The 57,671-nt window shown below is 42.1% G+C and carries 52 protein-coding genes and 5 tRNA genes (1 of these 57 running past the window's edge); 18 read left to right on the top strand and 39 right to left on the bottom strand.

Annotation, left to right across the window (positions count from 1 at the left end; genetic code table 11):
* The first annotated feature begins 11 nt into the window (after positions 1-11).
* The gene (locus tag CJD30_RS11720; RefSeq protein ID WP_366722930.1) at positions 12-98 is read left to right on the top strand and encodes a hypothetical protein; all 87 of its coding nucleotides are present in this window, start codon (positions 12-14) and stop codon (positions 96-98) included.
* A 25-nt stretch (positions 99-123) separates the two neighbouring features.
* Here CJD30_RS11720 and hcp read toward each other — a convergent pair whose 3' ends face one another.
* The 6 genes from hcp to CJD30_RS01890 all read right to left on the bottom strand — a co-directional run bounded on the left by hcp (position 124) and on the right by CJD30_RS01890 (position 7,891).
* Positions 124-1,443, bottom strand: a complete 1,320-nt coding sequence (gene hcp / locus CJD30_RS01865) for a hydroxylamine reductase (RefSeq protein ID WP_294915745.1) — start codon at positions 1,441-1,443, stop codon at positions 124-126.
* A gap of 146 nt (positions 1,444-1,589) precedes the next feature.
* The gene (locus tag CJD30_RS01870; RefSeq protein WP_294915747.1) at positions 1,590-3,557 is read right to left on the bottom strand and encodes a GGDEF and EAL domain-containing protein; all 1,968 of its coding nucleotides are present in this window, start codon (positions 3,555-3,557) and stop codon (positions 1,590-1,592) included.
* Positions 3,558-3,788: 231 nt separating this feature from the next.
* Positions 3,789-5,078: a sensor domain-containing diguanylate cyclase gene (locus CJD30_RS01875; RefSeq protein WP_294915749.1), complete on the bottom strand. Its 1,290-nt coding sequence runs from the start codon at positions 5,076-5,078 to the stop codon at positions 3,789-3,791.
* 233 nt (positions 5,079-5,311) lie between these two features.
* Positions 5,312-5,686 (bottom strand): DUF1987 domain-containing protein, encoded by a 375-nt coding sequence (locus tag CJD30_RS01880; protein WP_294915751.1) that lies wholly within the window; start codon positions 5,684-5,686, stop codon positions 5,312-5,314.
* A 22-nt stretch (positions 5,687-5,708) separates the two neighbouring features.
* Complete coding sequence (locus CJD30_RS01885) at positions 5,709-6,254, bottom strand: SiaB family protein kinase (RefSeq protein ID WP_294915753.1); 546 nt, start codon at positions 6,252-6,254, stop codon at positions 5,709-5,711.
* A 17-nt stretch (positions 6,255-6,271) separates the two neighbouring features.
* Complete coding sequence (locus CJD30_RS01890; RefSeq protein WP_294915755.1) at positions 6,272-7,891, bottom strand: SpoIIE family protein phosphatase; 1,620 nt, start codon at positions 7,889-7,891, stop codon at positions 6,272-6,274.
* A 209-nt stretch (positions 7,892-8,100) separates the two neighbouring features.
* Between CJD30_RS01890 and CJD30_RS01895 the strand changes: the two genes are divergently transcribed.
* The 9 genes from CJD30_RS01895 (at position 8,101) to CJD30_RS01930 (ending at position 18,087) form a co-directional block, all read left to right on the top strand.
* Positions 8,101-8,511: a hypothetical protein gene (locus tag CJD30_RS01895; RefSeq protein ID WP_294915757.1), complete on the top strand. Its 411-nt coding sequence runs from the start codon at positions 8,101-8,103 to the stop codon at positions 8,509-8,511.
* Between the two features lie 24 nt (positions 8,512-8,535).
* Entirely contained in the window at positions 8,536-8,946 is a 411-nt protein-coding gene (locus CJD30_RS01900) for a response regulator (RefSeq protein ID WP_294915759.1), read from the top strand.
* Positions 8,947-8,965: 19 nt separating this feature from the next.
* On the top strand, positions 8,966-12,046 hold the full coding sequence (locus CJD30_RS01905; protein ID WP_294915761.1) for a response regulator: 3,081 nt from the start codon (positions 8,966-8,968) through the stop codon (positions 12,044-12,046).
* On the top strand, positions 12,046-12,456 hold the full coding sequence (locus tag CJD30_RS01910) for a hypothetical protein (RefSeq protein WP_294915763.1): 411 nt from the start codon (positions 12,046-12,048) through the stop codon (positions 12,454-12,456). The genes CJD30_RS01905 and CJD30_RS01910 overlap by 1 nt, the downstream gene beginning before the upstream one ends.
* Positions 12,457-12,458: 2 nt before the next feature.
* Entirely contained in the window at positions 12,459-13,811 is a 1,353-nt protein-coding gene (locus CJD30_RS01915; protein WP_294915765.1) for a HAMP domain-containing sensor histidine kinase, read from the top strand.
* Between the two features lie 4 nt (positions 13,812-13,815).
* Positions 13,816-15,063 carry a hybrid sensor histidine kinase/response regulator gene (locus CJD30_RS01920; RefSeq protein ID WP_294915767.1) on the top strand — a complete coding sequence of 416 codons (1,248 nt, stop codon included), beginning with the start codon at positions 13,816-13,818 and terminating at the stop codon, positions 15,061-15,063.
* Entirely contained in the window at positions 15,056-15,379 is a 324-nt protein-coding gene (locus tag CJD30_RS11725; protein WP_366722928.1) for a tyrosine-type recombinase/integrase, read from the top strand. The genes CJD30_RS01920 and CJD30_RS11725 overlap by 8 nt, the downstream gene beginning before the upstream one ends.
* 157 nt (positions 15,380-15,536) lie before the next feature.
* Entirely contained in the window at positions 15,537-17,510 is a 1,974-nt protein-coding gene (uvrB, locus tag CJD30_RS01925; RefSeq protein WP_294915769.1) for an excinuclease ABC subunit UvrB, read from the top strand.
* A 13-nt stretch (positions 17,511-17,523) separates the two neighbouring features.
* On the top strand, positions 17,524-18,087 hold the full coding sequence (locus CJD30_RS01930; RefSeq protein WP_294915771.1) for a DedA family protein: 564 nt from the start codon (positions 17,524-17,526) through the stop codon (positions 18,085-18,087).
* Here CJD30_RS01930 and CJD30_RS01935 read toward each other — a convergent pair.
* From CJD30_RS01935 to CJD30_RS01975, 9 genes are all read right to left on the bottom strand, one after another.
* Complete coding sequence (locus CJD30_RS01935; protein WP_294915773.1) at positions 18,084-20,048, bottom strand: penicillin-binding protein 1A; 1,965 nt, start codon at positions 20,046-20,048, stop codon at positions 18,084-18,086. The two genes, CJD30_RS01930 and CJD30_RS01935, sit on opposite strands and share 4 nt — an antisense overlap.
* 35 nt (positions 20,049-20,083) lie before the next feature.
* Positions 20,084-20,782, bottom strand: coding sequence for an ATP-binding cassette domain-containing protein (locus CJD30_RS01940; protein ID WP_294915775.1), 699 nt, complete (start codon positions 20,780-20,782; stop codon positions 20,084-20,086).
* Between the two features lie 4 nt (positions 20,783-20,786).
* The gene (locus CJD30_RS01945) at positions 20,787-21,893 is read right to left on the bottom strand and encodes a pyridoxal phosphate-dependent aminotransferase family protein (protein WP_294915777.1); all 1,107 of its coding nucleotides are present in this window, start codon (positions 21,891-21,893) and stop codon (positions 20,787-20,789) included.
* On the bottom strand, positions 21,890-22,438 hold the full coding sequence (gene maf / locus CJD30_RS01950) for a septum formation inhibitor Maf (protein ID WP_294915779.1): 549 nt from the start codon (positions 22,436-22,438) through the stop codon (positions 21,890-21,892). Before maf ends, CJD30_RS01945 begins: the two co-directional genes overlap by 4 nt.
* Positions 22,439-22,441: 3 nt before the next feature.
* Positions 22,442-22,978, bottom strand: a complete 537-nt coding sequence (locus CJD30_RS01955) for a hypothetical protein (protein WP_294915781.1) — start codon at positions 22,976-22,978, stop codon at positions 22,442-22,444.
* Entirely contained in the window at positions 22,975-25,530 is a 2,556-nt protein-coding gene (gene alaS / locus CJD30_RS01960; protein ID WP_294915783.1) for an alanine--tRNA ligase, read from the bottom strand. The genes CJD30_RS01955 and alaS overlap by 4 nt, the downstream gene beginning before the upstream one ends.
* A 189-nt stretch (positions 25,531-25,719) precedes the next feature.
* On the bottom strand, positions 25,720-27,387 hold the full coding sequence (leuA, locus tag CJD30_RS01965; protein WP_294915785.1) for a 2-isopropylmalate synthase: 1,668 nt from the start codon (positions 27,385-27,387) through the stop codon (positions 25,720-25,722).
* Positions 27,388-27,488: 101 nt separating this feature from the next.
* Complete coding sequence (murG, locus tag CJD30_RS01970; RefSeq protein WP_294915787.1) at positions 27,489-28,502, bottom strand: undecaprenyldiphospho-muramoylpentapeptide beta-N-acetylglucosaminyltransferase; 1,014 nt, start codon at positions 28,500-28,502, stop codon at positions 27,489-27,491.
* Positions 28,499-29,677: an FtsW/RodA/SpoVE family cell cycle protein gene (locus tag CJD30_RS01975; RefSeq protein ID WP_294915789.1), complete on the bottom strand. Its 1,179-nt coding sequence runs from the start codon at positions 29,675-29,677 to the stop codon at positions 28,499-28,501. The genes murG and CJD30_RS01975 overlap by 4 nt, the downstream gene beginning before the upstream one ends.
* A gap of 122 nt (positions 29,678-29,799) precedes the next feature.
* On the opposite strand from CJD30_RS01975, the gene flgB reads away from it, so the two are divergent.
* From flgB to CJD30_RS01995, 4 genes are read left to right on the top strand one after another with little or no spacing between them, the layout of a single operon-like run.
* Positions 29,800-30,228 carry a flagellar basal body rod protein FlgB gene (gene flgB, locus CJD30_RS01980; protein WP_294915791.1) on the top strand — a complete coding sequence of 143 codons (429 nt, stop codon included), beginning with the start codon at positions 29,800-29,802 and terminating at the stop codon, positions 30,226-30,228.
* A 10-nt stretch (positions 30,229-30,238) separates the two neighbouring features.
* Positions 30,239-30,733, top strand: a complete 495-nt coding sequence (gene flgC / locus CJD30_RS01985; protein WP_294915793.1) for a flagellar basal body rod protein FlgC — start codon at positions 30,239-30,241, stop codon at positions 30,731-30,733.
* A gap of 7 nt (positions 30,734-30,740) precedes the next feature.
* A complete protein-coding gene (fliE, locus tag CJD30_RS01990; RefSeq protein ID WP_294915795.1) occupies positions 30,741-31,043 on the top strand; it encodes a flagellar hook-basal body complex protein FliE in 303 nt (100 codons plus the stop codon).
* A gap of 14 nt (positions 31,044-31,057) precedes the next feature.
* The gene (locus tag CJD30_RS01995) at positions 31,058-32,863 is read left to right on the top strand and encodes a penicillin-binding protein 2 (protein ID WP_294915797.1); all 1,806 of its coding nucleotides are present in this window, start codon (positions 31,058-31,060) and stop codon (positions 32,861-32,863) included.
* Here the strand turns inward: CJD30_RS01995 and CJD30_RS02000 are convergent.
* Together CJD30_RS02000 and panC are read right to left on the bottom strand one after the other, a co-directional pair.
* Positions 32,847-33,374, bottom strand: coding sequence for a hypothetical protein (locus CJD30_RS02000; protein WP_294915799.1), 528 nt, complete (start codon positions 33,372-33,374; stop codon positions 32,847-32,849). The two genes, CJD30_RS01995 and CJD30_RS02000, sit on opposite strands and share 17 nt — an antisense overlap.
* A 1-nt stretch (position 33,375) precedes the next feature.
* Positions 33,376-34,197 carry a pantoate--beta-alanine ligase gene (gene panC, locus CJD30_RS02005; protein WP_294915801.1) on the bottom strand — a complete coding sequence of 274 codons (822 nt, stop codon included), beginning with the start codon at positions 34,195-34,197 and terminating at the stop codon, positions 33,376-33,378.
* A gap of 60 nt (positions 34,198-34,257) precedes the next feature.
* Between panC and prfB the strand changes: the two genes are divergently transcribed.
* From prfB to CJD30_RS02025, 4 genes are all read left to right on the top strand, one after another.
* A complete protein-coding gene (prfB, locus tag CJD30_RS02010) occupies positions 34,258-35,367 on the top strand; it encodes a peptide chain release factor 2 (protein WP_294915803.1) in 1,110 nt (369 codons plus the stop codon).
* The gene (locus CJD30_RS02015; protein WP_294915805.1) at positions 35,354-36,109 is read left to right on the top strand and encodes an arginyltransferase; all 756 of its coding nucleotides are present in this window, start codon (positions 35,354-35,356) and stop codon (positions 36,107-36,109) included. Before prfB ends, CJD30_RS02015 begins: the two co-directional genes overlap by 14 nt.
* Positions 36,063-36,698, top strand: coding sequence for a fumarylacetoacetate hydrolase family protein (locus CJD30_RS02020; RefSeq protein ID WP_366722929.1), 636 nt, complete (start codon positions 36,063-36,065; stop codon positions 36,696-36,698). The genes CJD30_RS02015 and CJD30_RS02020 overlap by 47 nt, the downstream gene beginning before the upstream one ends.
* A 74-nt stretch (positions 36,699-36,772) precedes the next feature.
* Positions 36,773-37,369, top strand: coding sequence for a superoxide dismutase (locus tag CJD30_RS02025; protein WP_294915807.1), 597 nt, complete (start codon positions 36,773-36,775; stop codon positions 37,367-37,369).
* A 36-nt stretch (positions 37,370-37,405) separates the two neighbouring features.
* Here CJD30_RS02025 and fusA read toward each other — a convergent pair whose 3' ends face one another.
* The 22 genes from fusA to CJD30_RS02135 form a co-directional block, all read right to left on the bottom strand.
* Positions 37,406-39,490, bottom strand: coding sequence for an elongation factor G (fusA, locus tag CJD30_RS02030; protein WP_294915809.1), 2,085 nt, complete (start codon positions 39,488-39,490; stop codon positions 37,406-37,408).
* A gap of 77 nt (positions 39,491-39,567) precedes the next feature.
* Complete coding sequence (gene rpsG / locus CJD30_RS02035) at positions 39,568-40,035, bottom strand: 30S ribosomal protein S7 (protein ID WP_294915811.1); 468 nt, start codon at positions 40,033-40,035, stop codon at positions 39,568-39,570.
* Positions 40,036-40,108: 73 nt separating this feature from the next.
* Positions 40,109-40,489, bottom strand: a complete 381-nt coding sequence (gene rpsL / locus CJD30_RS02040) for a 30S ribosomal protein S12 (protein ID WP_013461125.1) — start codon at positions 40,487-40,489, stop codon at positions 40,109-40,111.
* Between the two features lie 177 nt (positions 40,490-40,666).
* Positions 40,667-45,175 (bottom strand): DNA-directed RNA polymerase subunit beta', encoded by a 4,509-nt coding sequence (rpoC, locus tag CJD30_RS02045; RefSeq protein ID WP_294915813.1) that lies wholly within the window; start codon positions 45,173-45,175, stop codon positions 40,667-40,669.
* On the bottom strand, positions 45,168-49,313 hold the full coding sequence (gene rpoB / locus CJD30_RS02050; protein ID WP_294915815.1) for a DNA-directed RNA polymerase subunit beta: 4,146 nt from the start codon (positions 49,311-49,313) through the stop codon (positions 45,168-45,170). The genes rpoC and rpoB overlap by 8 nt, the downstream gene beginning before the upstream one ends.
* Before the next feature lie 168 nt (positions 49,314-49,481).
* Positions 49,482-49,850 (bottom strand): 50S ribosomal protein L7/L12, encoded by a 369-nt coding sequence (gene rplL / locus CJD30_RS02055; RefSeq protein WP_294915817.1) that lies wholly within the window; start codon positions 49,848-49,850, stop codon positions 49,482-49,484.
* 67 nt (positions 49,851-49,917) lie between these two features.
* Positions 49,918-50,403, bottom strand: coding sequence for a 50S ribosomal protein L10 (gene rplJ, locus CJD30_RS02060; protein ID WP_294915818.1), 486 nt, complete (start codon positions 50,401-50,403; stop codon positions 49,918-49,920).
* 121 nt (positions 50,404-50,524) lie between these two features.
* Positions 50,525-51,220 carry a 50S ribosomal protein L1 gene (gene rplA, locus CJD30_RS02065; protein WP_294915820.1) on the bottom strand — a complete coding sequence of 232 codons (696 nt, stop codon included), beginning with the start codon at positions 51,218-51,220 and terminating at the stop codon, positions 50,525-50,527.
* A gap of 65 nt (positions 51,221-51,285) precedes the next feature.
* Positions 51,286-51,711, bottom strand: coding sequence for a 50S ribosomal protein L11 (gene rplK / locus CJD30_RS02070; RefSeq protein ID WP_294915821.1), 426 nt, complete (start codon positions 51,709-51,711; stop codon positions 51,286-51,288).
* 21 nt (positions 51,712-51,732) lie between these two features.
* On the bottom strand, positions 51,733-52,263 hold the full coding sequence (gene nusG, locus CJD30_RS02075; RefSeq protein ID WP_294915822.1) for a transcription termination/antitermination protein NusG: 531 nt from the start codon (positions 52,261-52,263) through the stop codon (positions 51,733-51,735).
* A 9-nt stretch (positions 52,264-52,272) separates the two neighbouring features.
* Positions 52,273-52,458: a preprotein translocase subunit SecE gene (gene secE, locus CJD30_RS02080; protein ID WP_294915824.1), complete on the bottom strand. Its 186-nt coding sequence runs from the start codon at positions 52,456-52,458 to the stop codon at positions 52,273-52,275.
* A gap of 65 nt (positions 52,459-52,523) precedes the next feature.
* Positions 52,524-52,599, bottom strand: a tRNA-Trp gene (locus CJD30_RS02085).
* A gap of 23 nt (positions 52,600-52,622) precedes the next feature.
* Complete coding sequence (gene rpmG, locus CJD30_RS02090) at positions 52,623-52,775, bottom strand: 50S ribosomal protein L33 (protein ID WP_015654572.1); 153 nt, start codon at positions 52,773-52,775, stop codon at positions 52,623-52,625.
* A gap of 38 nt (positions 52,776-52,813) precedes the next feature.
* On the bottom strand, positions 52,814-54,013 hold the full coding sequence (gene tuf / locus CJD30_RS02095; protein WP_294915826.1) for an elongation factor Tu: 1,200 nt from the start codon (positions 54,011-54,013) through the stop codon (positions 52,814-52,816).
* Positions 54,014-54,109: 96 nt separating this feature from the next.
* Positions 54,110-54,184: transfer RNA gene (locus CJD30_RS02100), tRNA-Thr, on the bottom strand.
* A gap of 100 nt (positions 54,185-54,284) precedes the next feature.
* Positions 54,285-54,361, bottom strand: a tRNA-Gly gene (locus tag CJD30_RS02105).
* A 3-nt stretch (positions 54,362-54,364) separates the two neighbouring features.
* Positions 54,365-54,450 (bottom strand) — tRNA-Tyr (locus CJD30_RS02110).
* A gap of 55 nt (positions 54,451-54,505) precedes the next feature.
* A tRNA-Thr gene (locus tag CJD30_RS02115) sits at positions 54,506-54,582 on the bottom strand.
* Between the two features lie 56 nt (positions 54,583-54,638).
* On the bottom strand, positions 54,639-55,376 hold the full coding sequence (locus CJD30_RS02120; RefSeq protein WP_294915828.1) for a YaaA family protein: 738 nt from the start codon (positions 55,374-55,376) through the stop codon (positions 54,639-54,641).
* Positions 55,376-56,527 carry a sodium:proton exchanger gene (locus CJD30_RS02125; RefSeq protein WP_294915830.1) on the bottom strand — a complete coding sequence of 384 codons (1,152 nt, stop codon included), beginning with the start codon at positions 56,525-56,527 and terminating at the stop codon, positions 55,376-55,378. The genes CJD30_RS02120 and CJD30_RS02125 overlap by 1 nt, the downstream gene beginning before the upstream one ends.
* A 57-nt stretch (positions 56,528-56,584) precedes the next feature.
* Positions 56,585-57,538, bottom strand: coding sequence for a magnesium/cobalt transporter CorA (corA, locus tag CJD30_RS02130; RefSeq protein ID WP_294915832.1), 954 nt, complete (start codon positions 57,536-57,538; stop codon positions 56,585-56,587).
* Between the two features lie 2 nt (positions 57,539-57,540).
* On the bottom strand, positions 57,541-57,671 hold the 3' portion of the coding sequence (locus tag CJD30_RS02135; protein ID WP_294915833.1) for an SPASM domain-containing protein. The gene runs 748 nt beyond the window's last position; 131 of the gene's 879 nt are visible here — the last part of the coding sequence; its start codon lies beyond the right edge, outside the window; its stop codon occupies positions 57,541-57,543.

Below are 57,671 nucleotides of genomic sequence, written 5' to 3' on the forward strand. Positions count from 1 at the left end.
TACGCTCTCACATATCCCGTCTGCGCAAAAAGCTCAAAGAAGATTTTATAAAAACCTATCGGCAAGAGGGATATATGTGGGGAGAAAACAATTACTAATATATTGAGCCCAAAGGCTCAATAATTACGCAGCTTTGTTAATCAACAGAGTTTCCAAGTCCTCTTTGGCATTTCCAGTTAAATGCAAATTGAAATGCTCTGCCAAGAAGTTGAAAATGTCTTCATTTACAAATTGTGGCGGTTTTGGCCCTAAATAGATATTTTGAACACCGAGACTAAAGAGTGCCAACAAGATAATCACCGCTTTTTGCTCCATCCAACTCAAAACGATAGAGATCGGCAAATCATTGATCGGTGTATTCAATGCCGCACTGACAGCTTTTGCGATCTCAACCGCACCGTTACTGTCATTACATTGACCCAAATCGAGATATCGAGGAATCTGAGTCCCTTCAATGGTTCCAAAATCGATGTCGTTAAATCTGAATTTACCGCAGCTTGATGTGATAATCACACAATCTTTCGGTAAACTTTCTGCTATTTCTCTATAGTAATTACCCGCTTTACCCGGAGCATCACATCCTGCTATCACGAAAAACTGAGAGATTTTTTTGCTTTGAACCGCTTCCAAAATCTGAGGAGCCAACGTCAAAATAGTTTTATAATGATGTCCTGTAGTGAGCGTCAAATCATCCGCCATATTAGTATCTTCGCAAGAAAGCGTTTTCTCGATCAGTTCGCTGAAATCATCATTGACGATAGGAGTTCCCCCCTCAATCCCTACGATTTTATAGGTAAATACTCGATCGATATAATCGGCATCTTTTTTCGGTGGTACAATACAGTTGGTATTAACAACGAATGTCCCTTTGAATCGTTTCATGAGTTCAGCCTGATCAAACCATGATTTACCGATATTTCCTTTTAGATGAGGATATTTTCTGAGTTCAGGATATCCGTGAGCCGGCAACATTTCAGAGTGGGTATAGACATTGATCCCTTTGCCTTCGGTAGCCTTTAACAATGCTTCGAACATCTCCAGATTATGACCGCTGACGAGAATCGCTTTACCCTCAACCATATTTTGCGGAACAACCACCGGAGTAGGAATACCGAATTTAGACGTATGCGCGTTGGATAATTTATCCATCACGTCAACACCCGCAGACCCGACTTTCATAAGCTGTTTGATGTGATCTTGAAAATTGAAGTTGACGTTGGTCAAAGTAAAATAGAGAGTTTCGCTCATAACATCATCAACCGATTTCGTCTGTGTCGGCTGCAATTCATTCAAATGTTCGCGATACGCCGCCAATCCCTTGAGACCAAAAATCATAATATCCTGCAAACGCGCAAGATTTTCATCTTTTCCACATACACCGACGGTAGCACCTGTACTGCCGCAACCGTTTGGCGTACTCATTTCACATTGATAACAAAACATTTTTTTCCTTACGTAGATAAATTACGTCGGAATAATAGTTATAACCCCATCGATATTAATTGACCAAGATCAAGATTGATCGCTTTAAATGAAAAATTTACTCATAATTCGGATAAATCTATCTGATTTTATGGCGGATGAGAAAATCAAATATACATACTCAATGGTTCAGCTTGTCCGTAATAGTATCCCTGGCTATAATCAATACCCAGTTCCTGCACTTTTTTTGCTATTTCTTCCGTGGCAACAAACTCAGCAATGGTCTTAATCCCAATTTTATGTGCGAATTCGATAATCGTATGTACTATGACACTCTGACGTTCATCATGATCAATATTTTTGATCAATGATCCGTCAATTTTCAGATAATCAATATTGAGCTTCAAAATATTTTCAAAGCTTGAATATCCTGAACCGAAATCATCAATAGCGATTTTGGCACCATGTTTTTTCATGATCGTGATGAAATGAGAAACCTGAGAATAATTTTCAATCCCTTCAGATTCCAAAATTTCAAATACGACTCTATTTGCAGTTCCTGTTTCTAAAATAGTCTTTTGAATAAAATCAACAATATCGGAGGACAATATATCTTTGGCTGATAAATTGATAGAAAATTCCTCACTCCGATCTTTAAAGTCTGTACACGCCTGATAAACTATCTCTTTTGTGATTTCAGAATACAATCGTGTTTTATGGGCCACTTCCAAAAATTCACGAGGAGGAACAATGGTGCCGTCTTCTAAAATCATACGTGCCAAAGATTCATATTTCTCTTTTTTCCCGTTATTAGGGTTTACGATAGGCTGATAATAACAGACGATGCGTGAAGAACCTAAAGCCTTCCGTATTTCTTGTGAAGTTTCTAAATAACGTTTCGACTCTTGCTCTTTTTCGTATTCTTGTTTATAAACCATCACGCGCTGCTGTCTTCGTTTTGCAAGATGCATAGCGATATCTGCTTCTCTCAAAAGATCATATTCACCAATCGCAATTCCGGTTGTAACATTCACATTGATTTTTTCTAATCCAACGCCAAATTCTTTTTGTTGGATATTTTCAAGAATGATATTAAAATCATTTTCATCAATATCTTCTCGCTCAGAGATTTTTTTGAGCAATACAAATTCATCTCCATTTAATCGGTAGGCTTTAAATCCGAATCCCTGAATCAATTGGGCAACTTCGCGAAGAATTTTATCACCCGATGGGATACCGAAAAAATTATTAATCTCTTTAAAATTATCCAGATTGATCAATGCGATCGCTTTGAGACCTTTCATGTTCAAATCTTGTTGCAATTGTATTCGATTCGGTAATTCTGTCAGTGGATCGACCAGTGCTTGTTTTAGGACTTGCGCACTTTTCTCTTCTACAAGAGATTCAAGGTGTCCATTCATATAAGTTAATTTTTGAGTTGCTTTATCTACCATCAATCGCAATCGGTGATTAACTTTGTAGAAATAGTTACGATAGACGATTAAAAGCGGCAATAATGTCAAAAATAAAAAAATAAACTTTCCTATTTCAATCAATACGGTCTTTTGTAAGTGCTCTTTCATACTGAGGTTGTCAATATCTACCCCTATGATATATCGAACGCCGTTTTTAGTTGTGCAGGGGATAAAAATACTGCGATAACTTCCCCACGCATCGGTATCATTGTCCAAATCATAAACGATATGATCATTTTTAAGTGCAGCAAGCATTTTTGGATACGGAGCATAAATATCAAAAAAATGAGTAACTTTTTTACCTGTCGATAATTCATTTTTGGTTGCACTGCTCGATGTAAAACGCAGCGTATCGTTCTGATCGACGATCATTGTGTAGATGTATTTGACCTCTAAATCTTCAGCCAGATTCGACAAAGCCAATATATTTTCCATATCTTCTGCATTGCTAATATTTTTGTCTATTGCAACACGATCGTGAAAACCATCACCAACGACATATCGAGCAACATACGCAACCGACTGAAGTTTTCGAGTACATGCAGCATCAAGTTCATCGAGTTCCGTATGGTATTGATACAGTCCGACACTCACCATGGAAATAAGAAAAAAAGATACGGTAAAAATAACTTTGAACTGACATTTAAATCTCTTTTTCAAATCGAGCCCTATAAATCTTTTTGAATTTCTTTTTAGTTTCAAAATTTTACCTATCCAATGTCGCAAACCAGTTGCAATACCGCAATAAGTTTAGGGATTTTTTTACATCAAACAATACTTTAGCGGAGTAAGTGGTGTAAGAAAGGCAATGAAAAAACCTACTCTATGGAACAACTACGTATAAGAAATAGAATTCTAGTATTTTAAACTCTTGGGAGTTTCAAAACAATTTCAATCACTAACTATGCGATTTCTACCTAATGTTTTTGCAGCGTACAAGTGCGTATCAGCACGCTGCAATAAAGTAATCAATGTATCATCGGAATGCTTTTCTGCTATACCGCAAGAACACGTAATAACTATCCCCTTATCCAATGCACTCAATTCAAATGCACTTCGAATCCGTTCTGCTATTTCATGAGCTTGTTCAACATTGGTTTGAGGCAATATGACAACAAACTCTTCCCCGCCCCATCGAGCTATAACATCATTTATACGCGTATACTCTTTTAATACAGTTGATAAAGATTGTAATATCTCATCCCCTTTCATATGGCCGTAATTATCATTGACCTTTTTAAAATGGTCGATATCCAAGACAATAATACTCAACTGCTCTTTTCGAAGCATAGAGTCGGTAAATAATATCAATGACATATTGTCAAAAGCTCTTCGATTATACAAATGGGTGAGTGGATCTAATTGTGAAGCTTGAGCCAATGTTATATCGTGATACATAATGACAAATGAATCAATAGACTCTTTACTCCGTACAGGGCGTATTTGGATTTCTGCAATGAAAGTAGTTCCATCCGCTCTAGCACTGCATATCTGAGCATTCCACACTTCATTTTCTTGAATCATTTCCCAAGCTTTTTGATAACCATCCGTATCTAATTCTAAATGCTGCAGGATAGAAAAATGTTTCCCCTTGAGCTCTTCTCGAACATAACCGCTCAAAGCGCAAAATGCTTCCGTCGCTTCTAAAATGACCCCTTCTTTATCCACTCGTATGTAAGGAACATTTTCCTCTATAATCGCATTTCGCTCATGCAATTCTCGGTTCAAAGAGTGAATAATCTCTGTATAAATTCCAATAACACCATACAAACTGTAATCAAGGAGCATTAATACTTTATGCTTTTCATCCAGAATTTCATGTTTACCGCGTTCATCGTATGCCCGATTGATGGTGTTTTTAAATGTAGTACAGTTTATATAAATCTCTTCGACACTTAATCCAATATCATAAAAGCGCTGTACCATCTTTCGCATGGTTGGACATTCGGGATTAACATGCTGCTGTTCTAGTAAATACGCTAAATAATTGTAGACGGGAGTAGCAATTTCTTCTCTAAATTGATTTAGTTCAAATCCTATATGCTCCATAATATCTGAAGTAGCAGCACTATGACACCACATTTCAATAACGAATTCTTTGTTTTTTGTAAAAAACTGTTTTGTTTGTTCAGAGAAACCAAGTGCGGAAATAGCATCAATTAGCCGTTCAAGTGATTTCAAAATATTCTCTCATTATAAATTTTTATATTATTTTCATCACATTGTATCTATTTTTTAAATCTTTTTGTTACAAATACTGCTTAAATTTTATTACCCTAAAGATTGGCGAAAAACGATTGGAAAAATAGAGTTATGAAATCAAGACATTGATGAATTATAAGGACATAAATATGACGCTGAGATATACGAAAGCTCGCCGAAGCCAACAAGGTTTCGGCAGTGGAGAAGATTTATTAGATTGCTACAAAATTAAAATTGACATTTGAAAGATCTTCTTGAAATTCTCGTCCAAACTCTTCAGCAGTATCATCTTCTGCGTGAAATTTCCAATCTACATTGATTAAATTGAACTCCGATACATCTTCAAGGAGAGTAAAGAGGTTAAAAAATACTTTCGTACTCGCACTATTGAAATAGGTCAAAAAGAATTCAAACGTAACTTGTGAGTCATTAAGACTTCGTAAGTGAGATTCAATAGGACTCATAATAGGGTCAAAAAAAGCTTTTACATCTTCAGGAAATGATTCTCCTTCAAAACTAAAAAAGTTTCTACTTTTGTCAATAGTGATCTTAGGGGTAGTTGCCGTAGCGGGGATTACAGTTTGCATATTTTTCCTTTGTTTTGTTGAGTTAAATCATTACTTTGAGCGTGAAACAATCATATTCATGATCAAGCTCAATAAAATCAAATTGAATCGGTTCGGTAGATTTACGAGCCATTTCGATAAAGCCTATACTCGCACCTTTACTGCCTTCATCGGGTTCGGTGTTGATTTTTTCTTTATAAAGCGATTTCAGCTCTTCCGGACTCATATTGGCAATTGTTTCCAGTTTATTTCTCAATGTTTCAACCTTATCTTTTTCAATACGGTTTGAGCACATGATATAAAACTTATCGCCTTCCGTACCAATCGCAATTGAGCCGTAACTCATTCTTTCCGATTCATCATTGGTGATTTGATCCGGAGAGTAGCGGGTAATATTTTGGGCTTGCTCTACAAACATATAAAGCACTTTTTGACTCACTCCCATTTTGGTTTCATCGGCACTTAACTTGCCTCTGATCATCGAACCTACTGCAACAATAATGTCTTGTGAAAGATACCCGTTGTAGCAAAAGATCACATCATTCGATTCGATAATCCCTTTTAACTCACGATATTCATTAAGTGTCATTTTCTTCCCTTGTTCAATTAAATTTGAAATCCGATCATTGTGTTATCATCGCGCTGTTGTTCTTCACCTTTGTATTGATAATATGTTTCCAAAATCACCTTTTCTTGTTCTTTCATAGGTTTTGTATGATTATCGAAAATAGCTTCCATCAAACGTTTTTTGCCAAAAGCAATCCGTTTTTCTCCACCTATCTGATCGACTATTCCATCCGTAGTTAAGTAAAATCGCATCCCTTCTTTTAGTGCTAGAGTGTGATTTGTAAATTCAAAATCAATATTGCTATGAACATACCCTATGCTATGTTTGTCTGGTTTGATATGATGCAATGTACCTTCATCGATATACAACAATGGTGTATTAGCCCCAGCAAATGTAAGCTGTTTATTTTCAATATCGACGTAACAGAAAGCACCATCCATCCCATCATCAGATTCACTGGAATCGTCAAACTGACCCAATGTCTCTTTCACAAGACGATTCATTTGTGACAAGAGTTTTGCCGGATCATCAAGATCACGTTGTTGGGATAAAAGACGGTCTAGAATCGATATAACAACAAACGTCATTAATGCCCCCGGCACACCATGACCCGTACAGTCAATAATAGCGACGAAGAATCCTTTATCTGTTTTATCTACCCAATAACAATCTCCGCCTATTACATCTTTAGGTTTCCAAATAACAAAAGCATCATTTGAAAAATTGTTTAGCATATTAGGATTTGGAAGAAATGATCGTTGTATTCGACTTGCATAGTTAATGCTGCTGCGTACTAAAGCATTTATATCTGCAAGTTGCTGGTTATTTTTTTGAATTTGCTCAAAAGAGTTGTAAAGAGCCCTGCGAGACAGTTCAAAACTTTTCCCGACTTGACCGATTTCATCGTTTCGCTCCCAGATAAAAGGTTCATCTAGCTTTTGATTTGCTAAGGCTTTGGATTGTTCGATCAATTCTCCAAAAGGTGTTGTGATATTTGAAACTACTCTTTTAAGGATTTTTTGAACATACATAGAGCCCACTGTAATAATGACAAGTATCAATGCAAGAATCGCAAAAAATTGTATCTGTGTTTTTGAATAAAGATTTTGAGCATTAATAATTTGAATTTGCATCAGCTTATTTAGTCGAGGGGTTAATTCATTAATCGTATAAGGAGCATCATCCGTTGTCCACGATACCACACTCATAAGTTTTTTATCGTGTACAGCTTTAATCAATAAATCCAAACTATGCACTGAAAGATCAAAATATTTTTGATTATCAGGCAAAAGCTCTTTTTCTTCATCCGTCAAATAACCGTTTGAATAAGCATCCCAAGCATCTACAATGATTGCGCGTTGACTCAATAGTTCTTTTTCCGCTACCGCGTAATCAGAAACTTCACCTTCTGAAATACTTCGTGCTTTAACAAGAACATTTTGTTCAAATGCTTCTTTAATAAGTCGAAGATGCCCTAAAGGTTCAAGTGAATTATTATTTAAAGATCGGATCGACAAGTTAGATAAAAGCATACCTATAATACCTGCAATAATCGCGCTAACCGCCAGTATTTGTGTTAGTTTTACAAGATAATTTACCTTGTCATTGATACTGGTATCCATTAATACACTTGGATCGAATTTTGATAAAAATCGCATGGCAACTCTTTTTTATAAGTTAATACACTCAACTGCCAGAAGTGTAAAAAGTTAGCATTACAAATTAGATACACACATATTACACATGTGTAATAAATCAAACTATTGACACTTTGAGTAATTATCCGCTTTTGCAACTAATTTGCAACGTTAAATACCTATTATCATAATCTTGGAATATATTATTAATTTTAATTAAAGAGGAATGCGTGCGTATAGCGATTGTAGATGATGAACAAACCATAAGAATGGTTGCACAAGTACAATTAAAATTAATAGAAGGTGCACTTCAATCCGAGGATGAAGTTATCGTTTATTCTGATCCAGAATCATTTTTGAAAGCATTTACTGAAAATCCGAAAGATTATTTTTCAATAGCAGTTATTGACCATGATTTGGGTGAAGGTAAGTTAAGCGGATATGACTTAATCAATATCATGTTCAAAGAGAATTTTTCTGGTGTCACCGTATTATTCACATCAACGGAGTCACAACTATCGGAGGCGAAAGCCCAGCTAAACCAAGGTATTTATTTTGTTAATAAAATAAATATAGAAAATCCGAAAGTACCGTATGAAGAACTTGCGAAATTATTACAAAAAGCTCGTAATAGAGAATGAAATCCATAATAAGGGAAAAATAAAATGACAATAGCTTTAATCGATGATCAACAGCCAATATTAAAACTTTATTCTGCAATGCTTGTAAAAGCAGGAGCAATAAAGAGTAATGATAGTTTATACACATATAGTGATGGGACAGAATTTTTAACCGTTATACAGGAAGAACCATCAAAGTTTGATGTTGTCATCTGTGATCAAAATCTCGGTAAAGATCAAATCGAAGGGTTGGATATCCTTCGAGGGATGATAAATGTAGGATTTCAAGGAAAAGCTATTTTATTAACCGGAGATAATTCAGATTGGATGAAAAAGCAAATGGAAGAAGTGCCAACGATTGATTATGTTTTAAAAGGGAGTAGAAGCGAAGAAAATAACCCTTATGTTGTACTAACTAAAATATTAAATACTTATCGTAAGCAGTTTAATAACTAATCAGCCAAAGAATAAAATAATGTATTACTCAAAACCAAATCTAAATTGTCTTTATGTTGAAGATGAAGAGGATCTTTTATTTCATACTGCAGATTTAATAGGTGCAATGCTTTGTAAAGAGTGTTTGGTTTTAACTGCTAAAAATGGTCAAGACGGACTAAACATTTATCGCCACCAGATCGAAACGATAGATTTTATTATTACCGATATTACTATGCCTATGATGAATGGGTTAGAGCTCATGCGGGAAGTGAGGAAGATTAATAAAAATATTCCCATAATCGTACTCACTGCACATGATGAAGATTCTATGCATATTGATATTCAAGCGGCTGGAGCAAATCATGTATTTTATAAGCCGCTTACGGATATATCAGGGTTAAGGCAAGCCATTGAATCGATATACGCTGTTAAAACCGTTAAACAGCTAAAAAATCAGATGAGTGCCGAAGAGTATAGAACCATTACCGATTCGATAGCTCTTGTTTCTAAAACAGATCCTCGGGGACGCATCACTTATGTAAATGACCTATTTTGCAAGATATCAGGCTACAACAGAGAGGAACTAATAGGCAAACCGCACAGTATTGTACGCCATGCAGATACAGCACCAGAAGTGTTTAAAGAAATGTGGAATGTCATTAACAGTGGAAAAACATGGAATGGTCGAATTCGAAACCTTACCAAAGAAGGGAAAAGTTATATTGTTGATGCTTGGATTACTCCGAAGATTGAAAACGGAAAAATTACAGAGTTTACCGGTATCCGATATGATGTCACTGAGTCGGTATTAAATAAAGAGTGGGCGGAACAGCAACAAGAACTGATGCGCTACATTCTTGATGAACAAACTAATATTGTTGCGATCGGCACAAAAACTGAGGGGTTGGTTCATGCGAATAAAGTATTCTTTGAAACATTCCCGTTTGACACTCTTGAAGAGTATAAATCCAAACATTCATGCATATGTGAATTATTTGATAGCTTTAGTACAAAAAATTCCCTAGAAAAAGATGAGTGGCTCGATAGTGTTTCATCTTCGTTGGGAAGCGTCAAACATACTGAGCAATTTAGAGATCGTGATGGAAAAGATCGTGTATTTGACGTAACTTCCAAATCTATTGTCATTAAAAACCATGAGTATTATATTCTCTCTTTTTCGGATATAACCGATGCGCAAGCACTCGTAGAAGCCGCTAGACATGAATCCTATGCCAAGTCTACCTTTCTTGCAAATATGAGCCATGAAATCCGAACACCTCTCAATGGGATCATAGGCTTCATTGGGATGCTCTCAGAGACACAATTGAATGAGATACAGCAGCGTTATATTAACACCATCAACAGTTCTGCAGAAAGCTTGCTGTCCATTATTAACGACATCCTTGATATCTCCAAAATTGAATCCGGTGGATTTACCATTGATCATATTGATTTTGACCCGGTTAAAGAGTTCGAGAGTGTTGTGGAACTTATGGTTTCTAAGACGCATGAAAAAAAGTTGGATTTTTGTTGTTTTATAGATCCCGCTTTTCCAAAGTCGGTTATTGGTGATCCGTTGCGACTTAAACAGATTCTTATAAACTTAATCGGCAATGCTGTTAAATTCACGAGTGTCGGAAAAGTCGAAGTAATCACTGAGTATATCAAGAATGATAGCGGCGTCTCAAGAATGAGAATTTCTGTAAAAGATACAGGTATCGGCATTGCCCAAGAGAAGTTGGAAAATATTTTTAATCCGTTTGAGCAAGCTGATAACTCAATTACTAGAAAATTTGGCGGAACTGGTCTTGGACTCGCAATTTCAAGGCAATTAGTGGAAATGATGGGGGGTGAACTAAAAGTTGAAAGCTCTCGTGGAAAAGGGAGTCAATTTTATTTTGAATTACCGATTGAGGTTTGTAACCGTACACCTAAATATCTATTGAGTGCTCCTAAAAAAATAGGAATCATTATTGTTGATATTGAAATGGCACACTGTATGGATACTCTTTATCGCTATTTGGATGCATTTGAAATCGAATACAAAGAGATTAAGATGGATGAATATGTCACAGATTGCGATACATTGCTTGTTATCAGAAATGGACATAATGAATTTGATGGGATCGATGAGAAGTTTAGAAATATAAAAAGAGTTATTTCAATTGTTCCGGCGGGAAATGATACTTATAATTTCACTTCTCATGCAACCATCAGCGCACCGATTAGCGCGTCAAAAATCTATAGCGCAATAGTAGACGATAGAAATCATAACATTGATGAAATACAGATTGAAAAAAAACTAAGACTACGTACCCAATACAATGCATCCGTATTGGTTGCTGAAGATAACGAAACGAATCAAGCGATAGTTAAAATTCTTTTAGAAAAAATTGGTATATCACCCGATATCGCTAATAATGGTCAAGAAGCCAAAGAGATGTATTTATCCCATGCACATACGGCCAAAAAGCCCTATGATTTAATCTTAATGGATTCAATGATGCCTATTTTAAATGGAACCGATGCAATGCTTGCGATTCGGAAAATAGAAACAGATTATGGGTATCCCCATACACCAATTGTAGTATTAACGGCAGATGTTCAAAAAGGAAGAGAAAAAGAATATTTGGATGCAGGAATGGATGGATATATTTCTAAACCAATCCGAATGGATGATTTTTTCTTTGAGATTGATCGGCACCTCTTTAGGTGTACTAAAGATGCATCAAAAATGGAACCGAAGAATGTTATAACCGTCGATAACGCTCTTAAAGAAGAGATCAATAGTGATAAATCGATTCGTACTTGTATTGCAAATGGTGTGGCTGAAGCATTTGGGCTTGATCAAGAAACATGTTTAATGTTGGCAGATAGTTTTATGGAAACAACATTGCCAAATTTAGCGAAGTTAGAAGATGCGATTAGGCAAAAAAAATACTCGAGTATTAAATCGTTGGCCCATAGTATCAAGGGGGCTGCCGGCTCATTGCAAATTATAGTGATATATGAAGCAAGTAGGTTAATAGAAGAAAATGCAGGAGAGTGCATTGAGAAATTTGATTATATGACCCATTTAAAAAAAATAAAATCATATCTAAGGATTGGAGAACACTAATGATTAAAATTGCGATTATAGATGATATTCCTACGGTAGCTACCGTTTGTGAAAAACTGCTAATACAAAAAAATGCAATCACTAATGAAGATATATTTGACAAATTTACAAATAGTCGTGCTTTTTTACAAGCGTTTCATCATTGGGGAATTAATCATTATGATTTGGTTATTTGCGATCATCATCTTGAAGAAAATGAGGATATTAGCGGGTATGATCTTTTGATGCACATTCAAATACTTGGTTATAAAAACTTTGCAGTGCTTTATTCTGCTGATAACGAAGCTTTAAATGATATTAGTCTTATTGTGGATAAACATAAAATCGATCTGCTTTCAAAAGACCAGCCTGGAAATACAGAATCGATAGACCATATTACAGATATTATTCGAGAAATTAAAGGGTTTTAAATTTGAACAATTCAATTCAAAAACAATCAAATCAAATCGCTCAGTTGCAGCAAAGTTTAGAACAATTGAATACGGGACTTTTTGATGCCACAGCTCATAGTGCCATTATATTAACCAATCAAGCTGGTGAGTTAACGCAGTCTAATAAATATTTTCAGCAGCTTTTCCAAAATATGCAAATTAATACACTAAAAGACTTGCCAATCAAAAATACCTATGGAGCATGTGAACAAGAAAGTTGTTTGAGTTTCTTGACACAAAAAGAAGAGCAAATTCTCCCGAAAGTAGAAATGTTGATTAACGAGAAGCTTTTCTACTTTACCATTGTTTCAACTGCTATTCATAATGGTGAAATAGAGAATGATCGCATAGATAGAAAATACATCATTTCTTTAACCGATATCACCAATGTGGTTGAACTGCATAAAAATGAGATGAGTATTTCCAAAGAGCTTGCATACAAGCAAGGTATTTTTGATGTGACAAGCGAGTATATTCACAACATTGGAAACACGATTACAGGAACTCAGCATCTCGTGAACCGTATCATTAAAAACCTTGAGCCAATGCAGGGCTTTATAAAATATTTTAACCTCACAAAAGATCAGGTAAAAAATATCAATGCGTACATCAAAGAAGAAAGCTCGGAAGATTACGCCAAAGATGCCAAGCGCATTGAGATGAGTTTGAATATTATTGAATCTTCATTAACGGATACTATCAAAAACGTGCTTGAAACCGATATGACAGCTTTACAGAAGGGAATAAACAACATTGCATCCACCATTGCGTTTCAACAAGAGCTTTATAAAAACAATAAGGTAAATATGGACGAAGAGGTGGATATCATCGCACTTACAAAAGAGGTGAAAAGTGTTATCGAATCGCAATTAATCCGCAATGATATCAACGTGGAGATTAGAACCGAAGAGGGGTGCACATTTAAGATCAATCGGGTTCACCTTTACAATGGAATTTTAAATCTTATTAAAAACTCAGTCCATGCGTTAAATTCTGCCTCTGAAAACAATATGATCGAGAATAAACAGATTGTAATCACTATCCGAAATGAGAAAAAAGAGGATGGCTTTTTTGAATTTGACATGATGACGAGTGATCAAATGATCACCTCAAACAATGTTATTATCGAGATTGAAGACAATGGGATTGGAATCGATTCTACCGTGATAGAAAATCTTTTCGTTCAAGGTTACACAACCAAAAAAGACGGGCACGGACTAGGGCTTCATTCTTTTGCCAACTTTCTTCGAGGAAGTGGACATTTTATACAATGTGTCTCGGATGGCATTGGCAAAGGTGCCAAATTCTCAATACATTTAGTCTCGCAGGAATAGGATTATGTTTAATATCTTATGTATTGATGATGATCAAAACATTCTTAATGCCTATAACTCAATTCTTGGACCTGTTGAGAAAAGTGAATTTGATGATGCATTAAGCGAACTGGATAGGTTGTTTCGTGATAACGCCGAAGATAAGCCGGTGGAAATCAAAGAAGATATTTTCACTGTCCATATGGCCAATAGCGGTTTAAGCGGGATTGAGAAATTCAAAGAACTGCTATCTAGCAATCAAAGCGTATCTGTCTGTATTATTGATATGCGGATGCCGAATGGTATTGATGGATTGGAAACAGCCATTCGTATCAAAAAGATTGATCCAGATGTAAATATTATTATCTCTACCGCGTATTCCGATAAAACAATCAAGGAGATATCCGATCGTTTAGAAGACAAAATATATTATGTACGCAAACCGTTTCATAGTGATGAAATTTATCAATTAGTGTACTCATTGTCATTGTCATATAAATCTACCAAGGCATACAAAGATCTAAATGCTCACTTGGAAGAGCGAATAACCACGGAAGTGGAAGCTGGCAGACAAAAAGATGCGATGATGTTTCATCAAGCTAAAATGGCTGCGTATGGAGAGATGATAGGCAATATTGCTCACCAATGGAGACAGCCACTTAGCGTCCTTTCTGTAATCCTAAACAAAATAAATTTGCAGGCTGAAGATGGAATAGATAAAGATGTATTCAGTGAGAATATGTCGCAAGCATTTAATACAATAAGATATATGACACAAACCATAAATGATTTTCGAGAGCTAGTTGAGCCTAGCAAAGAGAAAATTTTGTATGATGCAAAAGATGCTATCTTAAAGACTGTACGATTAGTTGAGAAGAACTTTCTGGTATCAAGAGTTGCAATAGAATGTCAACTTGAAAATATTAATCTGCATGGATATCCGGATGATTTAAAACAAGTACTTTTGGTACTTCTACATAATGCAAAAGACGCTATCAACTCTAATGAAATAATTGAGAATGGATTAATAAAAATTTCACTCAAAAAAATTGATAATCAAGTAGTTATTGAAGTAAGCGATAATGGTGGCGGAATAAATCCAGATTTAATAGAGCGGATTTTTGAGCCATATTTTACAACAAAGCATAAGAGTCAAGGAAGTGGACTTGGACTATATATGGCAAGTCGTATTGTTACTGAAAGACTTTCAGGAATATTGATGTGTTGTAATATCGATAACGGAGTCTCTTTTTGCCTCAAAATAGATGTATAAATATGATCAGCTGTTTAATCAGGGGTTAACAAGAGACGATTGGAAAAATAGAGTTTGTAATCATACCCTTCGGCATACATTTGCAAGCCACTTAGCGATCAATCAAATACCGCTATATGAGATTAAGAAGCTAATGAACCATCGGGATATTAATATGACGCTGAGATATGCGAAGCTTGCCGAAGCCAATAAGGTTTTGGCGGTGGTAAATCTTCATGGAAGTCTGAATGAGACTATTGTGATGATCATCAGCATATACAGTACTTTAGGCATGTTTCCTCCTATATTCTATTTCTCACAATATGTAAAGAGCTAAAAAAATCCACACGTTTATGAGAAATAAACTTTTTCTCTAAAACCTCACCTCCGATACCTCACTATTCTCGGCAGCGTATAGGCAGTCATCTGCCACGATTCTCTCATAAAAACAACTATTCCGCTATAATTCCAAATCTTTCTCATAGGGTCATAATTTGCCGATTTTTAAAGTCCATACCCCCTATCAGCCAGCGGGGGATCAACCCGTCGCTATCGATACCCTCTCCTCCGCCATCAAACGCGGTGAACGCTATGTTGCATTAGAAGGGGTGACGGGTTCAGGTAAAACCATGACGATGGCGCGTGTGATCGAGCAGGTACAGCTCCCGACCATCATCATGACCCACAACAAAACTCTCGCCGCACAGCTCTATAGCGAGTTCAAAAGCTTCTTCCCCGAAAACCATGTCGAGTATTTTATTTCCTACTACGACTACTACCAGCCTGAAGCCTACATCCCGCGCCAAGATCTCTTTATCGAAAAAGACAGCTCCATCAACGATGAACTGGAGCGTCTTCGCCTCTCAGCTACCGCCAATCTTCTAAGCTATGATGACGTTATCGTCGTCGCCTCCGTCTCCGCCAACTACGGACTCGGAGATCCGGAAGAGTATGAAAAAATGGTACAGGTCTTTGCCCTCGGCGATGAAATGAACCAAAAAAGACTTCTCCTACGCCTAGTAGAGATGGGTTATGCGAGGAATGATGGCTATTTTGATGGAGGGCACTTTCGGGTAAACGGCGAAGTCGTCGATATCTTCCCTCCCTATTGGCAAGATCAGGCACTGCGAATCGAGTTTTTTGGCGATGAGATCGAACGAATCACGATTTTTGAACCCCTCAACAACTCCGTTTTGGAAAATATTGAGATTTTTACCCTCTATGCCACAAGCCAATTTGCCGTAGGGCAAGAGAAACTTTCCCGTGCCATCAAACGGATCGAAGACGAGCTGGGAGAACGGCTAGCCGAACTCGACAAGCAAGGAAAGATTGTCGAAGCACAACGCCTCAAACAACGCTGTGAATTTGATCTGGAGATGCTCCAAGCGACGGGAATGTGTAAGGGGATCGAAAACTATTCGCGCCATCTCACCGATAAAAAACCGGGAGAAGCCCCGTATACCCTGCTCGATTATTTTGCCCTTCATCACGATAAATATCTCATCATCGTTGATGAAAGCCACGTGAGTCTTCCGCAGTTTCGCGGAATGTTCGCTGGAGATCGGAGCCGCAAAGAGGTACTCGTCGAATACGGTTTCCGTCTGCCGAGTGCGCTCGATAACCGTCCCCTTATGATCAATGAGTTTATTGAAAAAGCGCCTCACTATATGTTCGTCTCCGCTACCCCAGCCGCGCAAGAGTTGGATCTCTCCACGACATTGGCACATCAAATCATCCGACCGACGGGGCTACTCGATCCGATCATTACGATCAAGCCGATTGCCAATCAGGTCGAAGATCTCCACGATGAGATCAAAAAAACGGTAGCCCTCAGCGATCGGGTTTTGGTCACCGTCCTCACGAAAAAAATGGCCGAAGCCCTCACCAAATATCTCGCCGATTTGGGCGTCAAAGTGCAATACATGCACTCCGAAATCGATGCGATCGAGCGCAACCAGATCATTCGCTCTCTGCGCGTCGGAGATTTCGATGTGTTGATCGGGATCAACCTCTTGCGGGAGGGATTAGACTTACCGGAAGTGAGCCTTGTGGCCATCCTCGATGCCGATAAAGAGGGGTTCTTACGCTCCGAAACCTCATTGATCCAAACCATCGGACGTGCCGCCCGTAATGAACACGGACGTGTTCTCCTCTACGCCGATAAGATCACGGGTTCGATGGAGCGAGCAATCAAAACGACGACTGAACGGCGTGCTGCCCAAGATGCTTTCAACCAAGCGCACGGCATCACTCCGACAACGACAAAACGCTCTTTGGATGAAAATCTCAAACTCGAAGACCCCTCCGAACTCTACAACCGCTCCAAAAAAGCCAAAACTTTGCCGGCAGCAGAGAGGAAAAAACTGATCGAAGAGCTGAATATGAAAATGAGAGAAGCGGCCAAAAAACTCGAATTTGAAGAAGCGGCACGGCTGCGCGACGAAATTGCAAAAATACGGAAACTCTAAAAGGATTTGTTACATGGATGATATGCTCAATAACCTCTCAACCTACGGTTATATTGTTTTATTTCTCTACTCGTTAGGGGGCGGTTTCGTTGCTCTTTTAGGTGCGGGTGTGCTTAGTTTTATGGGGAAAATGGATCTTAGCCTCTCTATCGCTATTGCTTTTGCGGCAAACTTTATCGGGGATTCACTGATGTTTTATCTCTCCCGTTACCATAAACGCGAAATGATGGAGTATTTCAAAAAGCACCGTCGAAAACTCGCATTTTCTCATCTTCTCCTCAAACGTAACGGTTCATGGATTATTGTCGTCAAAAAATTCATCTATGGGCTCAAAACGCTGGTTACCTTGGCGATAGGGTTAACAAAATACGATTTTTGGAAATTTAGTGCCTATAATGCACTCGGTGCGGCTATTTGGGCGGTTGTTGTCGGAGGGGGAAGTTATATTTTCGGCGGTGCGTTGATCAAGGCGTACGATTTGATTGCCGCAAAACCGTATCTTGCACCGGTAATGCTTATCATCATCGGAGGATCTACCTGGTTCTATCTCTCCTCCGCAACGAAGAAAAAAAGTTAGAACAACAATTTTTCTGCCGTTTTCGGTGCCTCTTGTTGTGTGGCATCCGGAGCCGCTGACGTATCGGTATACGATTCCGTTGCATTCGTATCACTGCGTGATCCGACATAGACTCCCGGTGGTACATCGAACGTACGTTTCGTATTTGGATAAATACGTAACAAATCTTCATAGAAATATCTAAAGACCGGTCCGGCAGCACGTCCTCCCGTTTCGCTTCGTCGCATCGGGGTATTGTTATCGTGTCCGAACCATACGATTGTCTCTACCGTCGGCGAATATCCTGCGAACCAAGCATCGACGTTATCATTCGTCGTTCCCGTTTTACCCGCAATCTCAATCCCACCGACGCGTGCTGTCGTACCCGTCCCGTAAGCTACGACATCTTTTAAAATCGATGTCATAAGATAGATCTGCTGAGGCGTATTGACTTGACGGCTTTTGTTTTGATACTGGATGGTCTCCCCAGTCGGCGTAACGACCTGACGAATCAGCATCGGATTCGTCAATGCTCCGCCGCTGGCAAACATCGTATAGTATTTCGCCAAATCAATCGGAGAAATCGATATCGTTCCCAATGCAATCGATAAATCCGGAGGAAGTTTTTCAGTGATTCCATATCGGCGAAGTCCCTCTACAATTTTTCCGAATCCCATATCGCTCACCATATTTATCGTCGCAAGGTTACGTGAATGTGCCAATGCATCACGGATGGTTACCATCCCTTTATACTCATTTTTGTAGTTTTTCGGCGTCCATGTTTTCTCTTCCCCGTTATCCCCCGCATAGGTATACGTTCGGGCGATATCCGGAACCATAGAAGACGGAGACATACCGCTATCGAGGGCTACTTGATACAAGAACGGTTTAAATGCCGATCCCGGTTGGCGTTTTGCCTGCGTAACACGGTTGTACGGACTGAGAGAATAATCATACCCTCCAACCATCGCTAAAACTTCGCCGCTGCGAGGATCAAGACTGATCAGCGCCCCATTGAGCTGACGCTGCATATTCTCATCCAAATCGCCCGCTTCCTGAGCCCGTTTTAGGATCTCTTCACGGCCTGATTGCAACGCTTTGTATCCCGACTCCTGGAGACGCATATCGATCGTCGTATAGATTTTATATCCGCCGCTTCGGATATCCGGGAACGCGTCGCTCAGCTGACGCATAACCTCATCGATAATGTAGGGACCAGAGTTTTGACTCAGAGTATCATTATAGACTTTCGGTCGTTCTTGGGTCGATTTTTCATAAGTCGCTTGATCGATCCATCCCAGTTCATACATACGACCGATTACACGGTTGGCTCGCCCCAAAGAGAGCTCATAATTTTTGGTCGGCGCATAAAAATTCGGTGCTTTCGGAAGTCCTACAAGCATTGCCATCTCTTTGAGGGTCAACTCTTTGAGAGGTTTGCGGAAATATCCGTCTGCAGCGGTTTTGATACCGTAATATCCGTGACCCAAATAAATTTCATTGAAGTAGCGCTCTAAAATCTGTTCTTTGGAGAGCTCTTGCTCGATACGAATAGCATACAATACCTCTTTGAACTTACGGGAAAACTTCTTTTCACGGTTGAGCAGAGTATTTTTAACCAACTGCTGCGTAATCGTACTCGCACCCTCTTTGAGCTTTCCGGCACTTATATCTTTGACGATAGCACGCATAACTGCATCCGGATTGACTCCGCTGTGTTCAAAAAAGGTGGTGTCTTCAATCGCCAAAAGAGCTTCAATCAACCGTGCAGGAATGTTTTCATACGAAACGTAGTAACGATGTTCATCACTGAAAAGATTAGCAATTTTATTCCCGTTTCGATCATACACTTCGGTGGTCAAACGGGGCTGATATTTGATCAATTTTTGAGTCTCGTATTCGAAAGAGTAGATCAAATAACCTAAAAAAGCGACTGGAATCATCACAAGAATTCCAAGTCCAACGAGCATATATTTTTTCATTCTTGACCTTGTCGGCACTTCATCATAGGAGTTGATCAATTTCTAAATCCTCTGGTTTTAAATTCAGCGTTTATCAGCGCTTTAGTATACTCTTTGTCCGGAGATGCGATCACATCACCCATTTTTCCGGCTTCAACAACCTCTCCGTTGCGAAGGACACATATATCTTCACATAAAGCCGATGCCACACCCATATCATGAGTAACGAATAGCATTTTGAAACCAATTGAAGCTTGCAAATTTTTTAGCAATACAATCATAGCCTCTTTTGATTCGGGATCCAACGCAGTTGTCGGTTCATCCAGTAACAAAAGCTTGGGATTGGAACCCAGCGCAATCGCTACAACGACCCGCTGCAGCTGCCCTCCTGAAAGTTCAGGAGGGAACCGTTTCAGCAGCGATAGATCTAATCCCAACATTCCAAAAAGTTCCTCACATCGCTCTAAAGAGAAAAACATTTGATCTTGTATGCGTGTCAATGGCGAAAGTGCCGTAAACGGGTTTTGTGGAACGAGAGAGACGCTCTCACCCTTTTTCCACTCAAAATCCGAGCGTTTTTCAAGATCCATTTCCAATGTCGGATCTAAAAGCCCCAATAGCGCTTTGAGGCTGAGAGATTTACCGCTCCCGCTCTCTCCGACCAATGCCAATGAACTTCGAATCTCAAACGAGATATCAACCAAAACCTTATCACGATGAGCAATTCTAAGCCGATCGATTTGGATAGAGTTCATGATGTTATTTTACCCAAATCTGCATTAATCGCTCACACACATTGCGCAAAAGCGCTTCGCTGATTTCGACCCGTGCAATAAGGCGAAGTATCGCTTTTTTGACCGTCGGCTGCCGTATTGCACCGACATGCACTCCCATCTCGTTTTTCAGAATCTCTTGAAGCCGCATCACTTCCCGATTATCTCCGATTTCGATGGGGACGATCAATCCTGCACACTCAATTCCCAGCGTGTCATAGACTATTTTTTGGCGCGATCGGATTGCCTCTCGCAACGCTTCAGTATGGGTTTGGATGTACTCCAACGCATGATGCGCCAACGCCGTATCATACAACGAGGGAGCCGTGGCATAGATCACATTTTTAGCACGGTTGATAAGATAGTGGCTGATGTGTTCCGAAGAGAGAACATACGCACCGAAACTCCCATACGCTTTTCCCAATGTTCCCATTTTGATCATGAGCGGTGTCGGTTCAATCCCGTAATAATCGAGTATCCCCATCAGCTTTTCCCCGATCACGCCGCTGCTATGCGCTTCATCCAAAATCAAAACGCTCTCATACGCCATGGCAAGCTCAATGATCTCTCGGCTCACCAGATCACCCCCCATCGAGTAGATCCCCTCGATCGCGACTACAATCCGTTTCCCTTTGAAATGTTCAAGCTCCCGTTGCAGCACCTTGGTATCGTTATGAGGGAAAAAAACAACTTCTCCCTCACACATCCGAGCACCCGCAATACCGCTTGCATGGTACTCCTCATCCATGAGGAGAACATCCCCTTTGCGTACCAGCGCTTCGATGAGTCCGATGTTGGCATTAAAGCCGCTTCCCATCACAATCCCCGCTTCGAACCCATTAGCTTTGCACAATGCCTCTTCAAATGCCGCATGGATCGGATGGTAGCCGTTGACCAACATGGAGGCTTTTGGAGCATGATCACTGTAATGTGAAAGAGTTTCGCACGCTTTCATGTGCAGTTCTTTGTGTTCCGCCAATCCCAGATAATCGTTCGATGCGGCATCAATCAATCCAGCGTTACGGATACTGCGCTCACGGTAACGCCCCGAGCGCTTGAGTGCTTTTAATTCAGATTCGTAGGGAAAGTTCATGATAAAAACGGCTTTAACACTTCAGTAGAGAGCCCCATAGCCGTACTCTCAAAACCACGTACTTCGCGGATATAAGGTTTGCAAAATCCTTCTACCATGCACGCACCCGCTTTTCCCCACCAATCACCGCTTTGAAGATATTTCTCAACCTCTTGAGGATCAAAGATATCAAAAAAGTAGTGGGTTGAAGAGATATCGATCAACTCGATTTTTGGAGTTTTGTAAATCATACAGGTGATAATAGCGACCTCTGAACCGCTTTGCATCTCCAAAATAGCCCGCGCATCCGCTTCATCTTTGGCTTTGCGCAAAATTTTTCCCTGGGCCGTTACTACCGTATCGGCAACGAGCAGAGGATAATCACTGCACCCGAATTTTTCGAAATTGACACGGTATTTTCCCAGTGTCGCCTGATAAACAAAATTTTTAGGAGAAGAGGCTAGAATCGAGTCTTCATCAAAATCGATCGACTCTTGGATAAAAGATATACCCGCTGCCCGAAGAAGCTCGGCACGGGTGATCGAGGAGGACGCTAGGCGTATCATGCTCTAATACGCGTTTCGGAGTACCACGCCGATAAAGATAGCGGTTAAGCCAAGGGCAATATTCACAGGAACCATATATTTTGCGATCAACATAAGGGCATTTTTAGCCTCTTCGAGATTGCCTTCATTCAATGCCAGCTCCGCCTTGCGACGACGAAACATCATCGCACCGAGATTGATCGACATGATGAGCCAAATCGCCTCTTTGATATGGATCGTATTATAAATACTCATCGCATATTCATCGATCACGTGACCATTAGCATCCATTGCCGCTGCGCGAAACCCAAGTCCTACGGCCATCATCACTGCCGTAACGATCAAAATAAGTACGAATGGAGTTACAAGGGTAAAAAGACGTTTAAGAGTATGCGCCGCACGCTCCAAACGCACTTTCGGATCGATAATCATCGCCAAAGACTGATGTGCCGCAAAACGGATCGCAATCATACCTCCGACCCATACAACTGCACTGAGAATATGTAAAAATACGATCAATGTGCGATGATGGGCGAACGTTTCAATCAAAAATTCTTTCATTGACCAAGCTCCGTACTTACATACGCTAATGCAGCATCTTTTGCCTGAGAGAGTTTGCCGGCATCTTTTCCGCCCGCTTGAGCGAAATCAGGACGCCCTCCGCCCCCGCCGCCGAGAATCGGCGCAACCGCTTTGATCCAATCCCCTGCTTTTACATTCGTGTTTTTAGCCCCTGCGGCTAGTAGGACTTTATCGTCTTTGACTTGGAACAAAATCACCGCAACCGAATCGTACTGGTTTTTCAACTCGTCGATACGCTCTTTGATATCTCCCGCAGTGAGTTCTGCTACCACAACGGCAGTATTTCCCATCATCGCTACAGTGAGTTCTTCTTTTGCGGATGAAGCCAATGCTGCCATCTCTGCTTTGAGCGTTTTTACTTGTTCTTTCAGACGCTCGATACCAGCCAATACATCGCGGTTTTTGACCGATGCTTCAACCTCATCGAGCAAATGGCGTTGTTGTTTGAACAGATTATACGCCGCATTGCCGCATAGCGCTTCGATACGGCGAACACCCGCACTCACACCGCTCTCTTTGACAATGACAAATGTTCCGATAGTTGCGGTGTTATCGACATGGATACCTCCACAGAACTCCACCGATGCCGTCCCAAAATTGACAACACGGACGGTATCACCGTATTTTTCACCGAACTGTGCTTTCGCACCGCTTTTTTTCGCATCATCGATACTCATCTCTCGAGTCATCCCCTCTAGCGCATGGAAGATGTGATGATTGACCCTCTCTTCGACCAATGCAATCTCTTCGTGAGACATCGCTTTTGGATGAGAGAAGTCGAAACGGAGACGATTGTGTTCAACCAATGATCCCGCCTGTGCGATATGATCACCCAAAATCTCATACAACGCGGCATGAAGCAAGTGGGTCGCCGAGTGGTGTTTGGCAATCTCGTTACGCGATGGATCGACAATGGCATCAACCGTCTCACCGACGCTGAGGGTCGAGTGAGTCTCGATATGAGAGAGGTTCAATCCATGAAATTTTTTCGTATCGAGCACAGATGCTTTGTTGCCGAGTGTTCCTGTATCACCGCATTGTCCCCCGCTCTCCGCATAAAATGGAGTCTCTTCGAGCAAAACCCACCCTTTTTGAGATGCATGGAGTTGATCGACTCGTTCAAAATTCTCACTCAACAGCGCTTGGATTTTGACCGGTGCTTTGGTGTACGCATATCCGATAAATGCATTCAGCCCAAACGTCTCCAACAGAGCTTTGAAATCTCCCTCGACGTGTGCATCTCCTGAACCTTTCCAAGCCGCTTTTGCGCGTGCGCGTTGTTCGCCCATCAACGCTTCGAATTTCTCAACATCAAGGCTCATATTCTTCTCACGAAGCATATCTTCGGTCAAATCGAGCGGAAACCCGAACGTATCGTAGAGTTTGAACGCTACTTCGCCGCTGAAAACTTCTTTGGTATTTTGGAGTTCTTCATTGAACAACTCGATCCCCGATGCGATGGTTTTGAAAAAGCGCTCTTCTTCGAGCATCATCTGCTCTTTGAGGACACTCAGTTTTTCAATGATGTACGGGTACTGTTTCCCCATAACATCCGCAACGGTATCGGCGACTTCAAACATAAACGGTTTGGTAAATCCGAGCAGATATCCGTGACGAACTGCACGGCGAAGAATACGTCGAAGTACGTATCCGCGACCTTCGTTAGAGAAATTCGTCCCTTGCGCAAGGAGGAATGTAACGGTGCGGATATGATCGGCGATGACACGATACGATGCACCTGTTGCATAAACATACGGTTTGCCGATCAACGCTTCTACCTTACGGATAATCGGCATAAAAAGAGTACTGTCGTAGTTGCTGGTAACCCCTTCGAGTACCGCCGTCGCACGTTCCAATCCCATCCCAGTATCGATAGAAGGTTTTGGAAGAGGTTTCAGTTCCCCTTTTGCATTACGCTCATACTGCATGAAAACGAGATTCCAGATTTCCAAGAATCGATCTCCGTCTCCCCCCATGTAGTCCTCAGGGCCGTTGAAATGTTCTGCACCCTGATCGATGAAGATTTCCGAACATGGTCCGCACGGTCCGGTATCTCCCATCTGCCAGAAATTATCTTTGTCTCCAAGACGCATGATACGATCCGCGGCAATATGTTTTTTCCAGATCTCTTCAGCTTCATCATCGCTCTCATGGACGGTAACCCAGAGTTTGTCAACAGGGAGTTTCATCACTTCCGTGACGAATTCCCACGCATGGGAAATCGCTTCCTCTTTGAAATAATCACCAAAACTAAAATTTCCGAGCATCTCGAAAAATGTATGGTGACGAGCCGTATGACCGACATTTTCCAAGTCATTGTGTTTTCCACCGGCACGGATACACGTCTGCGCACTCGTAGCACGAGGATTTGAGGGGATTGGAATATCGCCCGTAAAGATTGATTTGAATGGGACCATACCGGCATTGGTAAAAAGGAGGGTAGCATCATCGGGTACGAGGGGAGAACTCGATACTCGTGCATGTTGTTTTGATTCAAAAAAGGCCAAAAAGGCTTCGCGGACATCTAACATAAGGTTACTCGCAATGGTTAAAATTGCGCGATTATAGCGAAAGAAGGCTTTAAAAAAATTTCTCTACTTTTCTTTTTAGCAAGAAAAGTAACAAAAGAGCATACCGTGATCCAAGAACGCTGCGTTCCTCTCGGCACGACTGCCTTCGGAACGGCTCTATGGTTTAGATCACGGAATTTTAATTTAGAATTACGAAAATGCCCGATTGAGGGCGCTAAACATCGCTTTGATCGAGGCAACGGTGATATCGTTATCACACCCTACCCCAAAAAATTTCTCCAAACCCTCTGTCTGAATCTCGATATATGCCACCGCTTCGGCACTGGAGAGTTCTCCTCGTGAATGCTCAGAGTACGAAAGGATTTTAAAACTATGAGAATACTCCACCATCAACGCATTTTTGCACGCATCGATCGGACCGTTACCCACCCCTTCACTGCGGATAAGCTTGCCGTTATGGGTGTATTCCAACACACATTTGGCAGAGTGTTCTTTGGCACTCTCAGAAATGACCGAATAGTCCACAAACTCGATATCGTGCGGCTCACCGAAATAAGTTTTTTCAAAAATATCCAAAATCTCTTCGCTGGTAAGTTCACGTCCTGCTTCATCCGTTACATGCTGAACGATACGTCCGATTTCCGGATGCATTTTTTTCGGTAATGAGTAACCGAATTTATCTTCGAGGACGTACGCGACGCCCCCCTTGCCCGATTGGGAATTGATACGGATAATCCCCTCATAATTGCGCCCCACATCCTGCGGATCGATCGGCAAATACGGAACTTCCCAAAATTCGTCCTCTTTGGCACGCTGATATGCCAACCCTTTGTTAATCGCGTCTTGATGCGATCCCGAAAACGCCGTATACACCAACTCACCCACATACGGATGACGCTCATGGGTTTTCATATCGGTGCACTCTTCGACAACGCGTACCACTGCCTCCAAATCGCTGAAATCGAGTTCCGGATCAACCCCTTGTGTGTACATATTGAGGGCCAACGTAATAATATCGACGTTTCCGGTCCGTTCGCCGTTAGAGAGCAACGTCCCCTCGACACGATCCGCTCCCGCGAGTAATGCCAATTCGGTTGCCGCAACGGAGGTTCCGCGATCGTTGTGGGTGTGAGTCGAGATCAATACATGCTCACGGTTCGTGAGATGTCGGCCCATCCACTCGATCTGATCGGCATAGACGTTCGGTGTTGCCATCTCTACTGTTGCCGGAAGGTTGATGATCACTTTACGCTCAGCGCTGATCCCCCATTGATCCGTCACGGCATTACAGATACGGGCGGCAAACTCTAGTTCTGTCCCGGTAAAACTCTCCGGAGAGTACTCAAGCATAATCTCACCGTCATGTTTGGCCGCACGGGCTTTGACCATATCAACACCCTCGAGTGCCAATGCGATAATATCGTCTTGTTCTTTTCCAAAAACGATTTTACGCTGCGCAACGGACGTGGAATTGTACAAATGGACAATCGCTTTTTTAACTCCCGCGAGGGCTTCAAACGTTTTGTCGATCAAATGTTCACGTGCTTGGACAAGCACTTGTACCGTTACATCATCCGGGATCAGTTTTTGATCGACCAACGTGCGCAAAAAGTCAAATTCTACTTTTGATGCGGAGGGGAATCCCACCTCGATGTTTTTAAATCCGAGTTTCAGCAAGAGGTTGAAGAGAGAGAGTTTTTGTTCCAAATTCATCGGGGTAATCAATGCTTGGTTTCCGTCGCGAAGATCGACACTGCACCAGATAGGAGCGTGCGTGATGGTTTTGGACGGCCAAGTTCTATTTGGCAAATCAACTTGAGGATACGGGCGGTATTTGCCCATCGATGCGTGTTTCATACGAAACTCCTTGCTATTTTCTCTCCTCATTGCCCTTGCTGAGGCGAATGAGTGGCGTGATTATAGCAAAAAGGGAAGCAAACGCAGATGATACAGGAGAATTATCGTTTTTCAATCTTTTCAATAATATGCAATGCGCCATCCGGTTTAATCAGTTCCCCGAGAGCTTCACTTTTAGAGCGAATATCGCTGAGTATCGCCTCTTGCAGTTTTAACACGATTCCATCATTTTGACGTTCACACCATCCGGCATTATGATCAATGACATAACGGGCATTATGGTACTGATGATCGGCTGCAGCGTATGGAAACGGGATAAAAAAAGCAGGGATTTTTGCTGCGCACAGTTCCCATAACGTACTCGCCCCCGAACGGCTTATCGCAAAATCACTGCGCTCGCACAATTCGGCAATTTGTGTTGTAAACCCGTATACTTCGGCTTCGATTCCAAGAGTATGATATGCGGCACGAACCCGCTCTTCCTCTTTGAGACCGCATTGATGGATAATATGAATTCCACCGTTTTGAAGCCACGGAGCAATTTCGATAGCCAAATCATTGATAAATTTTGCCCCTTGCGATCCCCCCAAGAAAATTACCGTTTTTATCCCGTCGCGTACTCGGGCATTCTCAAAATAGCGCGGATGTACGGGATAGTCGCAATGATTTTCCCCCTCTTCATACGAGCTGAAAAAACGTTCTGCATAGGGTCGGAGTAAACGGTTGAGTTTACCGGTCACAGCATTTTGTTCATGGATATACAACGGCACTCGCGCTACAACTGCGGCCAATGCCGCGGGAGCTGCCGAAAACCCTCCGACACTGACAACCGCATCCGCACGAAACGATTGAATCAAATCACGGGATTTCAAAGAAGCCTTAAAAACTTTCCATAGCGCCCCTATTTTTCCCAGTCCTGCTTTATTGACAACCCCCGTCGTCTCCAAGAAATGGACCTCATCAAAGAGGGTACTGTTGGCGAACCATTGCCGATCCTGTCCGGAAGTCGACCCGATAAACATAACTCGATGGCCTCGTTCTCGTGCAGTCTGCGCCAATGCAAGAGCAATAACTAAATGCCCTCCCGTTCCACCTCCGGTAAAGACAATATTCACTTTTTATCCCCCGATTTGTATTTGATTTTTTTGGAAACCATAATAACCATGCCAACCCCTATCGCCGATGCCAACATTGCCGATCCCCCATAACTCAAAAACGGAACGGAAATCCCTTTAATCGGAGTGAGTCCGCTGATCCCGTATGCATTAATGATAAAAGCAAACGTAATCAACAATCCTACTCCCAAGCTAAACAGATACGCCGTATCATCATGGGATCGATTGGCAATTTTAAACAAACGGTGCAACAGCATAACAAAGAGCATTGTTACGCCAAAAACCCCTATAAATCCAAATTCTTCGGCAATCCCGGCCAACACAAAGTCGGTATGCACCTCACTCAAAAATCCAAGTTTAAACGTCCCTCCGCCCAAACCGGTACCAAAAATCGACCCGTTATGAATCGCGTTAAGCGAGTGCCCGATTTGATACGGTTCTTCGGCGTTTTCGATCCGCAAATGTTTCGCTATCGATTCTGGGAAAAAGGCCAAAACGGTACTCTGAGCCGATGCCCACCATGATAGGATACGATTAATCCGGTGTTCGGCGGTCAAAATAAAAAAGAGGAAAAATCCTACGGCACTTCCGATAAGTGTCATAAAAAAGCGAAAACTGCTCCCTGCAAAAAAGAGCATAAATGCCAACGTAAGCGCCAATACGACAACCTGCCCCAAGTCGTTTTGCATAAATGCAATCAAAAACATGATGATGACGAAAATCGCCGCGTAGGGCATAAATCGTTTAAACTCTTCGGCAACCCCCATATTACCGTGATGTCCGAGCTTTCGCGAAAAACTCCAGGCTAAAAAGTAAACAAAACCTACCTTGAAATACTCCACGGGAGCAATCGAAAATCCGAACAGCTTGATCCACCGTTTTGCCCCTCCGACTTCACTGACCAATGACGCCGGTAGAAACGGCATGATAATCATCAACAAAATTCCGCCAAAAAAGAGCCCTAATCCCAAACGATGGAACCAAACATCCGGATCAAGCTGCGCCAGAGTCCACATAATCAAAATAGAGATTATCGCGACGATAAGTTCCCGTATCACAAAATGAAAATCGTTATAATCAAAAAGGACAACGGTATAAGCGGTGAGCGTATAGGAACAAATAACACCTATCGTAATCAGCGCGGTTGTCAAGAGAAATAATTTTTTATCCGGCATATTTAAGCTTATAATGTATAATTTTCCTAAGTATATCGTTTCTTCGAAAAGAGTTCGATAAAAGAAAATTGGAATATTTTTTGCTTTAGTGTTCCAAACAGATTTGAGAGAAAGGGGAATCCATGGGAATTCATATTTCACGTTCGCATGATTTGATGGAAAGCGCAATGAACTACCGCGCGGCGCGTCAAGACATCATTGCCGGAAATATTGCCAATGCCGATACCCCTTTTTACCGCCCGAAAGATATTAGTTTCGAAGATACCTTGACACAAAAAAGTGCCGAAATTTTCAAAAACAAATCCGAGGAGCTTCAAATGGCCCATACCAACGGCGCCCATTTGGGACCGATTGATACAGGTTCATCCAAGCCTACGACGTTTTTTCGTGACGGACACATGGCTCGAAATGATGGCAACAGTGTCGATTTGGATGTCGAATCGACCGAAATGGCAAAAAACTCAACGATGTTTAATGCTCTCACGGCTGCACTCAAAAAAGATTCTGCTTTGTTCAAAAGTGTCATTGACGCTTCGAGCAAAACATCGTAAGGATTAATCGATGGCATTTTTAAATAGCTTTGATATCAGCGGTTATGGTCTATCGGCTCAGCGTGTACGGGTTAACGCGATCAGTTCCAATATCGCAAACGCACAAACCACCCGTACCAATGAGGGTGGGCCGTATCGCCGTCAAGAAGTTATTTTTAAAGCGGTAGATTTTAACCAAGCCTTTAACAGAGCACTCGAAAAAGAGACCTCTCAGCTGGGTTATAGCGATCCGCTCAAAGAGGGATTAGCAGGTTTAAAACCAAATCCTGCTATCATGAGTGTTATCGTTGATAAAATCAGCCGTGACGACAGTGCGCCGAAGATGAAATATGACCCATCCCACCCGGATGCGGATGCAAAAGGGTATGTTGCATACCCAAATATTAATCCTGTCGTCGAAATGGCCGATTTAGTCGAAGCAACACGATCGTATCAGGCGAATGTCGCCGCATTCGAAAGTGCAAAAAACATGGCTGGCAGCGCCATCAGTATATTACAAGGATAATCCGTAAATGGCTAACGTTCACTCGATCAAAGCTCTTTCCACCGCGGATCTGCTCGCGAATAAAAGCGGCAATGCAACGGAAGTAAGCAGTACCGATTTCGCACAAGAGCTCAAAAATGCTCTCGGCAACGTCAATCAAATGCAAGTTGACGGCGAAAAAGCGATGAGCGATATTGCAACCGGCAGCGTCAAAGACTTACATCAAGCCGCTATTGCTATCGATAAAGCCGAAATCAGTATGAAACTGATGCTTGAAGTACGAAACAAGGCACTCAATGCCTACAAAGAAATTACCCGAACGCAAATGTGATTTAGCCTTCCCATATGCGTCATTCCAATAAATCAAAAAAAATACTTGCCCTTTTTCTCGTTCTCATGTTCGGATTCGTCATTTTTTTGGCGGTCATGCTCTATACCGCTTTACATGACCGAAATCTCCCGTCTATTTTTTCGGAAGACACTTCCAAAGCGCAGCGTGGATCCATCATCAGTGCGGACGGCTATCATATCGCCACGACGCAAAAACTCTATAAAGCAGTCGTTAATACCCGCAACATCGATCCGGACAAACGTGAACTTTTTATCCAACTTTTCAGTATCTACAGCGGTATGGATTCCGCAGAGATACGCGAACGTCTCAATACCCGAAAGGGTACGGTAACACTCAGTTATCACATCAGTCCAAAAGAGGCGATGTATCTTAAAACACTCGCGTTTGAATTACGCCGCCTCGGTGTATTTGTGGAATATGAGACTTCCGGCGGAGAGCGAATCTTACAAGGGCTGAGTATTTTAGAGAGCGGCGAAGCACGCCAATATCCTTACAATAATCTTCTAACTCCCCTTTTAGGGTATCCGCGTAAAATGGAAGAAAACGGCTATACCCGAATTTACGGGATTAAAGGGTTGGAAAAATTCTTTGACGAAGAGCTCAATCCTCAGCAGAATAAAACCCAAAAAGCATTGCGCGACGTCAACGGCTATTTGATTTTAAACAAACAAAGCGATTTTAAACGTCAAATCAACGGTCTTACAATCAAACTCAATATCCCCATTATGCTCCAATCACGTATTGAGATCATCACCGACAAACATAAAGAGAAGTTACAAGCCGATGAGATTATTGCAACCGTCATGGACTCAAAAAGCGGAAAGATCATCGCACTGGCGAGTTCAAACCGCTTTGATCCCAATCATATTCGAACCCAAGATTATCCCTCGCTCAACACCAACGCCATCGAGTACAGCTATGAGCCCGGATCGGTTATCAAGCCTATCATCTTCTCACTTCTTCTCGATCGAGGGTTGATCAACCCTTACGATATGGTAAACGGGCATAACGGGCGCTTTACCATGGGGACAAAAACGATTGTGGATGAACACGCCTTTAGCATGATCAGTGCCGAAGACGTTCTTGTTTATTCTTCCAATATCGGTATAGCCCAACTGGGGCAAAAGCTCAACGGAAAAGAGTTTACCGAAGGGCTCGAACGATTTGGCTTTACCCATTTCAGCGGAATTGACTTGCCCTATGAAAAACGGGGATCGATTCCAAGCTCCGCACAACTAAACAACTATCTTTACAAAGCCATTACCTCTTACGGGTATGGGATGCGAGCCAATCCGATGCAATTAGTCAAAGCATTCAATGTTTTCAATAACGGTGGAAGACTGGTTAATCCGATGGTTGTAGAAGCACTTTATGATGATAACGGGCGTACTATCCCGATGCAGGTGCAAGCTCCAACGCAAGTTATATCGCCGGCAACCGCTGAGCGGATGAAGCAAATCCTCATTAAAACCGTTAATGTCGGTACAGGTACGATTGCAAAAACTCCCGGACTCGAAGTAGGTGGAAAAACGGGAACGGCACATATCGCTAAAAACGGAGGCTATGTTAACAGCTACCACACTTCATTTATCGGTTTTGCAAATGACGGCAAACACAGCTATACCATAGGTATCACCGTGATCAATCCGCGTACGGTCTATTTTGCATCAATCACCGCGGTTCCGGTTTTCAAAGCGATTGTCGATTTGATGGTAGAAGAAAAATATCTAAGACCTGATCCTGCCGCTGCCGCTGCCGCAGCTCCAGCCAAAGAAGCTCCGGTTATAGATAGCCTTTAATCGCTTTTTGAACTACTTTCGTCGCCTCTTTTTCAAAAGGATAGGTATGACGGATCCCCCATACCTCCAGAACAGCTTCCCCTTTGACCATCAATTTTCGTTTGGATTCCAAAATACTGATCAGACGATTTGTATTAAGACGCTTTAGCTCAATTCGAAATTCAAGCGGTAATATCTTTTCACTTCCTGAAGCGACCAAAAGAGGTTTACTCAAATCGGTCTTTGCTTCACCTTCGGTAATTACCCCTTTTTCATCACTAAGAGCATACGTCAAAGAGATAATTTTCACATCACTGTGCCACTTGTTGATAATTCTCAAATCCGATCCGATATGAATCAGGTCTTTATCGTTTGATAATCCAAGTAACGCCAATACGCCCATAATTGCTTCCGCTTTTGGGCTTTCCAAACGAAAAGTACCCTGCGGTTCAACAATAATATCTTGTCCCATTTTAGGTGTGCATCCGGCAATTAGAAATGCTATCACCCCTATTGAAATGAAGAACTTCATCTCACATCCATACGTTATCGATCAAACGGGTCGTTCCGACCCGTGCCGCTACCAAAACAATCGTATCGCCAATCACTACCTCATTAAGGGATTGAAAAGCACGATTGACGATCGCGACATATTCAACATCCAACGGAGCGAGAATCTCTTCCATAGCAGATTGAATCGTGAAACTTTTTACATTCCCCTGCATCACCATTTTGGTTGCGTGTTTAAGTGCGGCAGAGAGTTTTAGGGCTTCTTGACGTTCCTCGCTGCTGAGATAGACATTTCGTGATGATAGCGCCAAGCCATCATTTTCTCGGACGGTATCCATCGGAACAATTTCAACATCCATAAAAAAGTTATGCACCATTTGGGTAATCAATGCAAGCTGCTGCGCATCTTTTTTTCCGAAATAGGCACGAGTCGGGTGAACCAAATTGAGCAATTTCATCACAACCGTCAATACACCGTCAAAATGTCCAGGACGCGATGCCCCCTCTAAAATAAAACCCCGTACATCAGGTGCCGTAATCCGTATCTCATCTGCCGTGTACATCGCACTCACATCAGGATAAAAGAGGATATCCACACCGCTTAACTCACAAATTTTAAAATCGGCTTCTTCGCGGCGGGGATATTTACTCAAATCCTCTCCGGGCAAAAACTGAGTTGGATTGACAAAGATGGAGACTACCACACACTCATTCTCGCGCCGTGCTGCATCGATCAAAGTGCGATGCCCGATGTGCAATGCCCCCATCGTCGGAACAAACCCGCGTGATCCTGGTCTAGTCTTTAGCGCATCTTCGAGTTCTTGCGCGGAACGTGCGATAATCATCGTTTTAGCCTCTTTAGAATATAATCGCAATTATAATATACGAATAGGATATTCCATTACATGGATCATTACGAATATACCGAATTACTGAAAACGCTCACGACAAAAATGCAAAACGTTACCGGCGTTGTCCGCCCGGATGATATCAATGCTCGTTTGAGCGAAATTGAAGCCCTTGAAAATTCCGACGGTTTTTGGAATGATGCTGCAACAGCAGGAGTCATTCAAAAAGAGAAAACTCAGCTCGAACGTCGATTAGCAAAATATTCTAAAACGTTTAACGCACTCGGAGATGCCATCGATCTTTATGATATGGCAAAAGAAGAAGGGGATGACGAAACCATCGAAAGCCTTTTTGCCGATGCCCCGGAACTCGAGAACAAAGTCAAATCGATGGAGATCGAAGTGCTCCTCAGCGGCGAACACGACGCTCTGAATGCTATTGTCACCATCCATCCGGGTGCGGGGGGAACCGAGTCTCAAGATTGGGCATCGATGCTGTTGCGTATGTATACCCGGTGGGCCGAACGCCACGACTTTACCGTTGAAATGCTCGACTACCAAGCTGGTGAAGAGGCGGGGATCAAAGATGCCGCGCTTATCATCAAAGGGATCAACGTATACGGCTATCTCAAAAATGAAAACGGTATTCATCGACTGGTTCGTATCAGTCCGTACGACTCTGCGGCGAAACGCCATACAAGTTTTACCTCGGTTATGATCTCTCCGGAACTCGATGATGATATCGAGATCGAGATCGAAGACAAAGATATCCGTCTTGACACCTACCGTGCATCGGGCGCAGGGGGACAGCACGTTAACAAAACCGAATCGGCGATCCGTATCACCCACATCCCGACCGGTATCGTCGTTCAATGTCAAAATGACAGAAGCCAACATAAAAACAAAGCAACTGCATTCAAAATGCTCAAATCACGCCTTTATGAGTTGGAGATGGAGAAAAAACAAGCGGCCGTTGACGGTATTGAGAAAAGCGAAAACGGATGGGGGCATCAAATCCGTTCCTACGTTTTGGCTCCGTATCAACAAGTCAAAGATACCCGTTCAGGAATTCCATATTCCAATATCAACAACATTCTTGACGGAGACATCGATGAGATGATCGAGGGGGTACTGATCGCCCTCAGCCGAAAAGATGACGACGAATAATCATAATATTATTCTCAAGGAGTGCGCACTTCATGAGCCGTGCTCCTACATTGAAGGTAACACTCAGAGTATCCACTACAAAGTCATCCAAGAGTGTACCAAAGATCAATGTGAAGCTCTAATACTTAGGGGTTGGCGACGTTTTGGATCAATGTACTTTCGACCCATCTGCCAAGAGTGCCGCAAATGCGAAAGTCTAAAAATTGACGTCGAACGCTATACGTTCAGTAAATCAGAGCGTCGAATTCTTCGTAAAAATTCCCATCTCAATACCTTTATCCGTCAACCCACACTTACACGCGAGCATTTAGACCTTTTCGATCACTATCATCGCTATAAGCACATCACCCGTTCTTGGGACGCACCCAAAAGCGATCCCAAAAACTATTACTCCTCTTTTGTACAAGGACATGGCGATTTTGGGTTTGAAGTCCTTTATTTCGAAGAGGAAAAACTCATCGCTGTTGATTTGATTGATATTCTAGAAGAGGGGATCAGCGCTCTGTATTGCTACTACGATCCAGAATACAACCATCTCTCATTAGGACGCTACACCCTGCTACAGCAAATCGAATTTGCAAAACGTCTAGGACTTAAATGGATCTATTTAGGCTATTACGTTGAGGGGTGTCAAAGCTTGGCCTATAAAAGTACCTATTCTCCGTCTCTTGAGCTCATAGGAAGACCGGAAGAAGATGAAATCCCTATTTGGAGAGAACTCCCTGAAAACCGTTTTATTTAACTCTCACCCTATTATCCCATCCAAAGTAGTCTGTATCGGACGCAATTATGTTGAACATATCCATGAACTCAACAACGAAATTCCTGCTTCTATGGTTCTGTTTAATAAACCTAACTCTGCCATCTCGGATACCTTGCATTTCATCACACCCGATACCCGATTTGAGGGTGAAATCTGTTTTCTGATTATAGGTGGATTAATCCAAGGCATAGGTTTCGGACTTGATCTCACCAAAGCTGATTCGCAAAATCACCTCAAATCCAAAGGGCTTCCATGGGAGCGGGCAAAAGGGTTTGATCACTCCGCTATCCTTAGCCATTTCATCCCACTGGAATATCCTTTGGAATCCTTGCGGATGACATTGCATATCAACGGTTCGCTTGTCCAAGAAGCTTCATATGAGCTTATGATCTACAAACCGCTTGAAATGCTCGAAGAGATCAAAAGCTTTATGAGTCTCGAAGATGGGGATATCCTCATGAGCGGTACCCCTAAAGGGGTGAATACGTACCGAGAAAATGACCATTTTATCGGTCGTATTTACAGTAATCAAGACCTATTGCTTGAATGCAGTTGGTGTGCCCAATAAACTAACTGAAAATTTTATTCTTATAAAAGAGTAGATTGTTTTATAATAGCCACAGATATAAAAAGGAGTTTACCATGGCTATTGAATTACCGCTTCTCCCTTTTTCAAAAAATGCGTTAGAACCCTATATCAGTTCTCAAACCCTCGACTACCATTACGGAAAGCATCACAATACGTACATCATCAATACGAATAACCTTATCAAAGACACTGATCTCGAGAATGCTTCGCTAGAGGAGATCATCAAAACCAGCTTCAACAATGCTGCACAAACCGGTTTGTTCAACAATGCTGCACAGGTATGGAATCATACCTTCTACTGGCACTCCCTTTCACCAACAGGGGGAGGTGCTCCAAGCGGCAAAATTGCAGCGATGATCAATCAGGATTTCGGTAGTTATGATGATTTTGCGAAACGCTTTAAAGAAGCGGCTTTAGGGCAATTCGGTAGCGGCTGGGCTTGGCTTGCAGTGGTCGAAGGAAAACTAGCTATCCATAAAACATCGAATGCCGATACCCCTATTGTTCATGGCATGACACCACTACTTTGCATCGATGTATGGGAACATGCCTATTATCTGGATTATAAAAATGTCCGTGCAGAATATGTCGACAACGTGATCAATCGTTTGTTAAACTGGGAATTTGCGAATAGAAATTTAGAAGAGTAAAAAAGTGCCCCGAGGGGCGAGAGGAGAGAAAATCTCTTAGCTGTTACGCTTTTTGATGATCTCTTCTGCAACGTTGCGTGGAACTTCTTCGTAGTGATCGAATTCCATAGAGTAACTTGCACGTCCTTGTGTTGCTGAACGAAGGTCAGTTGAGTAACCAAACATTTCAGAAAGTGGTACGAACGCATCAACAATTTTGTTCCCTGAACGGTCACCCATGTTGTTAACTTGTCCACGACGACGGTTAAGGTCACCGATAACGTCACCCATGAAGTTTTCAGGAACTTCAACTTCAACTTTCATCATCGGCTCAAGGATACATGGGTTAGCTTTACGTGCAGCTTCTTTGAATCCCATAGATGCAGCCAATTTAAATGCCATCTCAGATGAGTCAACCTCATGGTATGAACCATCATACAACGCAACTTCGATATCTTCGATCGGATAACCCGCGAGAACACCTTTTTGCATCGCTTCAGCACACCCTTTTTCAACCGCTGGAATATACTCTTTTGGAATAACCCCACCTTTGATCTCATTTTTGAAGGTAAAACCTGTACCTGCTTCACCCGGCTTAACACGGATATAGATGTGACCGAATTGTCCACGTCCACCCGATTGTTTCGCGTATTTGTATTCTTGGTTAACTTCGTTGCGGATTGCTTCACGGTATGCAACTTGCGGTGCACCAACTTCCGCTTCAACTTTAAATTCACGGAACATACGGTCAACCAAGATCTCAAGGTGAAGCTCACCCATACCAGAGATGATCGTTTGTCCAGTTTCTTCGTCAGTATGAACACGGAAAGATGGATCTTCTGCAGCTAGTTTTCCAAGTGCAATACCCATCTTTTCTTGGTCCGCTTTGGTTTTTGGCTCAACCGCAACCGAGATAACCGGATCAGGGAAATGCATACGCTCAAGGATTACGCGATCTTTTTCATCACAAAGGGTATCTCCGGTAGTCGTGTCTTTAAGACCGACAACTGCACCGATTTCCCCTGCGTAAAGTGCTTTAATCTCTTCACGTTTGTTAGCGTGCATTTTCAAAAGACGACCGATACGCTCTTTTTTACCTTTGGTAGTATTGATAGCGTATGAACCAGATTCAAGAACACCACGGTACATACGTACGAATGTCAATTGTCCTACGAATGGGTCAGTCATAATTTTGAATGCCAAACCTGCAAACGGCTCATCGTCAGTTGAGTTAACGATAACTTCAACTTCTTCATCATCTTCTTTTGTACCACGGATTTGTGCTACTTCAAGTGGTGATGGAAGATAATCAACAACCGCATCAAGAAGAGTTTGTACCCCTTTGTTTTTGAACGCAGTTCCACATGTCATCGGGATGATTTCCATTTTCAAACAACCCGCTTTGATACCGCGCATGATCTCTTCGTTTGTAAGGTCACCCTCTTCGAAGAATTTTTCCATCAATGAATCGTCACCCTCAGCTGCTGCTTCCATCATACGTGCACGATACTCTTCAGCTTTGTCCATCAAATCAGCAGGGATTTCTTCTTCACGATAGTTAGATCCCATCGCAGCATCATCATCCCAAAGGATCGCTTTCATTTTAACGAGATCGATGATCCCTTTAAATTGATCTTCTGCACCGATTGGAAGTTGGATAGGTACCGGATTTGCTTTTAAACGGTTACGGATTTGATCTTCTACGTTATAGAAATCAGCACCGATACGGTCCATTTTGTTTACGAAAACCATACGTGGTACACCGTAACGGTTTGCTTGACGCCATACCGTCTCAGATTGTGGTTGAACCCCACCTACCGCACAGAATACTGCAACAGCACCGTCAAGTACGCGCATAGAACGCTCAACTTCAATGGTGAAGTCAACGTGGCCCGGAGTGTCGATGATGTTGATTTGTTTTTTGCGCCATTCACAAGTGGTCGCAGCAGAAGTAATCGTGATACCGCGCTCTTGCTCTTGCTCCATCCAGTCCATGGTTGCAGCACCTTCGTGAACTTCACCGATTTTGTGTGATACACCGGTGTAGAACAAGATACGCTCAGTTGTTGTCGTTTTACCCGCGTCGATGTGTGCGGCGATACCGATGTTTCTTACGTCTTCAAGTTTATGGGATCTTGCCATGTTAATAGCCCTTAATAGAGTTTATAGTGGAATGAAAAATGATAACCCGAGTGGGTTATCAAAAGATTACGAAAATCTTACCAGCGATAGTGAGCGAACGCTTTATTCGCTTCAGCCATTTTGTAAGTATCTTCTTTCTTTTTGAACGCTGAACCTTTGTCGTTTGCTGCATCTGAAAGTTCATTTGCCAAACGCTCTGCCATAGTGCGCTCATTACGTTTGCGTGCCGCATCGGTCAACCAGCGGATAGCAAGAGAAAGTTGGCGTACAGGACGAACTTCTACTGGAACTTGGTAGGTCGCTCCACCCACACGGCGGCTTTTTACTTCGATAACTGGTTTGATGTTCTCAATCGCAGTATTGAAAATTTCGATACCTGTTTTTTCACCACGTGAACCCATGATATCCAATGCACTGTACATGATTTTTTCAGCAGTACTTTTTTTACCATCCCACATGATTTTATTAATGAACTTAGTCAAAACTTTTGAACCATGAACCGGGTCAGGCATAATTTCGCGAACGGGCGCTTTTCTTCTTCTCATAATGTTTCCTTCAATGTTGTTTCATTTACTCAAAAAACGGTCATCATCAACCGATTCTTGTTAGACTAAATACTTATTTTTTAGCCTTAGCTTTTTTCGTTCCGTATTTAGAACGAGATACTTTACGGTCTTTAACACCCGCAGTATCAAGAGCACCACGTACGATATGGTATTTAACCCCTGGTAAGTCTTTTACACGACCACCACGAACAAGAACGATAGAGTGCTCTTGCAAGTTGTGACCTTCCCCACCGATATAACTAATTACTTCAAACCCTGAAGTCAAACGTACTTTAGCAACTTTACGAAGCGCCGAGTTCGGTTTTTTAGGGGTTGTAGTATATACACGAGTACATACACCACGACGTTGTGGGCATGACACCAAAGCAGGTGATTTTGATTTTTTCACTACCGCTTGTCGCTCTTTACGAATAAGTTGGTTGATTGTTGGCACACAATCTCCTTTGTTGAATTGTTCCAGTAGAATATATAATCCGCTCATGACAAGGGGACTAATAAACGCGCAATGGTATCCAATTTTTGATTAATTTGAGCTTATTTTAAGGAAGTTGTAAGAGAGAAAGGAAATAGAAATTTCCCGCATAAGCGGGAAAGGGAGAAAAAGGTGACCTTAGTCTCCGAAAACCATTTTAAGATCTTTATAGATACCGGTACCGACTGGGATCGTACGACCGATGATGACATTCTCTTTAAGATCGGTCAAGTCATCGATTTTCGCTGAAACAGCCGCTTCGGTCAAGACTTTAGTGGTATCTTGGAACGATGCTGCCGAGATAATCGAGTCTGCACTAACCGCTGCACGGGTAATACCGACTAGGTACGGCTCAGCAATCGCAGGCTCTCCACCGAGACGAAGGATTTTTTCGTTCTCAATTTTGAACTGTGCTTTTGAAACAACATCACCCTCGATGAATTTCGTATCTCCAGAACGGAGGATTTTAATTTGGCGTAACATCTGAGTAAATATAACTTCGATGTGTTTGTCCGCAATATTAACCCCTTGGCGGCGATAAACTTGTTGTACTTCACTTACAAGATAGTTGTACAATGCTTTAACACCCAAGATACGGAGGATCTCGTGTGAGCTGATAATACCGTCAGTCAAACGCTCGCCGGCGTGAACGAACTCGCCAGGGTGAACCATCGCAACAAGATTTTTATCAACAAAATACTCTTTAACCATTCCGTTGTCCGAAGTGATCAAAATACGCTCTTTACCACGTAACGGTTTACCAAAGCTAACAACCCCATCAAGCTCTGCGATAAGAGCGATCTCTTTTGGTTTACGTGCTTCGAAAAGCTCAGAAACCCGTGGAAGACCCCCGGTGATATCGCGCGATTTTTGAAGCGCTTTCGGTGTTCTTGCCAAAATATCAGCCACTTTAACTTCTGCACGGTCTTGGGCGAAAATCGCTGTTTTCGGTTCAACCGCGTAGCGGATCACCGAGCCGTCATTCGCCGCAAGGACGATTGCCGGTTTAAATTCTGGCGCAACATACTCGTTGATCATCAAACGGGTTTTACCGGTCAATTCATCAAACTGCTCAGATGCCGTCACACCCGGAATAATATCTTCGAATGTGATAACCCCGTCTGTTTCAGAAATGATCGGATTTGAGTACGGATCCCATTCAGCAATGACGATTGACTCTTCTTTTGCCGGTTTAGCGATAATGCTGTCCGCTTTAACCATTTCGTTATCGTTGATTTCGATCACCGAACCACGTGCGATATAGTGACGGATCGCTTCACGATCTTCACTATCGGCAACAACCGCGAAGAGACCTTTCTCTTCAACATTGTACCCTTTCGCAATTTCATGGTGACGCTCAAGATAATCCCCTTTGAGGAGGTAATATTTGATAACCCCTTTCTCTTTTGCAAGGATTTTTTGAGTGATCGGTGCACCGTCTTTGACTTGGATTTCTGACGCATACGGAATACGATTCGGTACGTTCCATCCGTCTTTGATCGTCTCAACAATCGACTCATCAGCTTTTACAACGGTTCCGTTTTCATACGGAAGGTAGAATTTACCTTCAATTTTACCGCTAACCCCTGCAAGTTCGTTCGGTTTTGCCACTTCATTTTTGCGAAGGGTGTAACGTACCGTTTGACTATCGCCTTTAACGCTTACGATTACTTCATCATGAATAGTTTGAATTTCAACAGCTCCGTTAAACGGTGCTTTGATTTTCGGCTCCACCAACAAGACTGCCGCATTACGACGGTTTGCAACGATTTGTTTACCCTCTTTGGAGAGGTAGGTTTTCATGTTGTAATAACGGATAAAACCTTCTTTGGTTGCAACGACTTGACGCTCTTCACGAGTACTTGACGCGGTTCCCCCGACGTGGAAGGTACGAAGGGTCAACTGCGTACCCGGCTCCCCGATCGACTGAGCAGCGATAATACCGACTGCTTCACCCGGTTTAACGGTTTCCCCAGTACCAAGGTTAAGCCCGTAACACAATGCACATACGCCGTTTTCTGACTTACATGTTGTCGGAGTCCGGATTTGTACTGCTTTGATACCCGCTTCGATGATTTTTGACGCTTTGATCTCATCGATCAATGTTCCTTCAGAATAGAGGATCTCATTCGTGATCGGATCGATCGCATCTTCTGCCAATACACGGCCGTAGATACGGTCTTCAAGCGGCTCGATCAATTCATTACCGACAGAGATATCAGTCAGTTCGATCCCCTCATGGGTACCACAGTCATGCTCAACGATTTTCACGTTTTGTGCAACGTCGACGAGTTTACGAGTCAAATACCCCGCATTCGCTGTTTTCAACGCAGTATCCGCAAGACCTTTACGAGCACCGTGGGTTGAAATAAAGTACTCAAGAACGTTTAGACCCTCTTTAAAGTTCGAAATAATCGGGGTTTCAATGATCGATCCGTCCGGTTTCGCCATCAAACCACGCATACCCGCTAGCTGACGAATTTGTGCCGCAGATCCCCGTGCCCCAGAGTCCGCCATCATAAAGATCGAGTTAAACCCGTCTTTATCATTTTGGATCAAATCCATCATTCCGCCTGCAACAGTATTGTTGGTATCAGTCCAGACGTCAATAATTTTATTATAACGTTCTTGCTCGGTCAAAAGACCCGCTTCGAATTGTTTTTGGATCTCTTTAACACGGTTTTTCGATGTTGCGATCAATCCTGATTTTGCTTCAGGGATAATGATATCGGCGATCGAGATCGATACCCCTGATTTTGTTGCGTATCTGAAACCAAGGTTTTTCAAATCGTCCAAGAATCCTGCTGTTACCGCAACACCGCCGTGTTTGTTAACATAGTCAACCAACGCAGAGATATTTTTCTTTTTCATTACAACGTTCCACAATTCTGCCGGAACGAATGACGGAAGAATCGATTGAAGGATCATGCGCCCAGCTGTTGTATGGATAACACGACCATCAACACGGGTACGTACTTTCGCATGCAAATCAAGCGCATTGTGTTCCAATGCGATCATAATTTCATCAACGTTGCTGAAAAGTTTGTTCGATCCTTTCACATCATTTTTGCCGAGTGTCAAGTAATAAAGACCCAAGACCATATCTTGTGATGGTGTTGCAATCGCTTTACCCGATGCAGGAAGCAAGATGTTCATAGATGAGAGCATCAATACTTTCGCTTCTGCAATCGCTTCAGCACTCAATGGTACGTGAACCGCCATTTGGTCACCGTCGAAGTCCGCATTGAACGCCGCACAAACAAGCGGGTGCAATTGAATCGCTTTACCATCGATCAATTTTGGATGGAATGCTTGAATCGAGAGTTTGTGAAGTGTCGGTGCACGGTTCAACATAACCGGATACCCTTCAACAATCTCCGCAAGACACTCCCAAACTTCGTTAGTTTTCTCTTCGATCATTTTCTTCGCCGCTTTAACGGTGGTCGCATACCCTTTATCTTCTAGTTTCGCGATCAAATGCGGTTTGAAAAGCTCCAATGCCATTTGTTTCGGCAATCCGCACTGATCCATTTGAAGGTTTGGTCCAACAACGATAACCGAACGTCCAGAGAAGTCAACACGCTTACCAAGAAGGTTTTGACGGAAACGCCCTTGTTTACCTTTGATGATCTCTGAAAGAGATTTCAACGGACGTTTATTTGCCCCTTTAACGGCATTTGCACGACGGCCGTTGTCAAACAACGCATCAACCGCTTCTTGCAACATACGTTTTTCGTTACGTACGATAATTTCAGGTGCTTCGAGTTCGATCAAACGCTTCAAACGTTGATTTCGGTTGATAACACGGCGATAAAGATCATTAACGTCCGATACTGCGAATTTTCCACCATCAAGGCTTACCAACGGGCGAAGTTCAGGAGGAAGAACCGGCAATGCCGTGAGCATCATCCATGCAGGATTGTTCCCTGAATTCAAGAATGACTCGATAACTTTCAAACGTTTAACGATCGTTTTGCGTTTTGCTTCAGAGTTGGTTGCTTGAACCTCTTCTTTCAATGCAGAGAACAAATCAACCAAATCAAGTTCATCCAACAAATCACGAACCGCTGATCCACCCATTTCTGCTGAGAAACCGCTATCTCCGTAACGTTGTACAAGGGTACGGTATTGTTCTTCATTCAATACATCGTATTTCAAAACAGCAGATGTTTGCTCACCGTCATAGTACGCTTCACCACCATTTTTTACGATATACGCTTCATAGTACAATACGCGCTCAAGGTCTTTCATTTTCACGCCGAGCAATGTACCGATACGGCTTGGGAGTGAACTGACATACCAGATATGTGCTACCGGAGTAACAAGGTCGATGTGTCCCATACGGGTACGGCGAACTTTGGCAGAAGTAACTTCAACACCACATTTTTCGCACACGACACCTTTGTAGCGCATTTTTTTGTATTTTCCGCACAAACATTCGTAATCACGAACCGGACCGAAAATTTTGGCACAAAACAATCCGTCACGTTCCGGTTTAAGGGTACGGTAGTTGATAGTTTCTGGTTTTTTTACTTCACCATGGCTCCATGAGAGGATTCTCTCTGGACTTGCCAAGCGAAATTGAATCTGTTTAATGTCTGTAGGACGATTCTCTTCCGTAACGGAAACCGGTACTAATTTACTCATTGTCATCCACCTCGTCAAAAATCTCAATATCAAGCGCCAATGATTGGAGCTCTTTAGTCAATACGAATAGAGTTTCAGGGATACCAGATGCCGGTACGCTTTCACCTTTCGTAATCGCTTTATATGCACGAACACGTCCATCAACGTCATCCGATTTAATTGTCAACATCTCTTTAAGTACTGCAGAAGCACCGTATGCTTCAAGAGCCCATACTTCCATTTCCCCGAAACGTTGTCCACCAAAGAGTGCTTTACCACCGACCGGTTGTTGTGTTACAAGTGAGTATGGTCCAGTTGAACGTGCATGCACTTTCTCATCTACCAAGTGATGGAGTTTGAGCATATACATGTATCCGACGTTGACACGTTCTTTCATTTTATCGCCGGTTTTACCGTCGTAAAGTTCCATTTTACCATCAGTATCAAGTTTTGCCAATTCGAACAATTTAGCAAATTCTGATTCAGTTACCCCTTCGAAAATAGGTGTCGCGAATTTAACCCCTTTTGCCCAATCTTGCGCATAGCCAAGAAGAGTTGCATCATCCATTTCACTCAATGCTTTTTTCGCATCCATAAGGCCCGCAACATCTGCAAAAGAGATCATTTTTTCACGAAGCTCTCCAATAAACTCTTGTTGTTTCGCCTCAAAAATGTCTTGCAATTGAAGGCCAAGCTCTTTTCCTACCATACCAAGGTGCATCTCAAGGATTTGCCCGATGTTCATACGTGATGGAACCCCGAGTGGGTTCAAACAAACGTCGACTGAGCGTCCGTTTGCCATGTACGGCATGTCAACTTGTGGAACGATCGTAGAAACGATACCTTTGTTCCCGTGACGTCCCGCCATTTTATCCCCGACTTTAAGCTTACGTTTTGTCGCGATGTATACTTTTACGAATTTAACAACACCGTTTGGAAGGATGTCATCTTTTTCCAAGATTGAGAGTTTCTCTTCGTGTTCGTCACGGAATTTTTTCTTCTCTTTTTGGAAATGATTTTTTGTTTGGTTATATTTCTCTTGAATATCGTCGCTGAATGCTTTTACGACGTTATTCATTGCAAAACGATTAACCTCTTTAAGGTCTTCAGCTTTAACGTTTTCGCCTGCTTTGTAATCGTTGCCGTTGATGCTGACATCGCTCAACAACGGATGTTTTGTCAACAATGAAACAATACGGAGCATCTCTTCTTTGTCGATCATCAACAAACGATCATAATGTTCGCGCTCTAATTCATCACGCTCTTGTTTTTCAAGCTCTAGCGTACGCGGATCTTTGTCGTACCCTTTTTTGGTGAATACTTTAACGTCGACAACAACACCTTCCATACTTGGCGTACAGTAGAGTGATTTATTAACAACGTGACCCGCTTTTTCACCGAAAATTGCACGAAGCAAACGCTCTTCCGGAGTCGGTTTAACTTCACCTTTTGGTGAAACTTTACCAACAAGGATCATTCCACCCTTGACATAGGTGCCGATTTTAACGATACCGCTTTCGTCCAAGTGCGCCAACTCATCGTCGCGAACATTCGGAATGTCACGAGTAATCTCTTCAACACCGTGTTTGAGTTCGCGTGCTTCTGCTTCTTTTTCATAAATATGTACAGAAGTGAACGCATCTTCGCGGATCATACGCTCAGACATGACGATCGCATCCTCGAAGTTGTATCCGTTCCACGGCATGAACGCGACAAGAGCATTAATACCCAGTGCCAACTCACCTTTATCCATGTTTGGACCATCAGCGATGATTTGCCCTTTGGTAACTGCTTGACCTTGTTTTACGATCGGTTTTTGCAAGAACGTCGTATTTTGGTTGGTACGAAGATTTTTTTGCAACGGATAATAATCGATAAATGTTCCGTCTTCATCTTCACCCATCACGTAAATGTGTTTTGCATCAACTTTCTCAACGATACCGCTGCGCTCAGCTTTAACACACTCCCATGAATCACGTGCAACCAATTTTTCAACACCGGTTCCGACCATCGGCGCCTCAGGACGCAACAATGGTACAGCTTGACGTTGCATGTTCGATCCCATCAACGCACGGTTCGCATCATCGTGTTCCAAGAACGGAATCAAGCTCGCAGCAACACCGACTACCATGTGAGGAGTCAAATCGCGAAGCTCACACTCTTTTGGTGATTTAAGAATAATCTCACCGTCTTGACGAATCTCTACTAAATCATCCAAGAAGTTACCGTTTTCATCCACACGACTTGATGCCGCAGCGATGATTTTTCCCTCTTCTTGGGTCGCTGTCAAATAAACAACTTCTTTTGTTACCACACCATCTTTTACAACGTTGTACGGAGCTTCGATAAATCCATGCTCATTCACTTTTGAATAGGTAGCCAATGTATTGATCAAACCGATGTTTTGGCCCTCTGGAGTCTCAATCGGACAGATACGACCATAGTGAGTCGGGTGAACGTCACGCACTTCAAATCCGGCACGCTCTTTAACAAGACCGCCTTCTCCGAGTGCTGATAGACGACGTTTATGGGTAACTTCCGACAACGGATTTGTTTGGTCCATAAATTGTGACAATTGCCCGCCGCTGAAGAACTCCATAATCGTTGAAGTGATCATTTTTGAGTTGATCAAGTCATGCGGCATCAATTCAGTTGTCGGTCCGCTCATCGTTGAGAGTTTATCTTTGATCGCTTTTTGCATTTTGATCAAACCGTTGTGAAGCTCATTTCCAAGCAATTCACCGATAGATCGGATACGACGGTTACCAAGGTGGTCACGGTCATCAATATGTCCTTGACCGTTTTTAACTTTTACAACGTATTTAACGGTGTTGATGATATCTTCATTGGTCAAAACAGTCACATATTCCGGTACGTTAAGACCCAATTTATGGTTCATTTTCATACGACCGACACGTGTCAAATCATAACGCTCTGGATCGAAGAAAAGCTGATTAACAAATACTTTTGCCGCTTCTTTCGTTACAGGTTCACCAGGACGCATAACTTTATAAATACGGATGGCTGCAAGATCGTTTTCATCTTCGATTGTTTCAGTTTGTTTGAGTAATTTTAATGAATCCGCATCTGCGATGAATGCATTGATAATCGCACTGTCATGCCCTTCTGCAAGGTCATTTGCAATAACAAACTCTTTGACACCCGCTTCAATCATCTTTTTGAGCTTAGTCTCATCCAATTGTGTCATTGTATCAAACATAACTTCGCCGCTTTCAGCGTCGATAATCGGCTCAGCCAAATGACGTTCGATCAATGTTTCAATCGGATACTGGATAGCGCTCACACCATCAGCAATCAATTTTTCCGCTTTTTTAGCCGATAGACGTTTTCCTGCCGCAACAAGAAGCTTTCCGTCTTTGTCGATCAAATCGTATCCGAGACGTCCTGCAAATTGCTCAGGATCAAAATCCATCAAATAGCGGTTGTCTTCTGTACGGATTTTTTGCAACGGATAGAACATTTTCAAAATGTCTTGCTTGCTGTATCCAAGAGCACGGAACATAATGGTAACCGGCACTTTACGGCGTTTATTGATACGCATATAAAGAATGTCTTTTGGATCGTATTCAAAATAGAGCCACGAACCGCGATCCGGAATGATTTGACCGGTGAAGATCATTTTGCTTCCGGCTGTGGTAGATTCTTCTTCTTTGAAGATTACCCCCGGTGAGCGGTGAAGCTGATTAACAACAACACGTTCAACACCGTTGATAACGAACGATGTACGATCGGTCATCAAAGGGATGTCACGGATAAAAATAGTTTGTTCTTTAATATCTTTAACACCGGTTTTTTCTTTGGTGTTTTCATCACGATCCCAGATCATAAGACGCGTTTTCATACGCAAAGAAACAGAGTACGTAAGACCACGTTCCATACATTCGCGTACGGTATATTTTGGGCGTCCTACTTCGGACCCAAGATACTCAAGAGAGAGACGATTTTGTGAATCATGAATCGGAAAAACCGACTGGAATACGCGCTCAATACCGCTTTTAGAACGATCTTTTTGATCAAGCATCAAAAATGATTCATACGAACTTTGTTGAAGTTGCAATAAATTCGGTACTTCAATTTGTTGGGGAGTTTTCGCGAAATCTACGCGTAAGCGGTTTCCGGAGTGAAGAGTGTTTAACATAGGCTACCTCAATCGAAGTTTTTGATCCCATAGGGATAAGTGCAAAGTCTATAACTCAAGCGTCCTTGAGTCTATAACGACGTATGGGCACTTTACGAAAGAGTAAAAAACCCGCTTCGTAAAGTGCCCTGTGGGAGGTGGAGGCCTAAGCCTCCGGTATCAAAATGATTATTTGATTTCGACGACAGCGCCAGCTTCTTCAAGCTCTTTTTTCGCTGCTTCAGCATCTTGTTTAGAGATACCTTCTTTAAGAGTTGTAGGTGCACCTTCAACCGCATCTTTAGCCTCTTTAAGACCAAGACCTGTCATAGCACGAACTACTTTAATAACGTTGATTTTTTTATCACCACCGTCTTTCAAGATAACGTCGAACTCAGTTTTTTCTTCTGCAGCTTCAGCAACAACAGCAGCGCCAGCAACCGCAACCGGTTGAGCAGATACGCCAAATTTTTCTTCGAATTCTTTTACAAGCTCAGAAAGCTCAAGAACAGACAAGTTTGAGATAAACTCAAGAACATCTTCTTTAGTTACAGCCATAGTATTCTCCTATTGGTATTTTATTTTTTATGCCGACATTTCTATCAGCGGTATTGTGAAGCAGCAATCACGCCGCTTCTTCTTCTTTTTTGCGTTTAAGCGCATCGAGTCCGATAGTGAAGTTGCGAACTGGTCCCATCCATACAGATGCGAGCATTCCAAGCAACTCTTCGCGTCCCGGAAGGGTAGCGAATGCACGAACTTTATTTTCGTCTGCTGCTTCGCCGTCGATGTATGCAGTACGGATGATAAATTTATCATTCGCTTTTGCAAAATCAACTGCAGCCTTAGATGCAGCGATCGCGTCTGAACCCCATACGAAAATATTAGTATCTTTAATTTCGATACCGCTCATTTGCGCATTATTCAAAGCGATAGTCGCAAGTGTATTTTTTACAACTTGCACTTTTGCATCTTTCGCACGTGCGATTTTACGTAGTTCTTCCAATTCTGACACGGCTAAACCACGGTAATCACACATAATAACTGCTGAAGACGATTTAAACTCTTCGGTAAGAGCATTAACGATCTCAGATTTTTGTGCTTTATTCATTGTTTCTCCTTTCCAGACATACAACTTCAAGCGGGGCAGAGTTTTCTGATTAAGGCCTTAGCCCCCTACTGTCTTCAGTCCATAAGATAAAGTCAGGCACATAGTGCCTGATATCCGCTGATTAACGGATATCCAAAAGTTCTTGTGTTTCGAACTTGATTGCTGGACTCATTGTCAATGACAATGCAGCATTTTTGATGTAGCGACCTTTTGCAGTCGATGGTTTCGCACGGTTGATAGCACCAACAAATGCTTTGATATTTTCGGCAATTTTATCTGAATCAAAGCTAACTTTACCGATACCAGCGTGGATATTACCTTTTTTGTCAACACGGAAATTTACTTGTCCGCCTTTAACATTGCTAACCGCTTTTGCGATATCAGCAGTTACGGTTCCGGTTTTAGGGTTAGGCATCATCCCTTTTGGTCCGAGGATACGACCTACTTGACCAACAAGACCCATACAATCTGGAGCAGCAACAACGATGTCGAAGTTGATATTTCCTGATTTGATTTGGTCTACTAAATCTTCTGCACCGACAATGTCAGCACCAGCATTTTTAGCTTCGTCAACTTTTGCACCTTTAGCAAATACAGCAACACGAACCACTTTACCTGTACCGTGAGGAAGCACGACGGCACCACGGATCATTTGGTCTGCGTGACGTGGATCAACACCAAGGTTTAGTGCGATTTCAACAGTTTCGTCAAATTTTGCAGATTTTAATTCTTTTACAAATACAGACGCATCAGCTACTGAATAGCTTTTGGTCATATCAATTTTTTCACTTAGTTGTTTATAGCGTTTTCCAGCCATTTGAATTCTCCAATTTTAGAATCTGCCGCAGTGATTAGACTCTTTGCGGTCGAAGAGCATAGAAATCAATCGACGACGTCGATCCCCATTGAGCGAGCTGAACCAGCAATAGTACGTGCAGCAGCTTCTTCATCTTGTGTATTCATGTCTTGCATTTTTTGCTTAACAATTTCCATGATTTGAGCTTTAGTGATTTTCGCCACTTTGTTCTTCATCGGATTATCAGAACCTTTTTTGATACCGATTTTATTCATAATTAATGCGGTATTTGCAGGTTGTTTTGTGATAAATGAAAACGTTTTATCAGCATATACAGTAATAACAGTTGGGAGTTTGAACCCAGCCTTATCTTTTGTTCGCTCGTTAAACGCTTTACAGAATTCCATGATGTTAACACCACGTTGACCAAGTGCAGGACCTACCGGTGGTGCCGGGTTAGCGGCGCCGGCTTGAATTTGCAACTTGATGTAGCCAGTAATTTTCTTTGCCATTTGTGCTTCCTTTTTTTAAGATTAAATAATTTTTTCGACTTGAGTATACGAAATATCAACCGGAGTACTACGTCCGAAGATAGAAACATTGAGCTTTAGCGTGCCGTGTTCCAAATCGTACTCATCCACCGTACCGGTAAAGTTTGCAAACGGACCATCAACGATACGAACCATTTCACCGTTGTCAAAGAATACTTTTGGTTTCGGAGCTGAACGATTCGTCACACGATCCAAAATAACTGCAATATCGTTATCGCTGAGCGGAGTAGGTTTATTAGACTCTCCGATAAATCCTGCGACACGCGGCAAGGATTGGATACGATGCTGCAAATCGATAGAAAGATCCATATTTGCAAACACGTACCCAGAATAGAGTGAACGCTCACTGATTTTCTTTTTGCCGTTTTTTACTTCGATGACATCTTCCGTAGGGACGATTACTTCAGTAATGACTTCTTGAAGATTGTTTTCAGCAATAATGTTTTCGATAGCTGCTTTAACGCTTCGCTCGCTACCAGCATACGTTTGAATAGAGTACCAACGATGTGCCATCTTTTTTCCTTATTTCAAAATTGCCGAAACGGTTGAAGACATGATAAGATCAACTAACGCCAAAAACAATACGACAAAAGTAACAACCGCTACAACAGCGATAAATGCTTGTTTGACTTGCGGCTTTGTCGGGAAAATGACTTTTGCAAGTTCCATTTTCGCATTGTGTATGGTTTGAGACAATTTGTTTTTCATTTTTTAGTATCCTCAGGACATTTCCGACGAATAAGGCTCTAAAGCACCATTAGTCAAAAATGAAGTGGCACGCCAGGAGGGACTCGAACCCCCAGCCGTCGGATTTGGAATCCGGCGCTCTACCATTGGAGCTACTGACGTATAAAATCCCCGAAGGGAAAAACTTACAGTTTTGCTTCTTTGTGAACAGTGTGCTCACGGCAGAATTTGCAAAACTTACGTACTGAAAATTTTTCAGTATGAGTTTTTTTGTTTTTAGAGGTGTGATAGTTACGACGAGTACACTTCTCACACGCTAAATGGATATTTTCACGCATGTTTTACCTTATTTATCCAACCCGTAGGTTGGGGGAAATTATGCAAGGATTTTAGAAACAACCCCAGCGCCGACAGTACGTCCACCTTCACGGATAGCGAAGCGAGTACCCTCTTCCATCGCGATCGGATGGATCAATTCTGCAACAATTTTAACGTTGTCGCCTGGCATAACCATTTCAGTACCTTCTTGCAAAGTAATGGCACCTGTTACGTCTGTTGTACGAACGTAGAATTGTGGGCGGTAACCGTTAAAGAATGGAGTATGACGTCCACCTTCATCTTTGCTCAATACGTAGATCTCTGCCTCAAATTTTGTGTGAGGAGTGATTGATTTTGGTTTACAAAGAACTTGTCCGCGCTCAACATCTTCTTTTTTCGTACCACGGAGAAGAAGACCACAGTTGTCACCCGCTTCACCCATTTCCATTTCTTTACGGAACATTTCAACACCAGTTACGGTTGTTGTTTGTGTATCACGGATACCAACGATCTCGATAGTTTCACCGATTTTGATTGTACCACGCTCGATACGACCAGTAACAACAGTACCACGACCAGAGATAGAGAAAACATCCTCTACCGGCATCAAGAAATCTTTATCTGTTTCGCGGATTGGTTGTGGAATGTAACGATCCACTTCCGCCATCAATTTTTGAATTTTTGCTGACCACTCACCAAGAGTACCAGTTTTTGCTTCTTCAAGAGCACGAAGAGCTGAACCAGCTACGATTGGAGTATCGTCACCCGGGAAATCATAAGTGTCAAGAAGTTCACGAATTTCCATCTCAACAAGTTCAAGAAGTTCTTCGTCATCAACCATATCTTCTTTGTTCATGAAAACAACGATGTATGGAACACCAACTTGTTTTGAAAGAAGGATGTGCTCACGAGTTTGTGGCATCGGGCCGTCCGCTGCAGATACAACAAGGATAGCGCCGTCCATTTGTGCAGCACCGGTAATCATGTTTTTAACATAGTCGGCATGCCCAGGACAGTCAACGTGTGCATAGTGACGGTTGTCTGTTTCGTACTCAACGTGTGAAGTAGCGATCGTAATACCGCGCTCGCGCTCTTCAGGAGCGTTATCGATTTGATCGTAATCCATCATTGCAGCACCGTTTGTTACTGCAAGAACAGCTGTAATTGCTGCTGTCAATGTAGTTTTACCGTGGTCAACGTGACCGATTGTACCGATGTTACAGTGTGGTTTATTACGCGTAAACTTTTCTTTTGCCATAGTGTCCTCCGACGATGTGTGTAAATGAATTTGGAATTATACCAAAAAACAGCTGAAATAGCTTTCAAGCTTTCAAAAAAATTACAAAATTATTACTGGAGCTCACGAGCGGATTTGAACCGCCGACCTCTTCCTTACCAAGGAAGTGCTCTACCCCTGAGCCACGTGAGCATAAAACAATGATAAATATGTATTTTGGAAGCTTAAAAACTATTTTACGTTTTAAGGTAATTGATGAAGTAAATATTGCGAATTGTACTTCAGCTCCCAGTGGAGCGGGAAACGAGACTCGAACTCGCGACATTCAGCTTGGAAGGCTGACGCTCTAGCCAACTGAGCTATTCCCGCAGATGGTGGTGAGAGAAGGATTCGAACCTTCGAAGATAAAAATCAGCAGATTTACAGTCTGCCCTCGTTGGCCACTTGAGTATCTCACCACGGCCATAATCTGGTCTAACACTGATAAATGTAATGCGTTCCGCTTTCATTCAATGGTGCCGGCACGAGGATTTGAACCCCGGGCCTATTGATTACAAATCAATTGCTCTAGCCAACTGAGCTATGCCGGCATTTTGTGAAATGGAGCCGAAATTATATACACTCTTTTATTAAATGTCAAGGGTATTTAAAAGATTCTATAAATAATCTCTTTTTTCTTTTTTTTCTCGATGATTTCTTCGACCATCAACCCTTCAATATTCATAGCAACCAGGGCATTTACTGAGTCGATTTGTCTTTTTGCCGCTTCACGCAAAACAATCCCTCGATACGCTTTTGCCCAGTGACTAACCACTTTTCCCCCCTTGAGAAACTTCAATGTTGTCACCGATTGTTCGGGAATATAAAACTTATCGTAATATCCAGCGCGTAAATCCAAAATTTCATCATCACCTATCATAGCATCCAATGCAGCTGTGAAATGGGTTTTATAATGTTTATCTGGGATAAACGATCCTATCGCGGCACCTTGCTTGAGTTTGTAATCGGGTAATACGTCCGAAGCGCGTACAGGACCGAAAAGGTTCGAAAAAATAAGGGTATGTGTATCTATGTATTTTTGCGCATCGGCTGTAAGATTTGAATAGTCCAAATAATCATACGCTACCCCTTCATAGCGCTCAATCGCTTTCATGGTAGAGAGAGATTTTATAGGGTGACGATAACGATGATACTCACCGGAGTCTTTGATACCAAAAAGCTCATACAAATCTTCATCATTTCCATTTTGTATCAAATACTCATATTGCTCGATTACCTCAAGCCGTTTCTCAAATAACTCAGGAAATATCAAATCTGTTTCATTCAAGGGAGGACAACTGCCCCCTTGGCGTTTTCCTTCACTTGGGGAAAAAAGGATAAGCATCAGTAATACGCCGCAATAATGGCATAGCTCAGAAAGAACATCAGATGCGATGCCCCTTCGAAGTAGTTGGTCTCACCCTCATCAGTCGTTTTCCATACTAACAAAATTGTTAGCAATAACGCCCCAATTTGCAGCGGGTTAAAATCAAGGGTCAAATTAATCCCTGAGAGGTACGCCAACATCATCAAAATCGGAACCGTCAAAATAATCGATACCGTCGATGCCCCCATCGCAATATTCACAACCCGTTGAATCTGATCGTTGCGTGCAGCGCGAACTGCCGTAAAAATTTCAGGGCTGACACTGATAATCGCAATAACCAAACCGGCCAAACCGGCAGATACTCCATACTCTTTTGCGATCAAGACCCCTTCGCCGGCAAAAATTTCCGCACCGAATGCAATAATCCCGATCAAAACAAATATCGCCATAAAGTTGATCGGAGTGGAAAGATGCTCGAAAATATAGTCGCTCGACTCATTTTCATCAATCTCCGCATCTTCCTCTTCTTGAAGTTTGCGTTTTAGGCGGAAAAAACGGCTTCGTGCCGTTGCTTTGAAAAAATGGGTATGGGTACGGGTCTGAAAAATAAAAATAATGATATAGAAAAAAAGCAGTACCCCTGCGATAAGATGGCTCACATGGGTTAGCTCTGCGATACCGTGATCGGCATGACTCAACAATCCCGGCACGAGCAAAGCGCTTGACGCGACAAATAAGACGGTACTGTATGCGCTGGAGGTCTCTTTGTTGTGCTGCTGCTGGGTATAAGCAAGCCCTCCCAAAAATACAGCAAGCCCTAATAAAACGTTCAAATCGACGATAACTGCCGAAATAATCCCCCCTTTAACCGTTTCAATAACATCGGGAGAGTGACGCACCTCTAACAAAATAATATAGAGCAAGATAATCTCTACCGCAACGGCACTAAACGTCAAAACAAAACTGCCATAGGGTTCATGAAGTCGTTCAGAGAGAATATCAGCCACCTCGGCAACCGTAAGCGAGAGAGAGGCAATAGCAACCGCGGCAAACAATGTTGCCAAAATACCGTCGCCGTACGTGTGAAAGAAAAAAGCAAACGCCATGGAGACTATTCCAACAAATATATCCCAATAATCTTCAATAAAATAGCGTATCCGCCTGTCCAAGTCGTTATCCTTTAGATAAAGTAGTGGTAAGAATCATACCACAAATCACAATGGGGATTAAATCCACCCTTTTCGTTTAAATACATATACCGGTAAAATCGATGAGATAACCATCATAACAATGGAGAGCAAATAGCCGTACTGCCAATGAAGTTCCGGCAAAATTTCAAAGTTCATCCCATAAATACTCGCAATCAAGGTTGGCGGCAAGAAGACGACATTAACGATTGTAAACATTTTAATGACTTTGTTTTGTTCAATGCTCAATACGCCGACGAAGATGTTTTGAAGATAATCGAGTCGCTCGAAATTAAAGTCAGTGTAGTCAATCAGTGATTTGATATCCTTGAGCATGACGGTAACATCATGTTTTAGTGCATGTTTATACTTATTCGATTTTAAAAATGCGCTCAAAATTCGCTGTTTATCGTTCAGGTTTTCTCGTATCTGGGTATTCAAATCTTCCAAAGACGAAATACGTGCCAAAATCTCTTCATCTTCGTTCGAATAGTCGGTCAAGACGTGTTTGCGTAGACGGGTAATGTCACGAGCCAGTTTTTCAATAATATCCGCATCGGCATCAATACGGATATCCAAAATTTGACAAAAAATATCGTATCCGGTCTCAAACTGTTTCGGCGTTGCAAAAAATTTGCGGTTAAACTCATCAAATGTATAGAGATTGGTATAGCGGATCGAAATCAAAAGATTATGATAGAGGATAAATGACACCGTCTCATTGTGTGAGTTTTCAAGTTTTGAGATCAAAAAATAACTGTTGATTTCAATACGATCGGACTCTTCCCAATAGCGCGAACTGATCTCAATCTCTTCGGTCTCTTGTTTGGTCGGAAATTTAATGTTGAAGGTATTTTCAATAAAAACAATTTCGTCATACGTCGGCATCAACATATCGATCCAAATCACTTTCTCGATTACGTCACCGTCAAGCTCTGACATCGTATCGATGAATGCTATCGCGTTTTCATTGCGTACATAACATTTGATCATCGTTATACCTCCTTGTTAAATCGTTCTTTATAACGGCATTTTTGACACAGCTCTTCGACACATTCCCCTCTGGAAAATCCATCACGAATAGCTACAGCACGTTCTGATGAGAGAATTTTACCCAAATTTGTCT

This window comes from Sulfuricurvum sp. PD_MW2, from assembly GCF_002633015.1.
Lineage (GTDB): Bacteria > Campylobacterota > Campylobacteria > Campylobacterales > Sulfurimonadaceae > Sulfuricurvum.

Excerpts from the sequence above, each read along its gene's own strand:
- prfB (WP_294915803.1), top strand. The coding sequence starts at position 34,258 with ATGGATCATTACGAATATACCGAATTACTGAAAACGCTCACGACAAAA.
- hcp (WP_294915745.1), bottom strand. The coding sequence starts at position 1,443 with ATGTTTTGTTATCAATGTGAAATGAGTACGCCAAACGGTTGCGGCAGT.
- CJD30_RS01880 (WP_294915751.1), bottom strand. The coding sequence starts at position 5,686 with ATGCAAACTGTAATCCCCGCTACGGCAACTACCCCTAAGATCACTATT.
- tuf (WP_294915826.1), bottom strand. The coding sequence starts at position 54,013 with ATGGCAAAAGAAAAGTTTACGCGTAATAAACCACACTGTAACATCGGT.
- corA (WP_294915832.1), bottom strand. The coding sequence starts at position 57,538 with ATGATCAAATGTTATGTACGCAATGAAAACGCGATAGCATTCATCGAT.
- rplL (WP_294915817.1), bottom strand. The coding sequence starts at position 49,850 with ATGGCTGTAACTAAAGAAGATGTTCTTGAGTTTATCTCAAACTTGTCT.
- CJD30_RS01920 (WP_294915767.1), top strand. The coding sequence starts at position 13,816 with ATGTTTAATATCTTATGTATTGATGATGATCAAAACATTCTTAATGCC.
- nusG (WP_294915822.1), bottom strand. The coding sequence starts at position 52,263 with ATGGCACATCGTTGGTACTCTATTCAAACGTATGCTGGTAGCGAGCGA.
- CJD30_RS02020 (WP_366722929.1), top strand. The coding sequence starts at position 36,063 with ATGAAATCCCTATTTGGAGAGAACTCCCTGAAAACCGTTTTATTTAAC.
- alaS (WP_294915783.1), bottom strand. The coding sequence starts at position 25,530 with ATGTTAGATGTCCGCGAAGCCTTTTTGGCCTTTTTTGAATCAAAACAA.
- CJD30_RS02015 (WP_294915805.1), top strand. The coding sequence starts at position 35,354 with ATGACGACGAATAATCATAATATTATTCTCAAGGAGTGCGCACTTCAT.
- maf (WP_294915779.1), bottom strand. The coding sequence starts at position 22,438 with ATGATACGCCTAGCGTCCTCCTCGATCACCCGTGCCGAGCTTCTTCGG.
- rpmG (WP_015654572.1), bottom strand. The coding sequence starts at position 52,775 with ATGCGTGAAAATATCCATTTAGCGTGTGAGAAGTGTACTCGTCGTAAC.
- CJD30_RS01995 (WP_294915797.1), top strand. The coding sequence starts at position 31,058 with ATGCGTCATTCCAATAAATCAAAAAAAATACTTGCCCTTTTTCTCGTT.
- rpoC (WP_294915813.1), bottom strand. The coding sequence starts at position 45,175 with ATGAGTAAATTAGTACCGGTTTCCGTTACGGAAGAGAATCGTCCTACA.
- flgB (WP_294915791.1), top strand. The coding sequence starts at position 29,800 with ATGGGAATTCATATTTCACGTTCGCATGATTTGATGGAAAGCGCAATG.
- rpoB (WP_294915815.1), bottom strand. The coding sequence starts at position 49,313 with ATGTTAAACACTCTTCACTCCGGAAACCGCTTACGCGTAGATTTCGCG.
- CJD30_RS01930 (WP_294915771.1), top strand. The coding sequence starts at position 17,524 with ATGGATGATATGCTCAATAACCTCTCAACCTACGGTTATATTGTTTTA.
- CJD30_RS01885 (WP_294915753.1), bottom strand. The coding sequence starts at position 6,254 with ATGACACTTAATGAATATCGTGAGTTAAAAGGGATTATCGAATCGAAT.
- rplA (WP_294915820.1), bottom strand. The coding sequence starts at position 51,220 with ATGGCTGGAAAACGCTATAAACAACTAAGTGAAAAAATTGATATGACC.
- flgC (WP_294915793.1), top strand. The coding sequence starts at position 30,239 with ATGGCATTTTTAAATAGCTTTGATATCAGCGGTTATGGTCTATCGGCT.
- CJD30_RS01975 (WP_294915789.1), bottom strand. The coding sequence starts at position 29,677 with ATGCCGGATAAAAAATTATTTCTCTTGACAACCGCGCTGATTACGATA.
- fliE (WP_294915795.1), top strand. The coding sequence starts at position 30,741 with ATGGCTAACGTTCACTCGATCAAAGCTCTTTCCACCGCGGATCTGCTC.
- leuA (WP_294915785.1), bottom strand. The coding sequence starts at position 27,387 with ATGAAACACGCATCGATGGGCAAATACCGCCCGTATCCTCAAGTTGAT.
- CJD30_RS01945 (WP_294915777.1), bottom strand. The coding sequence starts at position 21,893 with ATGAACTTTCCCTACGAATCTGAATTAAAAGCACTCAAGCGCTCGGGG.
- panC (WP_294915801.1), bottom strand. The coding sequence starts at position 34,197 with ATGATTATCGCACGTTCCGCGCAAGAACTCGAAGATGCGCTAAAGACT.
- rplK (WP_294915821.1), bottom strand. The coding sequence starts at position 51,711 with ATGGCAAAGAAAATTACTGGCTACATCAAGTTGCAAATTCAAGCCGGC.
- CJD30_RS01890 (WP_294915755.1), bottom strand. The coding sequence starts at position 7,891 with ATGCGATTTTTATCAAAATTCGATCCAAGTGTATTAATGGATACCAGT.
- CJD30_RS11725 (WP_366722928.1), top strand. The coding sequence starts at position 15,056 with ATGTATAAATATGATCAGCTGTTTAATCAGGGGTTAACAAGAGACGAT.
- rpsG (WP_294915811.1), bottom strand. The coding sequence starts at position 40,035 with ATGAGAAGAAGAAAAGCGCCCGTTCGCGAAATTATGCCTGACCCGGTT.
- CJD30_RS02120 (WP_294915828.1), bottom strand. The coding sequence starts at position 55,376 with ATGCTTATCCTTTTTTCCCCAAGTGAAGGAAAACGCCAAGGGGGCAGT.
- fusA (WP_294915809.1), bottom strand. The coding sequence starts at position 39,490 with ATGGCAAGATCCCATAAACTTGAAGACGTAAGAAACATCGGTATCGCC.
- CJD30_RS01935 (WP_294915773.1), bottom strand. The coding sequence starts at position 20,048 with ATGAAAAAATATATGCTCGTTGGACTTGGAATTCTTGTGATGATTCCA.
- secE (WP_294915824.1), bottom strand. The coding sequence starts at position 52,458 with ATGAAAAACAAATTGTCTCAAACCATACACAATGCGAAAATGGAACTT.
- CJD30_RS01940 (WP_294915775.1), bottom strand. The coding sequence starts at position 20,782 with ATGAACTCTATCCAAATCGATCGGCTTAGAATTGCTCATCGTGATAAG.
- CJD30_RS02025 (WP_294915807.1), top strand. The coding sequence starts at position 36,773 with ATGGCTATTGAATTACCGCTTCTCCCTTTTTCAAAAAATGCGTTAGAA.
- rplJ (WP_294915818.1), bottom strand. The coding sequence starts at position 50,403 with ATGAATAAAGCACAAAAATCTGAGATCGTTAATGCTCTTACCGAAGAG.
- CJD30_RS01910 (WP_294915763.1), top strand. The coding sequence starts at position 12,046 with ATGATTAAAATTGCGATTATAGATGATATTCCTACGGTAGCTACCGTT.
- CJD30_RS01900 (WP_294915759.1), top strand. The coding sequence starts at position 8,536 with ATGACAATAGCTTTAATCGATGATCAACAGCCAATATTAAAACTTTAT.
- CJD30_RS02000 (WP_294915799.1), bottom strand. The coding sequence starts at position 33,374 with ATGAAGTTCTTCATTTCAATAGGGGTGATAGCATTTCTAATTGCCGGA.
- CJD30_RS01905 (WP_294915761.1), top strand. The coding sequence starts at position 8,966 with ATGTATTACTCAAAACCAAATCTAAATTGTCTTTATGTTGAAGATGAA.
- CJD30_RS01955 (WP_294915781.1), bottom strand. The coding sequence starts at position 22,978 with ATGAAAGAATTTTTGATTGAAACGTTCGCCCATCATCGCACATTGATC.